This window comes from Psychrilyobacter piezotolerans (genome assembly GCF_003391055.1).
Classification (GTDB): domain Bacteria; phylum Fusobacteriota; class Fusobacteriia; order Fusobacteriales; family Fusobacteriaceae; genus Psychrilyobacter; species Psychrilyobacter piezotolerans.
In genome coordinates this window covers 115,344-164,434 of sequence record NZ_QUAJ01000004.1, presented here as the reverse complement: position 1 = coordinate 164,434, position 49,091 = coordinate 115,344, and the positions used below count along the sequence as shown (strand labels likewise).

Genomic DNA, 49,091 nt, shown 5'->3' with positions numbered 1-49,091 from the left:
AAAGATATAGTAATAACAGATACGAATAAGGTAGATGGAATTATATTAGATAAAACAGAGTTAGTACCTAGCGAAACAGCAACAGGAACAGTAACGCATGCAATAACGCAGGCGGATTTAGATGCAGGAACTATAGTTAATCCAGCAATATTTAATGCAAAAGATTCAAAAGATGTAGCATTAACACCTAAAACAGAACCAGCAACAGTAAATGGAGTAATTGCTTCAAGTATAGAGGTACATAAGACGATTCCAGGAACAGAGGAATTTCAGTATACAAAAGCAGGAGATAAGATAACATACAATTTCAGTGTAAAGAATACAGGAAATACGACTTTAAACACTCTCGCTGTATCGGATCCTAAGATAACTGCAGGTATAGTACTGGATAAAAGTATTCTTGCTCCAGGAGAAACGACAAAAGGAAGCGGAGAGTATACAGTAACGCAGGCTGATGTAGATGCAGGGCAGGTAGAAAATACAGCGACATTTACAGGAACAGATCCTAAGGGTAATCCACTAACTGAAAAGGATTCAGTAACAGCTAAAGGAAAGGTAGCAAATGAATTTACAGTAACAAATACTCCAGAGATAAAGGATGGAGAAAAAGTAGTAAATGAGTACAGTAAGGTCGGAGACATAGTAACATATACAGTGACTCTGAAAAATACTGGTACAGGAACTTTAAAAGATATAGTAATAACAGATACGAATAAGGTAGATGGAATTATATTAGATAAAACAGAGTTAGTACCTAGCGAAACAGCAACAGGAACAGTAACGCATGCAATAACGCAGGCGGATTTAGATGCAGGAACTATAGTTAATCCAGCAATATTTAATGCAAAAGATTCAAAAGATGTAGCATTAACACCTAAAACAGAACCAGCAACAGTAAATGGAATATTTATAGTAGACTTATCAATACAGAAAACTGTATCGGATGATAATGGAAATGATAAAGCCGAAACTGATGAGAGATTGAAATATATTATAACAGTTAATAATAACTCCAATATTACAATAACTGATTCTAAATTGATTGATACTTTAGCTTCAAGATTTTTCTATGGACAAAAACCTAAAAATCTGGAAGTGAAAGGAACATCATATCAGGGGAATTTAAAAACAGGTATGACATTGGATAGTATCCCGGTGGGTAAATCAGTTGAAGTAGCTTTTGAAATGACTGCCTCATATCCAGCAGATGTATTGCCGGGAGAAAAGATAGAAAATACAGCAAGGATCTCTTATGGAAAAGAGAGTAAAGATGCTACAGCTGAAATCCCTGTTATTTCAATCTCAAGTCTAGACCTAGACATAAAACTTCAGGTTGAGGATCTAGGAGGAGATGGATTTGAAAGGGGAGACGGGATAGTAGATGATGGTGAGGAGGCTGAGTATACTATCTCCATAACTAATCCGACACCGGTAAATGCTGTAAATGTATTGGTATCAGATGATTATAAGGGGTTATACCTGTATAAAAATAATTCATATAAATATGTTTCGTCTGATGCAAAAAAATTAACTGGAAATGATTTAAAGGATGGAGTAATTTTGCCTGAAATAAAGGCAGGAGAAACGATAAAGTTAAAATTTATGGTGGGATTCAGCTATGAAGAAAAAAAGGTAGACCAGGATGATACGATTCCAAATGAAGCTTATCTTTCACTTCAAAAAACTTCACTTCTTAAAAGTTTGAGGAGATCAATTGCTCCTATAAATAAAAGTTCCAATAAAGTGGTATTGAAAGTTGCTAAACCTACATATACTCTCTCGAAGGAGATCAGGAATAAGAACGATGAATTTTATCCGGGAGATATAGTAGTTTATGACATCACTCTGGAAAATACTTCTGCAGTTGTTGGAAAAAATATAAAAATAGAGGATAAGGTCAGTGAAATTAAGGCTTTTGAAAGCTGGACATGGGAATCAGGAACATCAAAAACACCTGAATCACTCCTTAAAATCAACCTGAGAAAAGATCTTTCGGAGAATGGAATAGTACTATTGGCTGGAGAAACTAAAAGATATACTGTAGTCGGAAGACTGAAAGACAGCATCTCAAAGGGAGAAGTAGTAAATACAGTAAGAGCAGGAGAAAATTTAGAAGTGCAGGCTGAGGCTACCCTTAAAGTGGAAGAGGCTCAGATAAAGGTAACCAAAACAGCTAAGAAAAAATGGGTTTCCATAGGAGACTTGATCAGCTATAAGATAACTGTTCAAAATTTATCGGGAAATAAAGGAACGGTACTTAAAAATTTAAGTTTAAAAGATATGATGCCTCCTGGATTTAAATATGCCGAAGGATCTGGAAAGGTAGATAGAAATGATGCTGATGTAGATATTAAGGGCAGAACCATTTATTTCAATGATTTAGAGCTTGTAGAAGACAAAAAAATTGAAATAACTTATATTTTGAGAATTGGAACAGGAGTAAAACCTGGATCTTACAAAAATAAAGCATGGGTAGAAAATATGTCTGGAAAAAACCTGTCTAACATCGGTGAAGCCAGTGTGGAAGTTATAAATGATCCGTTATTTAATAGTACGGTAATAATAGGAAAAGTCTTCCATGACAGGGATAATGACGGCTGGCAGGACGATGCCAATGCCTATGACATCAGAGTGGAGACCCTTTCTTCTCAAGACAACTACCTAGATGGTTCTGTAAAAAATGGAGATGAAGAGTGGAGAATTTCTTCAGAGTCTGAAGAATTAATTTTAGGAAACCTTGAAGGAAGGGGAGACGAGAGTGAAAGAGCTCAAAAGGTAATTTTAAGAAGAAGAATAAAAGATCCTAAAAAAATAGGTGATGTCCTGATTAAATCAAAAGAGGGATCAAATATTATTTTAAAATCCACAGGTGAGATTTTAAGAAACCATAGTGGGAATAGAAACCTTACAGGTGTCGATCTAAAAGTAGTCAGAAGAGTAATAAAAGACCCTAAATACAGGGAAGAACTTAAGGATGTTAAGAGTCTTAAAAAAGTAAGGATAGAGAATTTTATAGAACCTATATATTTTGATTCAGCATATGCCGATATCAGAGATAGTGAAAATGAAAAATTAAAACAATATCTGGAAAAATCGAGTAATAAAAAGAATCTTAAATTAATAATTGTAGGTTATACTGATTCTCAAAGACTTTCTAAAAGAGCAGAGTATAAAAACAATTATGAGTTGTCTATTGCAAGAGCTAATACTTTAAAAGACTACCTTTCAATGAAGTTAGATCTTTCGGAAGAGATCTTTGCTATAGAGGGAAAAGGTGCTGAAAATCCTAAAGGAAGCAATAGAACAAGCAGTGGAAGACAGCTTAACAGAAGAACGGAGATCGTTATAGAGTATGATGAGGAAGTCATGAAACAAATACCTTTAAAGATAGATGAAAGTGACTACTTTGAAGAGATAGAGATAAGAAATAACGGGATTTTAGAAGAGGGAATTCCAGGGGTAAGACTTGCCACAGTGGAAGGATTAGTAATTGAAACCGATCAGTTTGGAAGATATCATGTAGACGGCATAGATGATATCCCGGATAGGGGTAAAAACTTTATTATTAAAGTAGATAAGGTTACCCTGCCTTCAGGGACAGAGTTTACTACAGAAAATCCAAGGGTAAAAACTCTTACCAAGGTTATGGAAAAGTTTAACTTCGGAGTAAAAATTCCCAAAGTAAAAAGAAGAGTTAAGGAAAAAGAGATAAAAGTAAGAATTGGAAGTGTATTCTTTCCAACAGATAAATGGAATATAAGAGAGGATCAGATAGATAACCTAAAAAAAATATCATTGCTCCTTACTGAGTATAGGGGTGGAGTTATTGTGGTAGAAGGAAATACTGACAGCCGGGCATCAAATAAATATAATGAGATTCTGGCACTAAAAAGAGCAAAATCTATTGAGAAAGAGTTGGAAAAAATAATGGGGAAAGATATGATTTCTAATGTAAAAATTGTTACAGACCTCTCTGGAGGTGAAAGATAATGAATAAAAAAAGAATATTTATGGCTGTTATCTTTCTTATGTTATTGGGAGTATATGCTTTAGCGGAAACCGTTGTTTCTACACAGGGAGATTTTGAGGAATCTCCCGTTGAAAAACAACTTCCCTATAATGTGGAATTGATATCAAATGGTGAGGAAAAGCCAGTGATAGAAAATAATACTTTTGAAGGAATGAAGCAGAATAGAAGAACAGATGTGATATACAGAAACAGGATAAAGCTTGAAAATAACAAGGGTCTTTTATGGGCTGTTGTAGACCCGGTGACAATATCTCCTAAGCTGAATATTACTTCTGAAAGGGGAGAAATAGTTCCAGGGATGGAAAGCTGGTTTAAAATTTATACCAACTACAGTGAATTTATAAAAAAATGGGAAATAGAGATATACAAAAGAGGTGAAGATACCCCTTTTATAAATATTGAAGGAACTGATATTGATTTTTCTAAAAAAATATTATGGACTCCTCCTAAGGAATTTTTTCCCGGGGATGAGATTGAATATAGGGTTAAAGTCTGGGATGGACAGGGTAATTTTGATGAAACTTTATTGAAATCTATGGAAGTTGTTACAGAAGAAAGATGGGAAAAGAACACCCCGGCAGAGGAAAAAGGTAAAAGAAGAAAAGAGGGAGGAGAAATTTATGGAAGAAGTGCCCTCCTCATTCATAATATTCCTTTAGATGCTGCTAAGGTAAGGTTTTATGGCCGTGATTTTGAAGAAGATATGAAACTTTACTTGGGGAAAAAAGAGATCCCTGTTGATAAAAATGGGAAATTTGCCTTTGAAGAACATTTTTCTCCAGGAGCTCATATTTTGGATCTTAGAATTATCGATAAAGAGGAAGTATTTCACTATCCATTGGAGATAGAGGTTCCGGATAAATATAATTTTATTGTGGGGATCGCCGATGTAAAGAGCGGAAAATATAATGTTTCCGGAAACGATGAGATCCTTTCAAAGGACCATCATTATGATGAATCTTTTTATACCGATGGCAGAGTGGCTTTTTATTCTAAAAACAGATATAAAAAATACCTCCTTACTGCCCATATGGATACCAGGGAAGATGAACTGAAAAATATATTCAGCAATTTGGATGAAAGGGATAATAGAAGTGTCTTCAGGGATATACAGAGGGACATGTATTACACAACTTATGGGGATGAATCTACAACCTACAGTGATGTTAATACCCAGGGGAAACTTTATCTGAAGTTGGAGTGGGATAAAAATAACTTTATATGGGGGAACTATAACACCGGATTTACGGGGACTGAATTTGCCAACTATAACAGAAGTCTTTATGGGGCAAAATTAGATTTGAGAAGCAGAAAAAGTACCCCATGGGGAGAAGATAAAAATAGTTTAAAAGCCTTTATCTCTCAGCCGGGGACAATATTTGCCCATGATTCATTTTTAGGAACTGGGGGAAGTCTCTACTACCTGAAGCATACAGATATGGTAGTCGGAAGTGAAAAAGTCTGGGTGGAGATAAAGGATAAAAAAACCGGTCTGGTAGTGGAAAACCTATACCTTACAGGTGGAGAAGACTATGAAATAGAATATTTCCAGGGGAGGATAATCCTTTCAAGACCCCTTATGCAAATAGTAAAGGATGGACAGGATGGTTCTATAATAAAAGATGACCCTTTAGACGGGAAGGAAGCCTATCTGAGAACCGATTATGAATTTTATTCTACAGGAACAGTTGATGATGACCTTTCCGGCGGGATAAGAGGGGGAACCTGGGTTAATGAGGGAATTTATGCAGGGGGAACCTATGTAGAGGGAAATGACAATGATTTAGATTATACTCTCAAGGAAGCCGACATGATTCTCAGAAAAACTAGAGATACTTTTTTGAGATTGGAAGTAGCAGAGAGTGAAGGACGGGAATCCGGAAGCAAGTTCTACTCCGACGACGGAGGACTCTCATTTAGAGAAATAAATGAAAATGAAAAAAATCAAAGCGGAAAAGCTTACTCAGTGAAGGGGAAAACCAGATTATCAGATCTGAGTGAAGGGCTCAGTGATAATGTACTTGCTGAAGGCTGGTACAGAAAAAAAGAAAAAGGATTTTCAACTTCAAGTCTTGAGGATGACCGGGAAGAACTTAATTATGGAGCTAAGGCTACCTATCAGTATTCTAAAAAACTGAAATTGAAGTTTTATTATGATTATTCAGAAGCTGTTACCGATGAAAAAGAAGAGGAAAAAAACTTAGGAGCAGCAGCTTACTACAGATATGAAAAACTTCTCCTAAGTACAGAACTTAAGGGAAACCATGAAGAGGATGCAGATGAAAAGGGAGACGGATTTCTTGGAGGAATCAAGGGAGAATATTTCTTTACTCCTTCGACTTCCCTGTATACAGCTCTCCAGGGAACCCTCTATAAAGATGGGGATTATGAAACAAATGATATGATAACCCTAGGTGGAAAGACAAAGTTAGGAGATAAACTGAGGGTTGATTTAGAGTCAAGTCAGGGATCCAGAGGAGATTCTGTTCAGGCAGGATTGGACTATTCCTTTGGACAAAATCATGATATGTATGTGAACTACCTCATGTCTGAAGATGAAGGTGAAAGGGGAAAAACTCTCACCTTCGGACAAAAAGCTAAAATGGGCGAAAGATACAATGTCTATCAGGAAAATCAATTTGTTAACAGCGATGCAGATGGAAATGGATTAATTCAAAGTTATGGGCTGGACTTTGATGCTACAAAAAAGCTCAGAACAGGAATTTCCTACCAACAGGGAGACCTCGATAAAAAAGATGATGTAATAAGAAGACGTAGTGTGAGTCTTTTTTCGTCCTATGATGCCAGAGTGATCTTCTTAAGAAATAAATTGGAATATAGAAGAGATAAAGGGCAGGATGAAAAGAAACATCAGTGGCTTACAGCCAATAGATTGAAATATGTTTTCAACAATGAATGGACCTTTCAGGGTAAGGGAAATTTTTCTTACACAGAAGACGAAGTTTCCAATAAAAATGATGCAAGATTTGCAGAACTCAGTATTGGTGCAGCCTATAGACCTGTATGGAGTGACAGGTTGAATATAATCAGTAAATACACTTATTTATATGATCTTCCTAGCGAGGGACAGGATGAATCTGTTAACGATGAAAAAGCGCATATTTTTGCAATTGAAGAGATATATGATCTCAATGAAAAATGGAGTTTAGGAGGAAAAGTAGCCTATAAAAGATCTATGCTCAGAGAGGGCAGAGATGATGGGAACTGGTTTAGCAACTCTACGGAACTCTATGCTGTGAAAGGCCTTTACCACATTATTAAAAAATGGGATATTATGGGAGAGTACCACTGGCTTGTATCCAGAGATGCAGAGGATATGTCAGAGGGATGTCTTGTTTCTGTTCAATATCATGTTAATAATAATATGAAGGTTGGAGTAGGATATAACTTTACTTCTTTTGATGATGATCTGACAAAGAGGGATTATGACGCAAAGGGATGGTTTATAAACTTTATAGGAAAACTTTAAAAAAAGGAGGAGCTCGGCTCCTCCTTTTTGATATTGGATTACTTCTCCTCTATTTTCAATGAAAATCTTCCTAAATTATCTATTATCTCAAAGATTAAAATAGCTGCCAGTTTAGAGGTGATATTTCCAGAATCATATCTTGGAGATACCTCGGCTATATCAAAACTAACTGTTTTTCCAGTACCTGCAATATGCCTTATAAGTTCCCTGCCGGATTTTGGATGGATCCCAAAGGGCTGGGGTGCACTTACTCCGGGAGCATATGCAGATGAAAATACATCTGTACATACGGTTACATATATATGATCATTTTCCTCTATAAACATATTTAACTTATTTTTTACTTCCAGTTCCTTATAGTCATTGATATCCCGGGCTAAGATATACTGAGCTCCAAATTTATCAGCTGTTTTAAAGAGGGATCTTGTATTTCCGTATTTTTGAATTCCCAATACAAAGTAGGAGAAATCTAATTCCCGCTCTTTACACTGGTTAGCTATCTGTAAAAACATGGTACCAGAACTAGTCTGTTCCTCATAAGGTCTCATGTCAAAATGTGCATCGAAGTTTATTATCCCGATTTTCGGTTTCTTCTGGTATCTGGATACCACATCTAAGATTCCATTATAAGTACCAAAAGCCACCTCATGTCCCCCTCCTAAGACTATTGGAAACATCCCCAAGGCTATGATCTTGGATACTGCTGTAGAAAGGGCTTTTTGAGCACCTTCTAAATCTTCATCTATACAAAATATGTTTCCAGCATCGTAGAGGGTTACATCTTCCCTGGTTTTAGGGAAATTACACATCTCACGACGTATGGAATTGGGACCTTCTGCAGCTCCTACATTTCCCTTATTTCTTTCAATCCCTTCATCACTGGAAAATCCAATAAAACAGACTGCATTTTTAAATTTAAGATCTTCTAAGTTGTCTTCCAGGTCGATCACTTCAATAGTCTGATGCCATCTGAGAGAATCAGGATCCTGTCCGTCAATTCGTCCCGTCCATACATTTTTTTTTACCCTTCGGTAGTTTCTAAAAAATTCCTTATTTATATATTTATATTTCTTTAAAGATTCCAATTTTTCTTTCCTCCTAATGCCTGTGGCAAACTGTATGGATAATTCATGAATTACCTCTTAGTAAATTCAAACTATTTTTCTAACAAAAGTTTACTCTATTTTTCATTAAAAATCAATTTTTAACTGACATATTTATTTTCACTATTAATGTAGAAATCGTGTTATTTTAGCACTATTCGGTTGACTTTCATATTTAAATAGAGTAATAAAGGAGTAGCAAAGAAATACGAGGGGGGAAAAATGTCAAAGATATTAATTGAAAATCAAAAATTGTCCATAGAGGATATAGTAAATGTAGCCAGATTTAACTTTAAGGTGAAATTAGGTGATAGTGCAAAAGAGAGGATAAATACAGCCCGGGCTGTGGTGGATAAATTTGTTGCTGAAGGGAAGGTATCTTATGGTATCACAACTGGATTTGGTAAATTTTCCGATGTAGTTATCTCAAAGGAAGAGACAAATGACCTCCAGAGAAATCTTATCATCAGTCACGCTTGCGGAGTAGGAGAACCATTTGCTGAAGAGATCGTAAGAGCCATGATGGTCCTTCGTGTAAATTCATTGACAAAGGGGAATTCCGGTATCAGATTGTTAACTGTAGAAAAATTAATAGAACTTTTAAATAAAGAGGTACATCCGGTAATTCCTGAAAAGGGATCTCTGGGAGCTTCGGGAGACTTGGCACCCCTATCACATATGGTATTAACTATGCTTGGATTAGGAGAGGCTTTCTATAAGGGTGAAAGGATGGATAGTGTTAAAGCCCTTGAGCTGGCAGGGATAGAACCACTGCCATACTTGACTTCTAAAGAGGGATTAGCATTGATTAACGGGACTCAGGCTATGACAGCTGTGGGAGTTTTGACTATCTATGACGCATTGAACTTATCTAAGATAGCTGATATTGCAGGAGCACTGACTATGGAGGCTCTTACTGGAATAAAATGTGCATTGGATCCTAGGGTACACAAAGTTAGGGGTCACAGCGGTCAGATAGATACTGCTAAAAACCTTTTAAACTTAATAGATGGAAGTAAGATGATTACCAAACAGGGAGATTTAAGAGTTCAGGATGCATATGCCCTGAGATGTATGCCGCAAATCCATGGTGCAAGTAAGGATGCCCTTAGATTCATAAAGGAAAAAATAGAGATAGAGGTAAATGCTGTGACAGACAATCCGTTGATCTTCCCTGAAACAGAGGAATCTATCTCAGCAGGAAACTTTCATGGACAGCCTATGGCGCTGCCACTGGATTATATGGGAATAGCACTGGCAGAATTAGCCAATGTTTCTGAAAGAAGACTGGAAAGACTGGTAAATCCCGCTTTAAGCAATGGACTGCCGGCATTTTTAACTAAATTTGGAGGGGTGCATTCTGGATTTATGATCGTTCAGTACAGTGCTGCCTCGGTGGTATCGGAAAATAAAGTGTTAGCTCATCCTGCCTCGGTGGATTCTATCCCGTCTTCTGCAAACCAGGAGGATCATGTATCTATGGGAACAATTGCAGGAAGAAAGGCCAGAGAGATCATGAAAAATGCAAGACATGTGATAGCTATGGAGATCTTAGGAGCTTGTCAGGCTATCGACTTGAGAGAGGAAAATTTCCTAGGTAGGGGAACTGAAATTGCCTATAATTTTATCAGGGAAGACGTAAAATTTGTCAATGAAGATGTGGTTATGTATAAATATATAAATAAGTGCTATGAACTAATTTCTAATAAAGAGATGATAGACAGGGTAGAGGAAGTAGTGGGGGAACTATTATAATTTTTAATAAAAAACAAGGGTAAAAAAAATTTATAACTAATAAAAGGAGAGAATCATAATGTTTACAAATAACGACATAAAAGATGCAATGACTATAAAATTAACCGATATACCAAAGGAAACTCCTAAATTTGATTCTAAATACAGAAGAGCTCCTAAAAGAAGTCTTACACTGTCTCAAGATGAGGTAGAATTAGCTATAAAAAATGCGTTGAGATATATACCAGAGGAATTTCATGCTGAATTAGCACCTGAATTTTTGGAAGAATTATATGAAACTGGAAGAATTTACGGGTATAGGTTTAGACCAGAAGGTAGATTATCCGGGAAATCTATCGATGAGTATAAAGGGAAATGTATGGAAGGTAAAGCATTCCAGGTAATGATGGATAACAACTTAGATTTTGATATCTGTTTATATCCCTATGAACTGGTAACTTACGGGGAAACCGGGCAGGTATGCCAGAACTGGATGCAGTATCAGTTAATTAAAAGATATTTGGAAGAGTTAACTCAAGACCAGACTTTAGTGATTCAGTCCGGGCATCCAATGGGATTATTCAGGTCCCATCCTTCTGCTCCTAGAACTATTATTACAAATGCACTTATGGTAGGGATGTTTGACGACGATGAAAACTATATCAGGGCAGCGGCATTAGGAGTAGCAAACTATGGTCAAATGACTGCCGGTGGATGGATGTATATAGGGCCTCAAGGGATAGTTCATGGGACTTATTCCACTATCTTAAATGCAGGTAGATTATTTTTAGGAGTACCTCAGGATGGAGACCTGAAAGGTAAACTGTTTGTAACTTCCGGATTAGGAGGAATGTCAGGAGCCCAGGGTAAAGCTGTTGAGATTGCAAATGGTGTGGGAATAATAGCAGAGGTAGATTATTCAAGGATAGAAACTAGACATTCCCAGGGGTGGGTATCCAGTATAGCTAGTTCTCCTAAGGAGGCTTTTGATCAGGTAGAAGCTTATTTTAAAGCGGAAAAGCCTGCTGCAATAGCATTCCATGGAAATATCGTGGACTTATTGGAATATGCTGCAGATAATAATATAAATATTGATCTACTGTCTGACCAGACTTCTTGTCATGCAGTTTATGACGGTGGGTACTGCCCGCAGGGAATTTCTTTTGAAGAGAGAACCAGGCTGTTAGCAGAGGATAAAGATAAATTTATAGAATTGGTAAATACTACACTGGTAAGTCACTACAATGTGATAAAAAGATTGACTGAACAAGGTACGTATTTCTTTGACTATGGAAATGCTTTCTTAAAATCTGTCTATGATGCCGGGGTAAAAGAGATCTCTAAAAATGGCAGGGACGATAAAGGCGGGTTCATCTATCCTTCATATGTAGAAGATGTATTGGGACCTGAGTTATTTGATTACGGGTACGGGCCATTTAGATGGGTCTGCCTGAGCGGAAAAAAAGAAGATCTTTTAAAAACAGATGCAGCTGCTATGAGCTGTATCGATCCTAACAGAAGATACCAGGACAGAGATAACTATATCTGGGTAAGAGACGCCGATAAAAATGGATTAGTAGTAGGAACCCAGGCCAGAATCCTGTACCAGGATGCCATGGGAAGAACCAACATTGCATTGAAATTCAATGAAATGGTAAGAAATGGAGAGGTCGGTCCTATCATGCTTGGACGTGATCATCATGATGTATCAGGAACAGACTCACCCTTTAGAGAAACTTCTAATATCAAGGATGGATCAAATATAATGGCAGATATGGCTACCCATTGTTTTGCCGGAAATGCGGCTCGTGGAATGAGTTTAATAGCTCTTCACAATGGTGGAGGAGTAGGTATAGGAAAATCCATCAACGGTGGATTTGGAATGGTGTTAGACGGGTCTAAGAGAGTCGACGACATCCTGTATCAGGCTATGCCGTGGGATGTAATGGGAGGAGTGGCCAGACGTGCTTGGGCTAGAAATAAGAACTCCATCACTACATCTATGGAATACAATAAAAATAATGTAGGAACGGACCATATTACCCTGCCTTATATTCCAAATGAAGATTTGATTAAAAATTTAGTAGCTAAGAAATTTAACTAGAATTTAGAGAGGCAGATCCTAATGGGGTCTGCCTCTTTTTAGATTCTTTCACTCTTCTTTTTTATGGTTTCTCTTCCAAAAAAGAAACCAAAGCAGTAATGATTAACACTTTTAAAATCCGAAGTTTATAGTCGTTCCGCTTCGGCAGTAGTGTTTCTCAATGACGATTGTGACAGAGGTTATTGCTTCGTCTTCCCCATTTAGGGGAAAACATAACGAGGAAGTGTAAGAAACCTTCTTGATTTTCTTTCCCCCTTATCTTGTATCAAGACAAGAAAGGGGCCGTATCAAGGGCGGAATCCTTGGAACTTTCTTCTTACTCCTTCCTTATTGGCGTTTTCTCTAATAATAGAGAAAACTATAGCGATTCTCCGAAGAAAAATGAAAATTATTTTTAAATGCCAGGGAGAAAGGAATATGTTATCGTACGGGTAATTCATGAATTACCCCCTACATAAATTTAAAATACTTTCTCTTGGTTTTAACCCAAAAACAAAAATCCAGCGATCATCAGAGTTTCTTCCGTGTATGCGACAGCATCAGTGTTCGATTTCTTTTAAATCCTTTGAACACGGATCTCTTTGAGATACACTGAAAACCCTTTAATCTACACAGATAAAAATCTTTTTTCTTTGTTCACTTAAATATTCCATAAGAATGAGGAGGTTTCTTGAATGTGCCCGTCTGCTGTTTTTGTATGATAATGTTTTTTAATTGACAAAAGAAAAAATAACTAGTATATTGAAAAAGTTACAAGAAATAATAAGGGGAGGTGATTTAAATATGGAAACTGCAATAATAGGACTATAATTTAAGCAGAAAATAATATATCACTGTTTTATTATAGCCTTAATTTACCTAAAATAAATTAATATGAGGTGAGTGATATTTTGAATAAAATAAATATAACAAATTTAAGTTTTTCCTATGAAAATCCCTATAAGGAGATATTCAGTAAGTTAAATATAGAGATCGATACATCCTGGAAAACTATAATTTATGGGAAAAACGGCAGAGGAAAGAGTACACTGTTAAAGTTAATAGATGGTGAACTGATTAAAGATGGCGGGGAAATAAAGTGTGATAAAACATTTTTTAATTTTTCTTTCCAGCAGAAAGTAAATGAGAGTACCAGGGTATTGGACTTTATTAAAGATAACCTGGGGCCTTATAAACTCTATGAAGATGAGATGGAAAAATTATTATTAGATCCAACCCAGGATAACTTGATTAAATACGGGGAAGTCGAGGAAAAATACAGAGAATTAGACGGTTACCAAATTGAAAGTTTAATAGAAAAAGAGCTATTGAATATAAATTTGGACCTCGATATTTTAAATCGGTTTTACAACTCCTTGAGCGGGGGAGAAAAAACGAAGATACAGTTAATCTCATTATTTTTGAAGAAAAACAGTTTTCCCCTGATAGATGAACCTACAAATCATCTGGATATTGAATCCAGAAAATTAATAGGACAGTATCTAAAAAATCAGAAGAGAGGTTTCATCTGTATATCTCATGACAGGAAGTTTTTGAATACGGTAGGAGATCATATCCTTCATCTGCACAGCAGAAGGGAAGCTAAGATCTATAACACAACATTCTTTAAGTTTGAAGAAAATTATCTGAAGTTATTAGAGAGTGAGCAAAAGAAAAATATTTTACTTAAAAATCAGATAAACAGGGATAAGGAAAGTTTGAAACAAAAAGAAAATTGGGCAGCATCCACCGAAGATAAGAAGCGTGGTGCTTTAGACAAAGGTTTTCAAGGCAGAAAGGCTGCAAAAATGATGAAAACAGCTAAAAGTTATGAAAGAAAATATTTAGATAAGATAGATGATAAAGAAAAATTAGTCCAGTTTTTTGAGAAAGAATATGAGATTAAATTTAAAGATATTAAGCTGCTGCCTCAAAAAGTTTTAAGGGTGGATAATCTGAATATCAGCTATGCAGATAAAAAAATCATATCAAATTTATCATTTAGTATAGACCGTGGTGAAAGAGTAGCAATTATTGGCCCCAATGGGAGCGGGAAAACAAGTATTATTAAAGCTGTTTTAAACCAGATAAAATTTACAGGGAATATATTTATCGATCCGAGAATAAATATAGGTTATCTTCCCCAGGAGCTTCTGCCGAAAGACATGACCTTGGAAGAGTTCCTGATGGATTTAAATATCGACATTAAGTCATTTACTCCTTTTTTAGCTGCTTTTGATATCCGGGGTAACCTGCTCGGCAAAGATACTTCCCTCCTCAGTCAGGGGGAAACCAGAAAGCTGTATATGGCTTTAAATATCTATTTAGAGAAAGATTTTTTTTTATGGGATGAGCCGTTAAATTTTCTGGATCTCCATACCCGCACAAGAATTGAAAAAGCCATATTAAAATATAATCCGACTATTTTATTTATAGAGCACGATGATCTGTTTGTAGAAAGAATAGCAAATAAGGTTATTACTTTGAAAGGGAATTAAGAGGCTGAATCAGTATAGAATGAAAGAAAGATGGGTAAAATTTTAAACAATTAAAAGATGAAGAGAAAAGCAAAAAAATAGAGAATCATTACATAGCTTTAATAAAAAAAAAGTAGCCTAGGCTACTTTTTTTTACTATCCTATTGAGACAGCCTCTTTAAAAAAAGATCTCACTTATAGCCTGAGCTAACTCCTCCACATCTACATCTAAGTTTAGACTTTCTTTCAGATGTTTTACTTTTTCAATTTCAACCAGGTATTTTTTATCGGCTTTTTGGGCTTCTTGAGATCCGTTATTTTTTAAATTTTCAATCCCTGCCTCTGTGATTAAAACATCTAAAAAACCTTGTCCGTAGTTTTCAAATTTCTGGTTGCCTATCCCCTTAATCTTTAACATCTCCCACCTGTTGGTAGGTTTTTTGTCTGCCAGTTCCATTAAAGTTACATCGGACAAAAGGACGTATGGAGCTATTCCTTCTTTTTCTGCTATCTTACGCCGTACCTCATTTAACCTTTCAAAGACAGGATTTTCATAATAATCAAAGGATACAACTTCATTTTTCTTTCGGAGAACCTTGATATTTCCACTGAGTACATCAAATGATTTTTCATTTAATTTAAGCACAGGATATGATCCTGCCGTTTGATCTATATATCCTTCGGAGATGAGGTAGTTGATAAATTCCTCCAGCAGGTTTTTGTCGTAATCTTTAAAAATTCCAAAGGTTGAGATCTTATCCAGACCCTTTCTTGTGATTTTATCACTTGTCTCTCCCAACAGGAGGCGGATAACCATCCTGACACCTACATTTTCCCTGGATCTGCCGATACATGAGAGGACCTTTTGTGCATCCACAGTATTATTTTCCACATCCTTTAGACCGGTACAGTTACTGCAGTTCCCGCAGTAATTTTTGATCCTCCTGTCACCAAAATACTTCAATGTATATTCCCTCAGGCAGGATTTTATCTCGGTATAGGCTACCATCTTATCCAATTTTTTCAGTTTATCCCTCTTTAATACCGGAGAAAGATCTTTATTCATGTCTATAAAAAATTCTTGTGTACCGATATCTTCAGGGTAAAACATCAAGATACATTCAGCCTGCCCCCCGTCACGACCGCCACGGCCGGCCTCCTGATAGTAGCTTTCGATATCTTTGGGTATATTCCGGTGGATAACAAATCTTACATTGGATTTATCTATCCCCATCCCAAAGGCATTGGTGGCAATCATAACTCTGATATCACCGGTTATAAATTTATTTTGAAATTTTTTACGCTCATCGTCGGTAAGCCCTGCATGATATTTTCCCACGCTGAAATGCTTCAATCTCAAATAAGCATACAGGTTGTCCACTTCTTTTCGTGTAGAAGCGTAGATGATTCCGGGAGCTTTTCTATGGGTGTCCAAATAATCCACTAAAAATGATTCTGCATCTTCATTTTTTACAACTTTAAAAAATAAATTCTTCCGGTCAAACCCTCCTACAAATATTTTGGGGTTCCTCATCTCCAACAGATCTATGATATCTTCCTTTACCTTTGGGGTAGCTGTAGCCGTAAATGCCGTTATCTGTATATTCTGATCCAGTTTTTCAATAAATTTAGGGATTTCCAGATAAGATTTTCTGAAATCATGTCCCCATTGGGATATACAGTGGGCTTCATCTACAGCCACCATTCCTATCTGGAGAGAGGTCAGCAGGTTTATAAATTTAGCATTGAGGAGTCTTTCGGGAGCAATATACAGGAGTTTTAGTTTATGCTGCCGCAACTGCCTGATTATATCTACATATTCTTCCTTTGAGAGGGAACTGTTTATAAAAGCTGAAGGGATATTGGATATCTTCAGGGTATCTACCTGATCTTTCATGAGGGAGATCAGGGGGGAGATAACTATGGTAAGTTTAGGAGACAGCAGTGCCGGAATCTGATAACAGATAGATTTTCCGCTGCCAGTTGGAATTATCCCCAAAAGATTTCTTCCATCCAAAATAGAGGAGACTATCTCCTCTTGGCTGGTTCTGAATTTTTTATATCCAAAATATTGAAACAATATTTTCTCAGCTTTCTTTAACATAATCTACCTCTTTTATTACTTTATATTTTTTTAAAACTAACTTTTTTTGTCACGAATTACACAAATGATATGCTTTACTGCTATAACACAGAAGTTTTTTTGTTTTTAAGTTAAGACCTTCAATCTGAAGTTTATAGTCGTTCCGCTTCAGCAGTAGTGTTTCTACAATGACAATTGTGACTTACTTACAAAGACAATTATAAACCTTCTTGACTTTCTTTCGTCTATTTCTTGTGTCAAGACAAGAAACAGACCCGTATTAAAGATGGAATCTTTAGAATCTTTTACCATTTAGACGTACTTTCCCTTGATATTGAAAAAATCATATTTAATAAATCTAATTTTGATACTCGTAAATAGACAAAAGGTTAAAATCTAAGGGTGTCACCCTTAACGGACTCTGTTTCTTTTGGTGAGCAAAAGAAACAGAGGAAAGAAAAGCTCAAATTTTGAAAATAGCTTCTGAGTAGAGATAAAATAACTACGAGCTTTCGGGCTACAGTCCTCACTACGTTGCGGGACTTAGTTTGTATATCGCTCTTAGTAGGGTAATCATTGTGAAAGTAGCATAGCCTTCAAAATTAAAAATTTAAGCGAAGTTTATAGTCGTTCCGCTTCAGCAGTAATGTTTCTACAATGACGATTGAGACTTACTTATAAAGACAATTATAAACCTTCTTGACTTTCTTTGGTTCGTTTCTTGTGTTAAGATAAGAAATGAACCCGTATTAAAGAGGGACTCTTTAGAACCTATCTTTTCAACGCAGAGACACAGAGTCTTCTGAGGTTCACTGAGTTAATTCTTTTGTTTCTTGGTTAGAACATAAAAAACTGTGATTATCTCCATATTATCCATGTATGTATCCATACATCCGCGTTCTATTTCTTTTCTTTAAATCTTTATAAATTAGAGTTAATTTGTGTAATTCGTGACTATTTTTTATTTTTCTTTATTAGGCAAGCACAAGGCGTTATTATTATTATTTATCAATTATTTCTGTTTTATGCATGTGGACATCCATTTGCGGGAATGGTATAGTTATATTATTTTCATCAAACTTAAGTTTAGCTGACTCCATAACATCATAGTACACTTCCCAATAATCTTCAGATTTACACCATACTCTAAAGGTAAGGTTTACCGAACTATTAGCTAACTCCCTCAACCTGATGGTCTTATCGATTTGCTGTGAAATCTTAGGATGAGATTCTGAAATTTCCGTCAATATTTTTATAGCTTTTTTAAAATCATCGTCATAAGAAATTCCAAATAAAAGATCCACCCTTCTCATCTTGTTCTTTGTATAGTTTATAATTTGATGGGAAGCTGCCAGCCCATTTGGGACTAAAACCCTTTTGTTATCGATGGTATTGAGTGTTGTAGCAAAAACATTTATCCCGTGGACACTTCCTCCTTGTCCGTCTATTTCTATAAAATCACCGATCTCATAGGCTTTAAATACTATTATGATGATTCCTCCGGCAAAATTTGCCAGAGTATCTTTCAGAGCTAAACCAATTCCCAGAACTGCTCCCCCTAAAAGTCCTACAAAAGCAGTCTGCTTTACACCCATTATTAAAAGTGCAATCATAATTGCTGCAAAATTTAAGGATAATTTCAGGATCGATCTGGAAAAAGTCTGGAGCGACTTATTGGAATCTTTTCCATTCAGCTGGTCATATTTTTTCATCAGAATCTTTATAATTTTTCTACAGACCATAAATACCAAAACCGCAATAATTGCACGTACGGTAAATAAAATAAATTTTTCGATAAGCACTGCAAATCTGTCGGTATCGGTGAGAAGCTCATATATTTTATTTAAAAGTGTATCTTTTTCAGTCATTATCTTTCCTCCCTAATTGTTCTTGCTATTCTGAATCCATAATATATATCCTTGGTATTAGGAGACAGTTCATCTCTAAAAGTCAGCTGGGTATCACTCATTATACTGTTAAATGACCCTCCCCGGAGGATTTTTAACGATCCATTTTTAGGACCTACACTGTTGATCCTCTCTATTCCTGAATAAACACCACTATTGTCATTTATCCACTCCCAGACATTTCCGCTCATATCATAAATTCCCAATTCATTGGGCATTTTTGTGGCTACTTCATGGGTTTTACCCTTTGAATTTTCAGAGTACCAGCCTACTGCGCCTACATCATTAGATCCGCTGAATAGGGTAGGTTTGGATCTTACCCCTCCCTTCCCGGCGAATTCCCATTCAATCTCAGTTGGCAGTCTATATCCCATAACTTTAGTTATATCCCGGGTTTTATTCCCATGGGAATCAATAAGATTTCCGTCGGAATCATAGGCCGGCGGCAGGTTTTCTTTTTGGGATAACCAGTTTAAAAAACCTATGGTATCGAACCAGGTCAGGTTGATAACAGGTCTGGTCTTACGTCCCCATCCATTATCATCTACAAGAGGCAGTTTCATATCTCTGGTATATTGATCGTAGATATCAAATGTTACCGGTGTTTTTCCAATAAGGTAGTCATATTCAATGAAGGCATCCTGTACAGGAGAGGAAAATTTCCACAATTGCCCGGTCTGGTCTCCCAATATAAAGGATCCTCTTTCTACCTTAACTGTATCTATATCTTTTCTGGAAACGGTCTCAAATTCAAAAGTAAAATCATTTTTTAACTTGTTTTCATCTATTCCCACAATGGATTTTTTTAGTCTTACCTTATATTTTGAATTTAACTTCAGCGGATGGGCCGGAATAAAATGCAGGGATTTAGAATTTTTATCATAGGTAATCATACCTTGAATGGGTTTACCATTCAATAAAATTTCTAAACCATTCCTATAGTCTTTAACTTCTGTATTTAACTCAACCTCTATCTCGGTGTTTAAATTTATAGTTTCCTTTACTGGATAGTATGAAACTACACTGAACTTTTTAGGCTCTTCAGAATTATAGGTAATATAGTTGGAATATTCTCCCTTATAGGCAGCTCTGATCTTGTAGTTACCCGGATTTTTCGTAGTTAATGCTGCGGATTCAGATATATTTTTCCCCTGAATGTCCACTAATATAAAATCATTTATTTTACGGTTAAGTCCATTCTGGTCCTTCCCCTCCAGGGTAAAGGTTATTTTATCTACTCCATTAGCAAGAACCTTAACCTTATCTGATTTTAAATTTAAAGCATTAATTTTTTCATATGCAGTTATTTTGCCCTTCTCGCTTTCAAATTTTCCAGACCTGGCAACAACGGTATATTCCCCTGTTTTTTTTGTTTTAAATACATTGGTTGAAACTTCTTCCCCATCGATATAGAGGGTTACCCTGTCATTCCATTTATTCCCCTGATCATCTGTGGTTCCAATAATTATTTCATCGGTTCCATCAGCCAAGATCCTTGTTTTAGACAGGTATATTCTTAATTTTTTATTTTCTTTTACAAATTTTACTTTGGTTTCAGCTCTGAGACCTCCATAGATCAAAGTTATTTCAAAAGTTTTATTCTCACTGGATCGCAGGACAAATTCATTGCTTTCAACCCCGTTAATCAAAAGATTAAGCTCTTTTTTATCGATATTTCTAAGGGGTACACCATTATCATCCTCTATCCTATAGGTAATCTTTATTTCATCCTGCCCATCTGCCAGGGCTGTGGTTTTATTTATCATCAGTTTCATAGATTTTGCTTTAAAATCATCCTGTCCATATGAAAACCCAAACAATATTAATAAGGATAATATTATCCCGATTTTTCTTATATATTTCATACTTGTCTCTCCTATTTAATTTTTTTAAATCCACCATAGAGAAGCCCTCCCTGCCCGTGGCTTCCGCTGGAATATTTAGATCCGTACACATATATATCCCCATGACAAGATTTCATAAGTCTCCGGAGGATCCCCATGGTATTTATTTTTTCGATATAAAACTGGTCCTCTACAGAGAATCTGCCTCCCTTCCAAGTTTTAGAAAGTACCCATGAATTTTGGAGGATGTTTTTTGTATCGGGAATAAAATTTTTATTTCTTATATCTGTCCAAATTTGATATTTTGAATCCCTCCCGGAATTTATGTAGGCATAGGGGGTGGATATAGAAAGGTATTCTCCGTTTAGCCTTTCATCTAACTCTATTAAACTCTCCGATGCTTTAGCTCCATCTCGTAAAAATTTTATAAATTCATAGTTGAGGTCTTTGATATTTTCAAAATTATGAAGGGTTTCAATAAATTTCTTAGATGAATCGATTAATTCCCTGCATCCCTTTATATTCTTAAAAAACTCCTCTTCCCCTGCAATGAGTTCAATATATATAATTTCAAAAAAATCATATAATTCAATGTCTTTAGGGACTTTATTAAATATATCTCTTATTTTATCATATTTTTCTATATTTTGTTGAGGGATTCGTTTTCTGATCTCCTGACTGTCTATATTTATCAGTCTATACCTATCCCTGCTGCGGCTCCCTATATAATTAGCTAGAAGAGCACTTCTGATGGAATCCAGTCCCAGAGCAAGGTTGAAAAACACCTTGATTTCATCAAAATTTAAATCGATCTCTTTAAATTCATAGAATAATATACTGGATATAACCAAAATATAAGCATAGGGATTATCTAAAAGCCTCTCATTTCTTCCTATATTCATATATTTAAATCCCCTCTCCCGACCTATCTTTTCCAGGGCAAACTCCAATACCAGGTCATTTTGAGGTACAATTACCGATATGTCCAGTGGGGATACAGAATCATCCAGGAGTTCTAAAACTTTTTTAATAACCTTTCTGTTATTTTCACTTTTATACTCATTTTCTATATCCAGATGGAGGTTTGGCAGCCCATCCATGGTTTCATAGGAATAAATATTTTTCTCTAACCGGTTTAAAAAATTATGAGTTTCTATATCTCTGCTGTCTAATTTTATCCTTTTGTATTCTGAATCTATTATTGTTTTTTCCAAATATCCCTTGGAATAACTGTGAATTCCATAGGGGCCGTCTGTATTTAATGTGATAATAAAACCTTTTAGATATCCTTTTATCCTGTCTATAAAATCGACTTCAGCTATGGACCCTATCTCCCCTGAGTCGACTAAAAGATAGGAGGTATTTTTTTTAAAATTATCTAAGTAGAAGTCATCTTCTAAAAGAAAATTATTGTATAGATAGATGGAGGTTCCATAATCAAAACTCCCGTTCTCTAAAGTTTTTTCCATATATTTATCGATGATTATATTCATCTGATCATATAATTCATCCCTGTGGACTTCTCCAAATGATTTTAATCTGTCTCCAATCTTGGTATACACCAGATTGTTTAAGGAAGCATCCAGAATATTGGAGAGGAGTTTTTTTGAGATATCTTCATTGGAAATATTCAATTCTCCTAAAAACCCTTGTTTTCTATAATATTCAACTGTTTTTCCCATGAGGCACTGGGAGGCTTCAAAGGTCATAAAGGTCGGTAATATATTCAGTTTATGAATTTTTTTACTTTTTTTTAGGATCAACGGCCAGAATTTATTTAATTCATGCTGAACAAATCCAAAATAGGAATAGATCCTATTTTCCCCCGAATATTCCAAAGTTAAATTTTCTTTAAATTTTATGGCTTCCATCCTGTTGGCAATGAGTACCAAAATTTCCTGGGAGTCTATCCCGCCATTGATCATCTGAATATATTTTTTCTTCAGGAGGGTTGTTTTTCCAGATTTAGTGTCTCCCTCTATAAGTATTTTCATGGTAACCCCCTTATATAATGAAATACAGCCATAATTTTTCTTTAAAATCATCAAAATACTTTATTTTAAATAGAATATTAAAGAAAATAAGAATTACATCTTAATATTATTATGGTCTCTGTAAACGCAAAACATCAATACATAATTAAAACAAACGCTGTGGATTGGTGTTAATTGGTGGCTAAATTTTTTGATTTTTACATATTATTTTACACTATATTTACTGGGATTAATACGATATAATTTTTTTATTTTTATGTAGGATTAACATAGGATCCACGGTATAGTGTTATTGTACATAGTTTAAAACCATAAATTATTTTTAGGAGGTAAGAGAAATGAAGAGAATGAAAATTTTATTGGGGATGTTATTCTTGTTATCTAGTATGTCGTTTGCAACTGGATTTCAGTTTAACTTTGCGGGAAATCAGGTGCCGGAATCTGAAGATGTCAGCGGATTGAGATTGAATTTATTTTATGGAAAGACTGCTAATGTAAGTGGTGTTGACTTTAACCTGGTTGCATTGGGAGAGACTGATAATTTCAAGGGTTTACAATTTGGATTTATAGGGGCTAATAAGGTAAATAATTCATTTACCGGTCTTGGAATGGGTATAGTAAACTTACATAAAGGTGATTCGAAGGGTGTTCTTTGGGGATTGGTTAATATGAGTAATGACGTAAAAGGTGTACAACTTGGAGGTGTTAACTACTCTACTGGAAGAACTACTGTTGACTTTGGTTTAGTTAATATCTCACAAGGTACAACTTTCCAAATGGGATTAGTTAATATGACAGATGATCTTACAGGGGTACAATTAGGTCTAGTGAACATAGCTAAAACTGGATTTTTACCAATATTCCCATTCTTTAATATCGATGGAAGAATATTCTAGAGTTTAGATTTTTATGAAAAAGTGTCTCTAAGTTAATAGAGACACTTTTTTTATTTGTTTAGGCAGCCTATAATTTTTTTTAAATACATAGTATAATACTATAATGTTTAAAATATAAATTAGGAGGACAAAGATGAAAAAAATTAAAATTTTACTGGGAATGATATTTTTAATATCTACCATGGCATTTGCAGAAACTCCATTTCAACTGGGAGTACCTGGGACGAATATGCCGGCAGATCAAAGTGTAAAAGGTGTAAGGCTTAACTTGCTTTATGGTAAAAACACCAATATGAGCGGTTTGGACATAAATATTCTGGCATTAGGTGAAACGAATAATTTTACAGGGGTTCAGTTAAGTCCATTTTGGATTGGAGCTAACAAGGTAAATAATTCATTTACAGGGGTAGGGGTAGGAATAGCAAATATCCACCTGGGACAGTCTACAGGAGTGGTTATAGGTGGAGTTAACTATACTACCAACTTTAACGGTTTACAGTGGGGAATAGTTAACTTTAACCAGAGAAAATCCACGGTTAATTTAGGAGGAATCAATTTCAACCAGGGAGAATCTTTAGTTGATATTGGTTTTGTAAATTATGCTGAAAGAACAACTTTTCAATTGGGAGCTGTCAACTTCACCAATGATTTACAGGGTGTCCAGGTGGGATTTATTAACTTTGCAAAAAATGGTTTCTTCCCGGTTTTTCCATTTTTTAATGTAGATGGCAGGTTGTAAGGGATCTTAAATGATTAAAGTAAAAATTAAAAATAAGTTTGTCTACCTGTAGTAGATAAGCTTATTTTTTTTAGAATATAGAGAATCTTCTTGGATATAATAAAGGATAGGCAGATAAAATTGAGAATATATTCGTATGACATAAAGATCTGAAATAATATTTAATAAAATATTCTGGGAGGTAAAATATGTGTGAATACTCAACATTAGCTGAACCATACAAGATAAAGATGGTAGAAAAAATTAGTCTTATCCCTAAAGAGGAAAGGGAAAAAAGGATAGCGGAAGCAGGGTATAATCAATTTGGATTAAAGGCTGAAGATATCTTTATAGATATTCTCACTGATTCCGGTACTGGTGCCATGAGTGATCATCAATGGTCGGCATTGATGTTAGGGGATGAATCCTATGCAGGAAGCAGGAGTTTTTATCGGCTGGAAAAGTCAGTCCAGAACATCACAGGATATAAATATTTTGTTCCTACCCACCAGGGGAGGGGAGCTGAAAATGTATTGTTTCCCCTTCTGATAAAAGAAGGGCAGGATAGTATATCTAATATGCACTTTGACACAACTAAAGCACATGTGGAACTAAATGGTGGAAGAGCTGTTGACTGTGTGATACCGGAAGCCTATGATACTGGACTAAATCACCCCTTCAAGGGAAATATGGACAATGATCGTTTAGAAAAAATCATCCTGGAAAAAGGTGCAGAAAATATAGCCTTTATCATAATTACCATCACCTGCAACAGTGCCGGAGGACAGCCTGTTTCCCTAAAAAATATAAAAGAAACTAAAAAAATAGCCGATAGATACGGGATTAAAATAATCTTTGATTCTGCCCGATTTGCAGAAAATGCTTATTTCATTCAGAAAAGAGAGGAAGAATACAGACATTGTTCTATCTTGGAGATCGTTCGGGAGGTGTTTTCCTATGGAGATGCCATTACCATGAGTGCTAAAAAAGATGGAATTGTGAATATGGGCGGACTGATAGCCATCAAAGAAGATTTAGAATTATTTAACGGTGTCAGGACCAGGGTCGTTCCCATTGAAGGGTTCCCTACCTATGGAGGGCTTTCAGGGAGAGATATGGATGCTTTAGCCGTTGGATTCACTGAGGTTGTGGAGGAATCATATTTAAGCTCGAGAATAAGACAGGTTGAATATCTTGGAAAACTGCTCTCAGAAGGAGGAGTTCCCATACAAAATCCTGTGGGAGGTCATGCAGTCTTTGTGGATGCCAAGAAATTTTTACCTCATATTCCCTACTATAATTTCCCGGCTCAGGCACTTTGTGTGGAGTTGTATAGGGAAGCCGGTGTGAGAGGAGTGGAAATCGGATCATTTTTATTGGGGAATGATCCCGATACAGGGAAGCAGCTGGAGTCTGCTCTGGAACTGCTGAGATTAACTATCCCCCGAAGGGTATATACCGATAATCATATGGAGGTAGTTGCCAAAGCCCTGATCAATATCTATAAAAGAAGAGATGAAATAAAGGGGTATGAGATTGAGGAAGAACCGGAGATCCTGAGACATTTTACAGCTAAGCTGAAACCGGTAGAATAATAATAAAAAAACTGTAAATTTAAAGAATTAAATTTACAGTTTTTTTTATTTATAAATATTATTTACTGTTATTTATTTTCAGAGGGTAAAACTGTCTTATGTGAGATTTTATTTCATATTTTAAATGTGTCTTTAATAAAAAAACATTAAAACTTTAAATTGAATTGATATAGTATCTTAATAAAGATACTATATCATTACTTTATAGCAAAGTTTTAAGCATGAGTATATTATAATATAATAACAACTTTGTTTTAAATATATATTGTAATAATGATAATAGTGTGGTACGATATACACCATATATCAGAAACTGATGTAATTTTATAAAAATAATAGAGGCAAAGCAGGGTAAATCTTGTGACGCAAAACTATAGGGCCTTTAAAATGGCAGCCAGTTGCAGATCTTTTAAGGGTCTGTATTTTTTTTTTGAAAAAAATAACGGAATCAGTCAACAAATATATAGAATAGCACCCATTGGATAAAGACATAATAAAAATAAAGTAAGAGGAGAATAAATATGAAAATTGAAAATTATGGAAGACTTGTCAAACGAAGGTATAAAACAATAATGACTATTACCGTTGCGGCTATAATAACACTATTATTAAATTCTTGTTTTTCGTCTGGAGAACCTGCCGGAAAAACAGGATCTGCCGTGGAAAATTTTGTGATTGAAAGGCCTGTACCCTCTGAGGATGGGAATAAAGCTTTAGGAATTTTTTCTGAAAAAAATCTGACTGGAGAGGAGAAGTCTTCAGAGGTTTGGGAAACAGAAAGTGTTAAAGGAAAAAGTATACCTGTCGATAAAACAATAAGTATGGATGGCGGATTGTTATTGGCTCCAAATTTCATATCAGAAGATACAGGAAGAGCTGCTGTTGAAGGGAAAGCCGGCAGCGAAAGCAGTGTTATTTCTGAAAATGCTACAGGGCCAATAGGTAAAAAAGAGGGGGAATCAATAGAAAACAAGCGTAATTTATTGGTATTCGGTAACCTTGGAATCTACAGGGAAGATCATAGAACAATCACCGGCATGGGTTCATCGATTATTAGATCGTCTGTACCTCCTATTAAAATATGGGATTTAGGAAACAATATTATAGGTTCTACTTATACCTTAAGTGCACCCGAAATATCTAAAGATATTGATGGGTTAAGAACAGCGGGAGCTCAAATAATAAATGAAACTACCATTACACTTGAAAGTACTAACCCTGTGAGAAATACAGAAAGTTATTCTGGAATGAAAATAGAAGCTGGCGGAGTAGGAGTAAATAGAGGTACTATAGATGGTAACGGGATTGGAATGAAGGTTACAGATGGAGTTGCCGATAATAGAGATCGAATTGAAATAACAGGTAATTATGGAATGGTTGCTGGTAGTGGAGGTACTGCCATTAACAATACCAATGGTCGAATTACAAATGATGGAGATTATGCTATGTATGCTGAAAACGGTGGTATTGCTATTAATAAAGACTGGGCATTCATTCAAAACACTGGAGATTACGGGATGTATGCTACTAATGGTGGAATCATTATAAATGAATTTAGTATTCAAAATCCAGGAGACTACGGAATGGTTGTATACAATGGTGGTCTTGCACTCAATCATAAATCATTTAATTTTTTTGGGATAGCCAATCATGGGGATTATGGTATGCTAGCTGAAGGAAATAATAGTGTCATTATTAACGATCTCAAAGTTGATAATGGGGGTAACTATGGAATGGTCGCTAGAGGAGAAGGAAGTATTGCTATAAATACAGACACCGTATCCAATGGTGGCGACTATGGAATAGTAGCTGAAGGTCTCGGAAGTACAGCCTTTAATGAGGGTACAGTTAGAGATGTAAATGATTATGGAATGATTGCTATGTCTGGAGGTCAAGTTCTCAATGATGTAAGAGGTATAGTTAGAAACGCAAATGATTATGGACTTTCAGCTAATGGCGATGGTAGTATAGCCCTCAATAAGGGAACTGTTGATAACGGAGGGGACTATGGAATGTCGGCTTCTTCTGGAGGTCAGGCTCTTAATGAAGGAGAAGTTACCAATGATGGAGAAAAAGGTATGTACGCTGACAATGGTGGGATAATAATCAGTAAGGGAACTGTATCCAATAGAGGTAAAGATGGTATGTATGCCAGCGGAACAGGGAGTACAGCTCTTAACAGGGGAACTGTATCAAATACCGATGAATATGGGATGACATCTCTATCCGGGGGAAGAATTCTCAACGAAGGAACAGTCTCAAATGTCGGAAATTATGGGATGTATGCCGGCAGCGGAGGAAGTACAGCAAATAACAGAGGAACAATCTCCAACAAGGGATCCAACGGTATGATTGCTATTCATGGAGGTACAGTAGTCAATGAAGGGACAGTCTCAAATGAAGGGACTTTAGGAATGTACGCCGAAGGTAGTGGGAGCACAGCCACCAATAGGGGAGTTGTATCTAATATCGGTGATTATGGGATGTATTCCATCAGTGAGGGACAAGTTATCAACGAGGGAACCATCAGCAATAGCAGCAGATTTGGTATGCTGTCCATCAGTAACGGTAAAGCTACCAATAAGGGAGTTATCTCAAATACAGGAGATGACGGGATGTATGCCCGTATAGGAAGTGCAGTAATCAATGAAGCCGAAGGAACAATCCGGAATACGGGGAATGTGAGGATGCATGCTGAAAACAGTACCGGTGAAGATGGAAGTAAGGCAATAAACAGGGGAATTCTGGAAACAGGATTTACTAATTATACGATTATGTCTGCTAGAGGAGATAAATCAGAAATTATCAATGAGGGAACTATAGCTATAGATCACGATAATAGTATCGGTATGTATGTAATGGAAGGATCTGCTGCCGTAAATAATGGTGAAATATATTTAAATGCCTCTAATGGTACGGCAATTAAGGCCGCTGATGCAGCTTCTAAGATTACTAACAACGGTAAAATTATTTTATCAGGTACTTTAACAGGCACTAAAGATGATAAAAATAATAAGGCCTTCGAATTAAATGGTGCGACCCTTGTAAATACAGGAACAGTTGTAAGTGATGGTACAGTCAACCTTAAGGCAGTTGATGGTAAATTTGTGCTGGGTACAGGAGGAACCATCGAATCAGATAAGATAGTGGGAGATTTTTATGCTGGCAGTGCCTTGGTTTTAGGAGGTTATGAGGAAAAATATACTAGTTATGAAGCTTTAAAAACAAAAAATATTGAAGGGAATGTTTTCTCCGATTCGGCTATGTTTAATTCCAAAATAGTCAAAAATGGAGAAAATTACGATGTTGTCCTGGAAAGAAAAAATTTCAAAACTATTATAAATAATCCTGATTTGGGAATGGTCTTGGAAAACAGTTATGCCGACAGTAGAAACCTACTGAAGGAAAATTATTATAATGCACTCAAATCAATATCCGATGTAGAGGATTTAAATGAAGGGGTAGAGGACAGTTATGGGATGGAATATTATCCGACCATAGCAAAACAAACCTTTGATATATTAAATAACAGCAACAGAGTCATAACCAATAATGTTATCAAAGACAGGAGAACGGCCAAAACAGGTGAGATCACTGCCATAGCCGGAGGAGATTTTACAAAGCTGAAAGAGGATTCATATGAGAGTGTATCCGGATATGATTTAGAACTATACAGTGTGTATTTAGGAGCGGAGAAACAAATAAGAGAAAAAACTCGTGTGGGAGGAATTTTAACAATAGGAAAAGCTTCGGCTAATTATAATGACATCGATGCTTCCAGAGATGATTATTATTACCAGGGAAATATGTATATCGTACATGAAAATGAAAACAGATTGAAGTTTACCTCTATGATATTTGCCGGGATTACAGACACAGATCTAAAAAGAGATCTACCTGTAACCACGATCAATGAAACTCTAACAGACAATGTGGATAATTATTATGTTGGAATAGAAAATATCCTTTCAAAAAAATGGGATATGGGCAAAAATTATATAGAACCCAAGGCAGAACTGAATATTACTCATATGATACAGGGAGAAATATCAGAAAAAGGAGATTATGGGATAGGCATCGACGGTGTAAACTCTACATCAATAGAAACTGGTGTAGGAGTGGCTGTAGGAAGGGATGTATTCTTAGCTGACGGAAGTAAGATAAATATTGAAGTAAGTCTTACCGGTTATGCGGAATTAGGAAATCCATATAAATATTTAAATTCAACATTTAAGGTGTTGAGTGATGAAAAAGTAAAGATTAGTGGATATGAAGGAAATGATTATTATGGGGACGCGATAATCAGGGGAAGTTATGCCACACCTAAATTATTGACTGTATACACAGAAGCAGGGTACAGGGCAGGAGATACTTCTAACAGTTGGTTAGGAAGTGTAGGCTTAAAATTCTTATTTTAAATATAATAAAAAAACAATTTATATGAAAAAAAGAGGACTTCGGAATTTTACAGAAGTCCTCTTTTTATTACCTAAATAAAAAGAGTAGTTTAAAAGTCTATTTCTTATTGAGAATCTCCAGAAGGATAAAATTATCCTTTCTTTGCTATTATTTCTATCTCAACCCTTCTATTGTTTTCTCTTCCCTGTGAAGTAGAATTAGAGCTTAATGGATATTTAGATCCCAGACCTTCAGTTGTAACTCTGCTTCTCTGCACTCCTCTTGACTTAAGATATTTTGCTACACTGTCTGCTCTATCTTGAGATAAAGTCATATTATAAGAGTTTTTACCCGTGCTATCTGTATGTCCCGAAATAAATATATCGGTTTCATTATACTTTTTTAATACTTTAGATACAGAATCCAGTACTTCGTAGAAGTCGCTGTTTATATTTGCACTACTGCTATTAAAAGTTAGATTTCCCGGCATAACAAGTTCTAATTTATTACCAGTTCTTTTCAGTGAAACTCCTGTTCTTTGAAGTTCTGCTCTCAGCGCTGCCTCTTGTCTGTCAAAATAATAACCCAGGCCTGCTCCTGCCAATGCTCCTGCTGCGGCTCCTGTTAATGTTGACTCGGTATCCTTTCCTGCAATTTGCCCTGCTGCTGCCCCTGCGATAACGCCACCTAAGGCATATTTACTAGTCTGGTTGAACTGCTCTTCACCTGTGTATGGATCGATGCTTTGACACCCTGTTACAGCTATAACACCTAATAATAATAATGTTATTTTTTTCTTCATAATAAACCACCTTATCTTTAAAATTTTCTCATGGAGAGATCCTATTATTATATTACGGAACCCTCATAAATTCAAGGATTAGGTTTTTGTTTAAAATAAAAACCCAGTCTAACTACCAAAAGATAGCTAGACCGGACAAGGTATTAATTAAATTACTACCAAAAGATAGCTAGACTGGACAAAATATTAATTAATTTTTTTGAAAAAAGGAAGTTTAAAAATAACCGATAAAGCAAGCCCCACTCCAATAGCTATTGTCAGATCTGCTAAGATTGTCAATAGAAAAGTAGAGAATAAGATAATTATATCAAAGGCAGAACCCCTCATTATCGATCTGAAAGAACGCCATTCACTCATATTAAAAGCCACGACAATTAAAATACCGGCAAGGCAGGACATGGGAATTAATTTTGCCCATCTGCCAAATAAAAGCATAATTAATAGTAGTGTTATAGAATGAACCATTCCTGAGATAGGGGTTCGCCCGCCGATATTTACATTGGTAGCCGTCCTTGCAATAGCTCCTGTTGCCGGGATTCCACCGAAAAAAGGAGTAACTATATTGGCTACACCTTGTGCAATAAGTTCTGTATTAGACCTATGGTTTCCTTCTATCATACTGTCAGAGACCACAGCCGAAAGCAAAGATTCTATACTTCCCAATAGAGCAATGGTCATGGCAGGGCCTATATAGATAGACAGCTCACTGAAGTTAAAGGATGGCAGTGAAAAATTAAAATGACTGGGTATCTCCCCAAAAGATGATTCTATAGTAGTAACAGGAAGATTAAAGACCTGAACTGCAAAGGTTATAATAATAATGGCAATAAAAGATCCTGGAATTTTAGTGGTTATTTTTTTTGAAAATACAGCTATAACAATAGTTATTATTGAAAGAGCTAAAGCTGTCAAATTAATTCCATTTATATTTAAAAGGTATATTTTCCATTTTTCAATAAATTCTGACGGAACCTGGGAAATTGTCAATCCAAGGGCATCCTTTATCTGAGTTGAAAAAATCACCAGGGCTATACCACTTGTAAATCCTGTAATTAGAGAATGGGGGAAATATTTTAACAGATTCCCTAATTTAAATAAACCAAAAAGGATAAGGAATAATCCTGCCATTATAGTAGAAATAATTAACCCATCAATACCATAAGTTTCTATAACACCATAAACAATGATTATAAAAGCTCCGGTCGGGCCTCCTATTTGAACCCTGCTTCCTCCTAAAAACGAAATTATAAATCCTGCAATAATTGATGTTATTATTCCCCTTTCTGGAGAAACTCCTGAAGCCACTGCAAAGGCAATAGCAAGAGGTAAGGCAACAATGGCAACAACAATTCCAGCTAATATATCGGAAGTGATCTGCCTTTTATCCAGACCTCCTTTAAATAAAGTAAATAGCTTTGGATTGAATACATGTTCCATTTTTTAACCTCCTAAAAATAATTTTATTGTTATATTTAAATGATTTATATAGCTAAAATTAATATCAAATATAATTTTAGTTCAAAAATTAATTAAATTTAACTTAAATCGTTAATATTATACAGACATCACTTCACTATTGTCAAACAAATAAAATAATAGTTTTGATTTGTTATTTTAAAGGGTTGTTATTATTACTGTATCCGCCATATAGTAGAAAGGGGAAGGAAAATACTTGTTTTTCAGGATTATAAAAATAAAAGATGAGCTTTTCAGTCGCAGATTACGCAGATTAAAGTTCAGTACAAAGAAAAAAGAACACAAAACGGTTTAAAGTACTAATACTAAGCAAAAAAAAGTAGAACGCGGATGTCTGGAGACATACACGGAACAGACTTTGATGATCACAGATATTTATTTTTAGTTAAAACCCAAAAAAGGATTAACTCTGACAATCTCAGAAATCTCTGAGCCATTGCGTTGAGAGATTGTTTTAACCTATGTAAATTTGTGTAATCTGTGACAAGGAAAGTTCTAAGGGTTTCGTCCTTAATACGAGTTACTATTTTCTCTGTAGCAAGAAAAAGTAACCAAAAAGTGCCAGAAGATTTATAAGTTGTCTTAATAAGTAATACACGATCGTCATTGTAGAAACACTACTGCTGAAGTGAAACGACTATAAACTTCGCTTTTAAAATCTTGATAGAGATACACGTTCTATGGATTACGATCTGTGCAATCTGCGACAAAAATAGTAATTCTAGATAAACTATCGACAGGGAAATATTCTTATGTTATTCTTTATTGGAAGTTTTAAAGGAAATTCTATAAAATTTAAAGAAAAACAGGGGGATTAGAATGAGCTGTAACCAAGAAACATGTATATGTACGAATAAAGATTGTCCCAGACACGGGAAATGCTGTGAGTGTATAAATTTTCATCTTGAAAAGGGTACACCTGTAAGCTGTATGAAAGAGATGTTAAAATCAAAAGACAACTAAAGAGAAGGATCTCTAATTATTTTAGAGGTCTTTTTTTGTGTATATTTATACATAATAATCACTAATTATAAAAAAATAAAAATTAATTTGCAAAATATATTTTTATAGTATATAACTATATTAGTAATTACTTATACACTTATATAAAAAAGGGGGAAGTATAGTGAAGAAAAAAAGACTTTACCTGCTTACAGGTTTTTTAGGAGCAGGAAAAACAACCACATTAAAGGGAATTTTAAAAGATCTTTCTGAAAGTAAAAATGCAGTGATTATGAATGAATTCGGGAAAACCGGCATAGATGGAAGCCTCTTAAAAGAATTTGACATAGAGCTTTCAGAGATCAACAGAGGTTCTATCTTCTGCAGCTGTCTTCAGGTGAATTTTGTTACTGAGCTGGCAAGGATGGCCGAGACCGATGTGGACAGGGTATTCGTAGAGGGGTCAGGGCTGGCAGATCCATCCAATATAGGAGAAATTTTAGAGGCTCTAAAGGCCTATATGAAGGCAGAAGATTCTCCTTATATCTATGCAGGAGCAATATGCGTAGTCGATGCAAGGACTTTTTTAACCGAGGTGGAAGAAATAGACGCTATCACTAATCAGATAGAATTGGCTCATATGGTAATAATCAATAAATCGGATCTTGTGGATGACCTCACCGGAATAAGGGAGAAAGTAGCTGCCATAAATCCCAATGCAGATATCCATGAAACTACCTTTGGAAAAATGGGGATGGATTTTTTTCACAGAGAGGGAGAACTTTTAGGGGAACCGTTAAAAAAAGAAACTACCAATACTGTGGATACCAAGCCAAAAACTTTTACCATGAATATTCGGTCGGAAGTATCTCATCCTGAACTCAATAGTTTTTTAGAAGAGATCGCACCAATGGTCTACAGGGTAAAGGGGTTTACCCTGATAGAGGGGGAGATGATGAAGGTAGATATGGTAGGAAGTATGATAGATGTGGAGAAGAGTACCCAGGAATGGGATGAGTCCACCCTTGTTTTTCTGACTAAAAAAATAGAGGATATGAGTGTACCACAGATATTGAAAGGAATAGTAGGTGCGTGGAAGAGAAATACCACAGCAGAGATGAAGATGATGAATGGATAGAATAAAAAAGCCGGGATGTTGATTTCCGGCTTTCTTATTATAACTTTATTTTTTTTTAACTATAGTTTATCCAAAAAAATTTCATATTTATCAATTGACATAGGTTTTGCGAAATAATATCCCTGCATCTCGTGACAGCCTTCAGCATGTAATAATTCCACCTGTTCTATTGTTTCTACACCTTCAGCAATGACTTTTAAATTAAGGAGTTTAGCCATCATTATTATTGCTTTGGTAATTGAAGCATCATCTGAGTTAGTTGCTGCATTGGAAATGAAACTCCTGTCAATTTTAAGAGTGCTCACTGGGAGACGTTTTAAGTAACCGAAGGATGAATAACCTGTTCCGAAATCGTCAACGGATATATCTATTCCCATGGACTGGAGCTGTTCTAAAATTAATGCCGATTCTTTGATATCTTCTAAGAAGATCCCTTCTGTAATTTCGATTTCAAGAGATTTGGGAGGGATTTCGATTTCATCCAGGATATCTCCCAATGTTTTTAAAATTCGTCCTTGTTTGAAGTGCATACCTGAAACATTTACTGAAATTTTTTGATCCGGATATCCAAGATCTTTCCATTTTTTCAATTGTCTGCACACTGTTGACAAAACCCATTTATCTACCTCTAAAATCAATCCGGATGTTTCCGCTATAGGAATAAATTCAGAAGGAGGTATAGACTCATCTTTGTTGGGAAACCAACGAAGCAGAGATTCTGCCCCTGTTATTTTACCGTCATTAAAATCGATCTTTGGCTGATAAAAAAGAGTTAACTCTTCATTTTTAAGGGCATGACGCAGATTAGTTTCTATTGTGATTTTTCTTTTTGCAATTTCATTCATTTTTGAAGTGTAAAATAAATAGTTATTTTTCCCGTTATTTTTTGCTTGATACATTGCAATATCTGAATTTTTCAAGAGAGTATCGACATTTAATCCATCATCAGGATAAATAGAAATACCTATACTGGCAAAAGAAAACAGTTTGTTGTTTTCAAGGGTAAAAGGATTTTTTAAAAGACTGAGAAGTTTATCAGCAACTTTAGATCCCTCTTGTGAGTTTGAGATATTTTCTACTGTTATTGCAAATTCGTCTCCTCCTAAACGAAATACAGTATTATTTTTATGGAGATTTTTTTTAAACAGCTTCGCGACTTCTACGAGAAGCTGGTCACCTGTGGGGTGTCCAAAGGAGTCATTAATATCCTTAAAAGAATCTAAATCGATATAAAGAAGAGCAACTTTTAAATTATTCTGCTCTGCCCTGATAATTGCTTTAGGAAAGTTATCAAAAAACATTTTTCGATTAGGTAAAGATGTTAATGAGTCAAAGTAGGCCAGGCGTTCAATCGTTTTTTCTGCTTGCTTACGCTTGGTAACGTCATTAACAATAGAAAGCAGCCTGGTCTTTCCTCCTACCACTATTGATCCTGCGTGGACCTCAACGTCTTTAATGGCTCCATTAGATAATTTATGCCTAAAGGAAAAATGATTTTTCTTTTTGGATTTTGCCAACTGCATCTCAGTGTGTACTTTATCTTTACTCAGTATATTTAGATCGGTTATTTTCATCCCTGTTAATTCTTTCTGGTTCCATCCATAAAAATTAATGGCTGCAGGATTGGCTTGAATGATATCATCATTTTTAGGATCAATAACCAGCATTGCAGCATGATGATTTTCAAATATACTTTTATATATATTTTTTCTTTCATTTTTCTCAAAGAGATTAAAAGCCATTTTAATTGTAGAATCAAAAATAAAATCATTTGAATCGTCATGGAGGTACCCATAACAAGCAGAATTAATTTTTTCAATGGGACTTTTTTCAGTTGTAGATGTGATATAAATAATAGGGATATCTCTTATTGCCAGGATATTTTCTATAAAAATTATATAATTATGAATTGAATTGATATCAATTACAACTAAATTAATTTTTTTATTATTTATAATCAAATCAAGCGCTTTCTCGGGAGAAGAGGTATGAAGTGCCTCATATCCTAAATTTTCTAGTGTTTTCATTTTTTTTAGTGAAGCATCTTTTTCTTTAGTTATCAATAAAATCATTTTAAATTCCTCTTATTTTTGAAGTTTAGTCATCTTTCTGCAGAGTCTTTAGTGAAATAAAGAATCTGATATGCAGTTGACTTGATTTATATTTTGTCCTTGGTAGTACCGGGCAACTCCTAAACTAATGGGCAGCCGGTTATTTTTAGGCTTTCTATTTTTTTCATACTTTTTCTGATTTTTTCTAATTCAGTTACATCGTTCTTTATTATATCATTAAAACAACAAGTCTAAAAATTTTATTATGATTTAAAAATAAATAAAATCAAGGTAACAAAACATATTCTTTATCCTTATATCTGACCTCAACATTTAAATTTTGATAATTAATAAATTCATTAAAAATTTAACTCCTTTGAAATAACAGTTATTAAAATTAATTGAAAACAAGTTATACCTTTTTGAGAAAAAAGTGTATACTTATGAAAAGAAATTGATAGGGGTATAATTTATTATAAAAATTTTAAAAAGAGGTGGGAAGATTATGAAGGTAGTAGCATTTAATGGAAGTCCAAAGGCAAATGGGAACACTAACTCAGCAATAGAAATGGCAGCTTCAGAACTCCGAAAAGAAGGAATAGAAGTAGAAATTGTCCATGTAGGAAATAAACTTATTCAAGGATGTATCGCATGTAATGCCTGTATGAAGAACAGAGATGAAAAATGTATAATAAAAGGTGATGATGTCAATGAATGGATACAGAAGATGAAGGAAGCTGACGGTGTAATCTTGGGATCTCCTGTGCATTATGCAGCCATTGGAGGAACGATGAAGTCATTTTTAGACAGAGCCTTCTATGTCATGGGAGCTAAATCTATGTTAAGACATAAAGTAGGCGCTGCAGTAGTTGCAGTAAGGCGTTCCGGAGGAATACCGGCCTTCGAACAGCTAAATAATTACTTGAATTATTCAGAGATGGTAATGCCCACTGCAAATTATTGGAATGTTATCCATGGGACTACTCCCGGGGATGCAGAAGGGGATGCAGAAGGAAGGCAGATCATGGAAGTTTTAGGAAGAAATATGGCGTGGGTATTAAAGTTAATTGAAAATGGAAGGGGTAAGGTGGAACCTCCCAAATTGGAAAGAAAAAAATGGACTAGTTTTATCAGATAAAGAAAAAGGGAGGCTGGCCTCCCTTTTATATACAACGATTATAAAATTAAATTCAAACTTAAATTTTAAACTTATAGAAGCCCTTTTTTCTTAAGAAACTCTTCTGCAACAATTTTTGTAGGAATTCCCTCTTCGGCAACCCTATAGTTCATATTCTGCATCTCTTTCTCATTGATCTGACCCGAAAGTTTCCCTAAAATTTCTACTATATCAGGGTGAGTAGCTGCAAATTCACCATTTAAAAGTGGTGCAACATAGTATGGCGGGAAGAAGTTCTTATCGTCTTCTAATATAACAAGATTATAAGCGATAAGTTTTCCATCTGTAGAAAAAGCATCTGCAGCATCTATCACACCATCTTTTATAGCAGTATAACGAAGCCCTCCGTCAAGACCTTTTTCATTTTTAAATTCCATTCCTGGATAGACCTTCTTAAGACCTAACATTCCATCTTCTCTTTCAAGAAATTCCATAGTCGCTCCAATTACCAGTTCATTTGAAACCTTTGCTATATCTGAAAATGTTTTTAGGTTATATTTCTCAGCAGTTTCAGTTCTTACTGCCAAAGTATATGTGTTGTTATAACCTAAAGGATTTAAATAATCCAAATTATTCTCTGCTTTAAGTCTATCCTTTACAAGTTTATGGACTTCACTAGGATCTTTTAATCCACTTTCATTTAAAAGGGCTACATATGCCGTCCCAGAAAATTCAGGGTAAAGATCTATATCTCCACTTTTTAGGGCTTCAAATACAATCTTTGTTCCTCCTAATTCTTTTACATCAGTCTTATAATCAGTATGATTTTCAATCATAACTGCAAACAATTGTCCTAGTACTCTTTGTTCTGTGTAGTTTTTGTGACCGATCTTGATTGTTTCTACCTCAGCCTCTTTTTTCCCACATGCAGCAAATACCATAATTGTCATAATAAGTACTACATTTTTAAATAACTTATTCATCTTTTAATCCTCCTTAGTTTTATATATAACTATCTTTATCCCTCATAAATTTTATAGCCTTAAAATATATTAGCTATTCTTTAACCCTTGAGGAGTCAGATTTTTTTCCACAAGACCTAGAATAAAGTCAACTGATAATGCTAAAAGAGCTGTTGGTATAGCTCCAGCTAAGATCAAATTATTATTACCCATAGATATTCCCTTGAAGATAAAGTCCCCTAGTCCTCCAGCTCCTATAAGAGCCGCTATTGTTGCAGTACCGATATTGATTACCGTGGATATTCTGATCCCTCCCATAATAATAGGCAGAGCCAGAGGTATTTCAACCATTGTCAGTATCTGTGTCTTGGTCATTCCCATTCCTCTTCCAGCTTCGATTATCGAAGGATCTATACTGTTTATTCCTATACATGTATTTTTAATAATAGGCAGTAACGCATATAAAAATAAAACAAATATTGCAGGCTTGAAGCCTATTCCCATAATTGGAATTATAAGTCCAAACAGAGCCAAACTTGGTAAAGTCTGGAATATATTTGCAGTATTTAGTATCACGTTGGCTACCTTCTTGTTTTTAGTTATATATATTCCCAAAGGCACCCCTACAAGAATTGCAAGAAAAACCGCAACTCCTGTTATCTTCATGTGTTCTCCTGTCAGTTTAAAAATTTCTGGACTTCTATACTCTAAAAATTGTAAAAAATCTATTTTATTCATATCTTAAAGTTCCCCTCCTTCTATACTTGGAGATATTTCTGTAATTATGTTAAGAAGACTTATTGGAGTAATTGCTCCTACTAGTAATTTATCTTTATTTACTATTGGTATGGATCTGAAGTTTATTTTTGACATTATATTCAGAACTTCCACCATATTAGTATTTTCATCTATAATAAAATCCTCACTGGATGCCATTATTTCTTTCATCTTCATACTGTGGCCATTGTTTTTCATTATCATGTTTCTTGTGACTACTCCTACAGGTTTTTGTTTCTTCTCTCCCTCTCTGTCTACTACGATAAGGGTATTTGTCTCTCTTTCCTTCATTATCTCTATGGCCCTCGCCGGACTTCCTTTAACCCCTATTTTCCCAAATTTCTTCTTCATTATATCCTTTGCTAACAGCATTTCAGGAGTTTTCCACATTCTGTCCTTTCCAAAGAAATACTCTACAAAATGATTTGCTGGATTTTTCAGTATCTCTTCTGGGGTATCAAATTGAATAACCTCTCCATCTTTAATTACGGCTATTTTATCTGCCAGCTTTAGAGCCTCATCCATATCATGAGTAACAAAAACTATTGTTTTTCCCAGTTCATCCTGAAGATTCATCATCTCATCCTGAAGTTTTTCTCTTGTTATAGGATCCAAGGCACTGAATGGTTCATCCATGAGTATTATCTCTGGATTTACAGCCAGGGCCCTTGCTATCCCTATCCTTTGCTGCTGTCCTCCACTTAGTTCATTTGGATACCTGTAATAAAAATCTTCTGCCGGAAGATCCATAAGCTCCAGCAATTCAAAGGTCCTCGCTTTTTTCTCCTCTTTTGACCACTTCTTAAGAGTAGGAACAAGTTCTATGTTTTCACCGATTGTCATATGCGGAAACAATCCAACCTTTTGAATAACATAACCTATATTTCTTCTGAGCTCCATGAGATCCTGACTTTTTACATTTTCTCCGTCTATGAATATTTCACCCTTTGTTGGTTTTTCCAAAAGGTTAATCATTTTCATAGTTGTAGTCTTACCGCATCCACTTTCCCCTATGAGAACAACAAACTCTCCTTTTTCAATCTTTAGATTAAGATTACTAACCACTTTATTCTTACCATCGAAACTTTTGGTAACGTTTTTCAATTCAATCATAAACCCTCCTTTGGATATAAAATTATTGTTTTACGATATTTTGTTTTGGTTTTTATAGGTTTATGCTGTTTAAAATTTTTACAAAAATAATAAAAAAACACCCCAACTCAACTATCCCAAGGATAATAGAGTTAGAGTGTTTAAGTTTCGCCGTTATGACTCGCTTTATACCACCAAATAGTAGTATAATCATTGCCTAATTTATAAGACCCTGAATAAACCCCAGTTCTAAATTAATAATTTTTCAAGAGAAATTTCCTCATTACAAATAATTCGAATCTACACTACTATTTTGTTTTAAAATAATATTATAAATCTCATCACTCTAAGTACTTTTCAACTTTACTTCACCAATATTAAAAACTTACATTGATATTATACTTTAATTTCGGGTCATTGTCAATCTTTTTCAGAATTGGTATTCGGTTTTCGTACTTTTTAACATTTTTTCGTATTTAAAGGATTATCATAAGGTGAAAGTTTAGTATATAATTTTTTAGACATTTGAACTCTTTAATCTTTATTTTAAAATATACAAAAGACCTGTAAACTTTGACCCTCTTTTTTTCTGAATTCTCCTAAATAATTTCCACACCATTTTCCCTTAATTTCTCTTCAAATTGTTTTTCAGGTTTTTCATCTACCACTACAGCATCCAGGTCATCGATAGTTCCAAAGTTATAGATTCCGTAGGAATGAAATTTATCTTTTTCGCATACAAAATATACCTTTGAGGCCATTTGAATCATGGCTTTTTTTAAGGTTGCTTCATTGGAGTCAATGATACTGATATTCCCTTTTTGAACATCTATTCCTGTTCCTCCTAGAAAAAGTTTCTGTGTATTTATTTTGAGGACAGAGTCTAAGGCCAGCCCCCCTAAAAAAATTCCCAAAACACTGTGGTATGTCCCGCCGATACCTATGAGTTCAATCTTGTCCACTCCATCCAGGCATTTCATGATATCCAGCATATTGGTTACTACTGTGATTTTCTTGGGTGATTCAGCTAATTTTTCAGCAAGGAGAAGATTGGTACTGGAGGAGTCTAAAAATACAATTTCTCCATCCTCTATAATTTTATAGAGTTTATTGGTTATCTTTTTTTTTCCTCCTAAATTGACTACCTTTCTGTGGTTGAGGGAGATATCCACGGGGATTTCTTTTTTTAAGATGGCTCCTCCATGGGTTCTCTCTAACTTTCCCTCCTCTTCTAAAAGTTTCAAATCCTTTCGTATGATGACTTCACTGACATCAAAATTAAGGCTTAATTCCTTCACTCTTACCTTTGTTTTATTCATAAGGATCTTTAATATCTCTGATCGTCTCTCCTGAGCAAACATTCAAATCCCTCCTTCTTTTAATTTATTAATTCAATTATACCATATCTTTTCTGAAATAAATTTAAATTTTTCTTGACATTCGAAACTAAATGAAATAGAATGTAACCAAAAGAAAGGGTATGAAGTTAAATGAAACATTTTGAAAAGGAGGATAAGGATGAAAATTAATTTAATGTCTAAGAGTGGTGAAAAGATAACCCTTAACCTGTCATTTCCATATATCTATAACAGATATAAGGTAAAAAAGCTTATGGCAAAGGGTTACAGATTAGTAGGAGAAGAGGATGCACTTATTATGATAAGGCTGAAGTTATACTAAAAAAAGAAGGCTTCTGCCTTCTTTTTTTATGGTTATTTAAGATAGAGTTTATCTTCCTTGGAGGAAACCAGGAGATAGATGAGTATAATATATCTAGTAAAATATATCTAGTAAAATATATCTAGTAAAATATCCCTATCCTAGGATAAAGAGATCGTTTTAAACATTAAATATTAGCTTTCAGGAGGAATTATGACTAAAAAACAATTATTCACCATCCTCGAACCAAAAACTTGGTCGGCGTCTATTATCCCGGTACTTATAGGAACTCTTTATTCAACATACCGAGTTGGGAATTTTAGATTGGATCTATTTATAGCTGTATTATTTTCTGCAGTAGGAGTCCAGTGTTTTGCCAATGTAATCAATGATTATTCTGATTATATAAGCGGGTTAGATACTAGAGAGACTGTATATGACAGGGAGGGCAGTATTCTGGTTTTTGATGATATTTCCCTTATTCAAGTAAAAAAACTGATGGCCTGTCTGGTGATCTGTACATTATTTCCAGCAGTCTACCTTATCTTTCATAGAGGGCTTGTAGTGGCTGTCATTGGAATTATAGGGTTTCTGGTTGCTTATCTTTACTCTGCAGGTCCCCTGCCAATATCCAAAACATTTTTAGGTGAATTATTTTCAGGATTGACCATGGGAGGCCTTATCACGTGGTTAGCATACTATGTTCAGGCCGGTTATATAGATGAAAATATTATATTGATTTCCATACCACTGATAATTTATATAGGCTCAATCCTCCTTACCAATGGTATTTGTGATATAGAGAAAGATCAAGGAACCAGAGTAACAATCCCTATTCTTATGGGGAGAGAGAGATCTATAGATATCCTAAAATTTGCCTATATAATGATGTATGTTTTTGTATTTTTAAGTATTGTTCTAAAAAGCCTGCCTGTTTCAATGTTTTTAATCTTTTTATCGATTCCATTGGTTGTGAAAAAACTTAAATTTATTGCAGTAGAAAATATAACTCTGAAAAACAGATCCAAGATTATGGAAAATTCAGTTTTATCGGGGATTATCTTTTTCTTCTTTTATATAATCATTATTTTAGGAGAAATTTTAAGGAGGGAGTTTTTATAATGCCGGTTGAAAGAGATAAGGAAAGGCGGGTTCATAGTGTATTTCAAAAAATTTCATTCTGCTATGATTTTATGAATGATATCATTACCCTGGGGGTACACAGACTTTGGAAAAAAGATCTTATTAAAAGTATCCCAGTGGAGAGTAAGATAATTTTGGATCTATGTTGTGGTACCGGGGATATTGCCATTGGAATAGGAAATAAATTAAAAACTTCCCAGATAAAAGCTCTTGACTTCAGTGAGGGGATGCTTCAAGTAGCCCGAAAAAGAACTGTGGCAGCTCATCTTAAGAATATAGAGTTAATTCAGGGGAATGCTCTTTCCCTACCTTTTAAAGATGGCAGTTTTGATACTGTTACTATTTCTTTTGGTATTAGAAATACATCTGATTATAGAAAAGTTCTCGATGAAATATATCGTGTCTTGATACCTGGGGGAATATTTTTCTGTATGGAGGCTTCCTATCCCGATCTATTCTTAGTCAGAAGAGCACTGAAAACTTACTGTAGGTTTATAGTTCCCATTATGGGGAAACTTTTAGTGAAATCTTATGGGGAATACCGATGGCTGGATGAATCTGTGGAAGCTTTTATATCCAAAGAAGAACTCACAGCGCTTATAGAGGGAGCAGGATTTACCGGGATAAATCTTAAAACCTATTTTGGGGGAAGCTGTACCCTGCATTCTGGAATTAAAGGAGGAGCAGATGGATGCTAAAAAATATTTTGATCTCATAGGGAAAGAGTATTTGGGAGAGATCTCTCATATATCAAAAGACGATTATATAGAGCAGGCTTTTAAGCTGGCCTATCTTATCCTTTTTTTTCATAACTCCAACAGCGATATGGATGGAAGGAACCTCCTGCTGGGGGATCTCTTCATCTCCCTTTTAAATAGACATCTCTTACCCTTAGACAGAGAGCTTTTAAAAAAAATTACAGACAGAGTTACCCTTTGTTATTCTAAAAAAATTATCTGCGGGAAACATGACTACAAGGAAGAACTATTAGAACTCCTAAGGGAGGTGAGCTGAGATGAGATATACAAAAGAATTGATAAAGATAGAGGAAAATATAGAACTTCTTATGGAGGCTCTGACAGATGAGTTTACCAGGCAAGAAACGAGGAGACTTATAAACTCAGGGGGGAAACGATTGAGACCTCTTTTTCTGATCTTAGCTGCCAAGGCTGGAACTATTAATGATAAGTGCTATGAAGCTGCAGCATCTTTGGAGCTTCTTCATACTTCATCTTTAATTCATGATGATATAATTGATCATGGAAAGATGAGGAGGGGGCGGGAAACTACGGTAAGTGTCTATGGAAGGGGAAAGGCAGTTTCTGCAGGAGGGATCCTATCTATTTTTGCCATGGATAATATTATATCCCTGGAAGATGAAAAAGCTTCAGCTGCTATGATAGATACCTTGGAAACCCTTTGTTTAGGAGAACTAAAGCAGTTGGATGAAAAATACAATTTTGAAATAACCTACTGTGATTATATAACTAGGATTTCTGAAAAAACAGCTTCCCTTTTCGCCCTTTCATGCAGTATGGGAGGGATTTTATCGGGAGCTGAGGAGGGAACCGTAGATAAACTTTACCATATTGGTTTCAACCTAGGGTGCAGCTTCCAGATCCTGGATGACATCCTGGATATAAATGGTTCAGAGAAAGGAACAGGAAAGATCTGCGGTCAGGATATACGTACGGGAATAATTACCCTGCCTTATCTGCTTTTGATGAAGAAAGATCCCAGTTTTAAAAAGAGGATCCTTTCAATGACCTATAAATCCAGCAGTTCTGAATTTGATGAAGTGACAGATGAAGTTAGAAAAAGCTCTGCCTTAAAGGAGGCATATGGTGTGAGTAACTTCTTTTTAGACAAGGCTTGCAATCTTCTCTCCACCCTGGGATGCCCTGAGGTTGAAGAAGGTTTTACACATATCATAAACAAATTATACAGAAAGAGGTCTACAACAAAAGAGGCTTGACCCTTTTGGGTCAGCCTCTTTTGTTGTATTATACATCGTATCTTTTTAGTATTTCCTCTGAAAGATTTTTTGTGTCGTCTTTAGACGGGACTCCTTCCTCTTTTTTTCTTTCATGGATAGGGACCTCTCCTAAGATGATATTCGGACTTATTCCATCCTTTGTAAGGATGATTTTGGAGTTATCCTTCAGGGATTCTTCCACTACTTCTAACCTCTTGAGATCCTTGGCGTTTCCTACAAAATACTGCCTGGCTGCTTCATTGACAAGTTTTATAGCCTGGGCCTGCCCTTCAGCTACTTTTATTTTAGCCTGCTTTCTCCCTTCAGCAATCTGTATAAGAGCCAGTTTATCTTGTTCTGCAGCTTCAAATCTACCTGTAGCCAAAAGACGCATAGCCCGCCTTTCTTGTTCAGCAGTTTTTTGTTTATGCATGGCCTCCTTTATATCCGAAGGGGGATCAATGACCTTTATTTCTACCTTGGTTACTGTTATTCCCCATTCTTCTGCCAGCTTATCCAAGGATATCTGCATGTCCATGGCTATCTTTCCTCTGGCTGTTAAACTTTCATCCAGAGTCAGTTTACCAAATTCCTGTCTGAGATTTGTCTGGGCTAATTTCATTACTGCATTCATCCAATTGTCGATATTATAAAAAGTTTTCTTTATCTCCTCTTCAGGAAAGAGAGGTCTTGCCCACACTATACCATCTACATTTATCTCTACATTATCCTTGGTTATGACATTTTGAGGAGCGATATCCATGGTGTGTTCTCTCACATCTCTGACCCTGGTTATCTCAAAAATAGGAAATTGAACGTGAAATCCCGGCTCTGCAAACCGCCGGTATTTTCCAAAGAGTTCCACTATCCCTCTCTGATATTGTCTGACCCAGTATATTGGAAAATATTTTATCTTCATAACAGCCTCCCTTTATAATAAAATACATTAAATTCATCTGTAATATATATGTTATATTTTTTTAGAAATTTCCTTTTTTTTCTCCTGAATTATTATTTTCGTAATTCAATCTGGGTGTTTCTCCATCTGAGAGAATATAAAAAAGGCACTGAATTTAGTGCTTTTATAAGGTCGATTTTATTAGCTTTCTAAATAGAGATTTAATTAACCTTATTAATCCATTATTTTAAAATAGGTCTTATTTCTTCTCCCACTACTACTAAAAGCTTCTGTTGGATAGATGTCAAATTTTTTTTTTAATACCTGGGAGAATAAATAATTGGAGAAGTACCAAATAAAATATCCTTACTTTTAACCTCTCTTTCAACAGTAATCATTTCATCTACAATATTAGTCATATTTCTATAAATTTCAGGGGGACAAACTGATTCTAATTCAATTCCTTCGTGTTTTTTTAAATGGGTATAATTTTTCCACAGCCACTGCTTAACTTTTTTTACATCGGAAGGTTTTCTTAAGGTATTTAAAATCTGCCACCTTATATCCTCTAAAACATTTAAAGGTGGCTCTATTTTAAAATCAGCTATTTTTTTCCCCAATTCCCTTGCAAATTTTTCATCAATCTCCTGGGATAAAAATTTTAGGGTGTGCCAGGTATCATAAAGTTCATTTAAATTACTCATTGGACGATGTTTTAGCCAGACAAAGGCACTCAGTCTTCTTCTCCAATCCCACCATTTAACAGGACTTTGAAGATCTTGTGCCGGAATTAAAAAAAGTCCTTTTTTTAATAATAATGACCCAAAGACTCCCGGCGGATGTCCCAGTCTTTTATTTCTTAGTGTAGTTCTGTATACCCCGCAGCTGGGGCTTCCCTCCATGAAAATATAGGCATCTACACGGGCCCTTTCCAATGTTTCAAAACAAGCTTCGGCACCTTTTTTCATCATTAATGAAACATCTCTTCCTATTTTATTTTTGACTTTAACCTTTCCCTCCCAAAAGTCATGACCATTCCCCCCTGTGAGCCTGATAGGAAGCCTTGTGACTCCCATGCCGCTCATGACCTCAGGACAGACAGGAGTCCAAACATAATTTGATTTTTCCCGTTTAAGATATCCCATCATTTCATATCCCTTTGAATTATATCTGACTTTTGCACCATACATACAGGCTGAAATTCCAATTCTTATTTTTTCATCAAAGATATATGTCAATAAAATCACCTCCATATAAAATATTTAAACTAATTGAGAATATACTTATAATGAAGGAAAGATCCTGTGACAAATAAATTTTTTTTATTTCAAAAAAAATAGTAAAATTTAATATTAAGGATTAACAGGGGGAGCAAATGAAAAACAAACTATCATTAAGGATAATAAAAATATTAAAGGAGGATATTTATGTATAAACTGGCAGTATTTGACATAGATGGAACTCTGGCAGTTAAGGGAAATGAGATACCAGAAACCACTCTTATAGCAATAAAAAAAATGAAAGAAAATGGCATCGAATGTCTCATTGCCACAGGGAGAGAAAGGGAAAATATAGGAGAGATATTAAATACGATAGGGATAGAAAATTATGTAGCATGTAACGGTCACTATGTGAAGTACAAAGAGGAAATAATCTATAGGTATACCTATCCTGAAAATGTACTAGAGGAAATAAGAAAAATCTGTGAAAATAAAGAATATTGCTATGGATTTTCCAATGGAGAGGGACTTTATCTATCTGACATAGAAAAAATGAGAGAAGAACAGGCTCACCATATGCTGGACAGCATAAAGCTTCTCAAAGACCTAGAAGGGGAAGTAGAAAATATAATTCTTTTTGCTACAGACGGCGGGAGACACTTTAAGCCTTTAGAAAAAAATTATCAATTGATACCATGGGGAAATGGTATGTTTGATCTCTTAAAAATTGGCCGATCAAAGGCCGTAGGAATAGAAGAGATAGCCAAAAGGATAGGAGTAGAAAGGGAAAAAATAATATCTTTCGGTGACGGATTAAATGATTTGGAGATGACAAAGTATGCAGGCCTTGGAGTGGCCATGGGTAATGCAAAAGTAGAATTAAAGAAAATCGCAGACTATATAACCGATACAGCATCCAATGACGGAATTTATAAGGCATGCAAAAAGTTTGGACTAATTTAAATAAATTTTAGAGTAGTCAATAACCTTTAGATACCTCTTCTGTTATTTTCGAAATATTACATAATTATTAATACTGCAATATTCTATAAAGTTTATGGTTCCCACAATCTTATCTGCAAAACTGAATCCCGTGATATTTTTTTAGAATTTTCTGAAAAATCAGGCTTCTTTTTTGGTTTTTCAACTGCACCTAAAAGTCCATAAGGTTCTCTCGGTTTTCCAAAAAACCATTTAGTTAACTCGCCATTTCCGTCTGTATCCTGAAAGACAGCCACGGCATAATTCCCGTCAGGTAAACCTGTAGAAACTCCTTTTTCAGCTTCTGCAGGAGTACCCTTCCATTTAAAGATTCCTTTCTCACCTTTAAATGGAAAACCGTCCTTATGATCAAATACAACTATGTAGACACTAGCCTTTTTATCTGTAATATTTACTACCTCTATCTGAAAAGGATAGCTTTTTATATTAATGAAGAATAAAAAAAATAAAAAGTATTTCATGATTCCCCCTTGTATAATGAAATA

33 protein-coding genes and 1 riboswitch are annotated in these 49,091 nt (G+C 35.2%); of the genes, 18 read left to right on the top strand and 15 right to left on the bottom strand.

The features are described 5' to 3' along the window. Together DYH56_RS03885 and DYH56_RS03880 are read left to right on the top strand one after the other, a co-directional pair. Positions 1-3,990 (top strand): CLIPPER-2 domain-containing protein (locus tag DYH56_RS03885; protein ID WP_114641548.1); only part of this gene is annotated, 3,990 nt, incomplete at its 5' end. After that, on the top strand, positions 3,990-7,520 hold the full coding sequence (locus DYH56_RS03880) for a hypothetical protein (protein ID WP_114641547.1): 3,531 nt from the start codon (positions 3,990-3,992) through the stop codon (positions 7,518-7,520). The genes DYH56_RS03885 and DYH56_RS03880, both read left to right, overlap by 1 nt. 38 nt (positions 7,521-7,558) lie before the next feature. On the opposite strand, the gene hutG is transcribed toward DYH56_RS03880, so the two are convergent. Continuing rightward, on the bottom strand, positions 7,559-8,605 hold the full coding sequence (gene hutG, locus DYH56_RS03875) for a formimidoylglutamase (protein WP_199532966.1): 1,047 nt from the start codon (positions 8,603-8,605) through the stop codon (positions 7,559-7,561). A gap of 240 nt (positions 8,606-8,845) precedes the next feature. Here hutG and hutH point away from each other — a divergent pair, with 240 nt between their 5' ends. From hutH to abc-f, 3 genes are all read left to right on the top strand, one after another. Continuing rightward, a complete protein-coding gene (gene hutH / locus DYH56_RS03870) occupies positions 8,846-10,378 on the top strand; it encodes a histidine ammonia-lyase (RefSeq protein WP_114641546.1) in 1,533 nt (510 codons plus the stop codon). A 58-nt stretch (positions 10,379-10,436) separates the two neighbouring features. Continuing rightward, positions 10,437-12,461: a urocanate hydratase gene (hutU, locus tag DYH56_RS03865; RefSeq protein WP_114641545.1), complete on the top strand. Its 2,025-nt coding sequence runs from the start codon at positions 10,437-10,439 to the stop codon at positions 12,459-12,461. 890 nt (positions 12,462-13,351) lie between these two features. Further along, positions 13,352-14,938 (top strand): ribosomal protection-like ABC-F family protein, encoded by a 1,587-nt coding sequence (gene abc-f / locus DYH56_RS03860; protein WP_158539044.1) that lies wholly within the window; start codon positions 13,352-13,354, stop codon positions 14,936-14,938. Between the two features lie 157 nt (positions 14,939-15,095). On the opposite strand, the gene recQ is transcribed toward abc-f, so the two are convergent. The 4 genes from recQ to DYH56_RS03840 all read right to left on the bottom strand — a co-directional run bounded on the left by recQ (position 15,096) and on the right by DYH56_RS03840 (position 22,745). Beyond that, the gene (gene recQ / locus DYH56_RS03855) at positions 15,096-17,021 is read right to left on the bottom strand and encodes a DNA helicase RecQ (protein ID WP_114641543.1); all 1,926 of its coding nucleotides are present in this window, start codon (positions 17,019-17,021) and stop codon (positions 15,096-15,098) included. Between the two features lie 980 nt (positions 17,022-18,001). Continuing rightward, positions 18,002-18,868: a mechanosensitive ion channel family protein gene (locus tag DYH56_RS03850; RefSeq protein WP_114641542.1), complete on the bottom strand. Its 867-nt coding sequence runs from the start codon at positions 18,866-18,868 to the stop codon at positions 18,002-18,004. Next, complete coding sequence (locus DYH56_RS03845) at positions 18,868-20,772, bottom strand: SUMF1/EgtB/PvdO family nonheme iron enzyme (protein WP_114641541.1); 1,905 nt, start codon at positions 20,770-20,772, stop codon at positions 18,868-18,870. Before DYH56_RS03845 ends, DYH56_RS03850 begins: the two co-directional genes overlap by 1 nt. Before the next feature lie 11 nt (positions 20,773-20,783). Further along, positions 20,784-22,745, bottom strand: a complete 1,962-nt coding sequence (locus DYH56_RS03840) for a UvrD-helicase domain-containing protein (RefSeq protein WP_114641540.1) — start codon at positions 22,743-22,745, stop codon at positions 20,784-20,786. A 338-nt stretch (positions 22,746-23,083) separates the two neighbouring features. Between DYH56_RS03840 and DYH56_RS03835 the strand changes: the two genes are divergently transcribed. The 4 genes from DYH56_RS03835 to DYH56_RS03820 all read left to right on the top strand — a co-directional run bounded on the left by DYH56_RS03835 (position 23,084) and on the right by DYH56_RS03820 (position 30,372). Then, the gene (locus DYH56_RS03835; RefSeq protein ID WP_114641539.1) at positions 23,084-23,641 is read left to right on the top strand and encodes a VC2662 family protein; all 558 of its coding nucleotides are present in this window, start codon (positions 23,084-23,086) and stop codon (positions 23,639-23,641) included. Positions 23,642-23,774: 133 nt separating this feature from the next. Next, positions 23,775-24,380 carry an LA_2272 family surface repeat-containing protein gene (locus tag DYH56_RS03830; protein WP_114641538.1) on the top strand — a complete coding sequence of 202 codons (606 nt, stop codon included), beginning with the start codon at positions 23,775-23,777 and terminating at the stop codon, positions 24,378-24,380. A 188-nt stretch (positions 24,381-24,568) separates the two neighbouring features. Beyond that, positions 24,569-25,954 carry a tryptophanase gene (locus DYH56_RS03825; RefSeq protein ID WP_114641537.1) on the top strand — a complete coding sequence of 462 codons (1,386 nt, stop codon included), beginning with the start codon at positions 24,569-24,571 and terminating at the stop codon, positions 25,952-25,954. Between the two features lie 330 nt (positions 25,955-26,284). Continuing rightward, a riboswitch (cyclic di-GMP riboswitch) is annotated at positions 26,285-26,360 on the top strand. Positions 26,361-26,475: 115 nt separating this feature from the next. Beyond that, complete coding sequence (locus DYH56_RS03820; RefSeq protein WP_114641536.1) at positions 26,476-30,372, top strand: pectate lyase-fold domain-containing protein; 3,897 nt, start codon at positions 26,476-26,478, stop codon at positions 30,370-30,372. 131 nt (positions 30,373-30,503) lie between these two features. On the opposite strand, the gene DYH56_RS03815 is transcribed toward DYH56_RS03820, so the two are convergent. Both DYH56_RS03815 and DYH56_RS03810 read right to left on the bottom strand, forming a co-directional pair. Further along, complete coding sequence (locus DYH56_RS03815) at positions 30,504-31,154, bottom strand: YiaD family glycine zipper/OmpA-like lipoprotein (RefSeq protein ID WP_114641535.1); 651 nt, start codon at positions 31,152-31,154, stop codon at positions 30,504-30,506. 186 nt (positions 31,155-31,340) lie between these two features. Continuing rightward, positions 31,341-32,591, bottom strand: a complete 1,251-nt coding sequence (locus DYH56_RS03810) for a SulP family inorganic anion transporter (protein ID WP_114641534.1) — start codon at positions 32,589-32,591, stop codon at positions 31,341-31,343. Positions 32,592-33,449: 858 nt separating this feature from the next. On the opposite strand from DYH56_RS03810, the gene DYH56_RS16110 reads away from it, so the two are divergent. Next, on the top strand, positions 33,450-33,593 hold the full coding sequence (locus DYH56_RS16110; RefSeq protein ID WP_199532965.1) for a hypothetical protein: 144 nt from the start codon (positions 33,450-33,452) through the stop codon (positions 33,591-33,593). A gap of 163 nt (positions 33,594-33,756) precedes the next feature. Further along, a complete protein-coding gene (locus DYH56_RS03805) occupies positions 33,757-34,710 on the top strand; it encodes a CobW family GTP-binding protein (RefSeq protein WP_114641533.1) in 954 nt (317 codons plus the stop codon). Between the two features lie 59 nt (positions 34,711-34,769). On the opposite strand, the gene DYH56_RS03800 is transcribed toward DYH56_RS03805, so the two are convergent. Continuing rightward, positions 34,770-36,782, bottom strand: coding sequence for an EAL domain-containing protein (locus tag DYH56_RS03800; protein ID WP_114641532.1), 2,013 nt, complete (start codon positions 36,780-36,782; stop codon positions 34,770-34,772). Positions 36,783-37,266: 484 nt separating this feature from the next. On the opposite strand from DYH56_RS03800, the gene DYH56_RS03795 reads away from it, so the two are divergent. Then, the gene (locus tag DYH56_RS03795) at positions 37,267-37,899 is read left to right on the top strand and encodes a flavodoxin family protein (protein WP_114641531.1); all 633 of its coding nucleotides are present in this window, start codon (positions 37,267-37,269) and stop codon (positions 37,897-37,899) included. A gap of 71 nt (positions 37,900-37,970) precedes the next feature. Here DYH56_RS03795 and DYH56_RS03790 read toward each other — a convergent pair whose 3' ends face one another. The 4 genes from DYH56_RS03790 to DYH56_RS03775 form a co-directional block, all read right to left on the bottom strand. After that, positions 37,971-38,861 carry a glycine betaine ABC transporter substrate-binding protein gene (locus DYH56_RS03790; RefSeq protein ID WP_114641530.1) on the bottom strand — a complete coding sequence of 297 codons (891 nt, stop codon included), beginning with the start codon at positions 38,859-38,861 and terminating at the stop codon, positions 37,971-37,973. A 69-nt stretch (positions 38,862-38,930) separates the two neighbouring features. Next, a complete protein-coding gene (locus DYH56_RS03785) occupies positions 38,931-39,578 on the bottom strand; it encodes an ABC transporter permease (RefSeq protein ID WP_114641529.1) in 648 nt (215 codons plus the stop codon). Positions 39,579-39,581: 3 nt separating this feature from the next. Further along, complete coding sequence (locus DYH56_RS03780) at positions 39,582-40,730, bottom strand: ABC transporter ATP-binding protein (RefSeq protein ID WP_114641528.1); 1,149 nt, start codon at positions 40,728-40,730, stop codon at positions 39,582-39,584. Between the two features lie 578 nt (positions 40,731-41,308). Beyond that, positions 41,309-42,070: a DeoR/GlpR family DNA-binding transcription regulator gene (locus tag DYH56_RS03775; RefSeq protein WP_114641527.1), complete on the bottom strand. Its 762-nt coding sequence runs from the start codon at positions 42,068-42,070 to the stop codon at positions 41,309-41,311. Positions 42,071-42,227: 157 nt separating this feature from the next. Here DYH56_RS03775 and DYH56_RS15865 point away from each other — a divergent pair, with 157 nt between their 5' ends. The 5 genes from DYH56_RS15865 (at position 42,228) to DYH56_RS03755 (ending at position 45,486) form a co-directional block, all read left to right on the top strand. After that, positions 42,228-42,389, top strand: coding sequence for a hypothetical protein (locus DYH56_RS15865; protein ID WP_158539043.1), 162 nt, complete (start codon positions 42,228-42,230; stop codon positions 42,387-42,389). A 192-nt stretch (positions 42,390-42,581) separates the two neighbouring features. Further along, positions 42,582-43,490, top strand: coding sequence for a prenyltransferase (locus DYH56_RS03770; RefSeq protein WP_114641526.1), 909 nt, complete (start codon positions 42,582-42,584; stop codon positions 43,488-43,490). Next, complete coding sequence (locus DYH56_RS03765) at positions 43,490-44,209, top strand: demethylmenaquinone methyltransferase (protein WP_114641525.1); 720 nt, start codon at positions 43,490-43,492, stop codon at positions 44,207-44,209. The genes DYH56_RS03770 and DYH56_RS03765 overlap by 1 nt, the downstream gene beginning before the upstream one ends. Next, on the top strand, positions 44,199-44,525 hold the full coding sequence (locus DYH56_RS03760) for a hypothetical protein (protein ID WP_114641524.1): 327 nt from the start codon (positions 44,199-44,201) through the stop codon (positions 44,523-44,525). The genes DYH56_RS03765 and DYH56_RS03760 overlap by 11 nt, the downstream gene beginning before the upstream one ends. Position 44,526: 1 nt before the next feature. Continuing rightward, positions 44,527-45,486, top strand: a complete 960-nt coding sequence (locus DYH56_RS03755) for a polyprenyl synthetase family protein (RefSeq protein ID WP_114641523.1) — start codon at positions 44,527-44,529, stop codon at positions 45,484-45,486. A gap of 28 nt (positions 45,487-45,514) precedes the next feature. Here the strand turns inward: DYH56_RS03755 and DYH56_RS03750 are convergent, their stop codons facing one another. Both DYH56_RS03750 and DYH56_RS03745 read right to left on the bottom strand, forming a co-directional pair. Continuing rightward, positions 45,515-46,405 carry an SPFH domain-containing protein gene (locus tag DYH56_RS03750; RefSeq protein WP_114641522.1) on the bottom strand — a complete coding sequence of 297 codons (891 nt, stop codon included), beginning with the start codon at positions 46,403-46,405 and terminating at the stop codon, positions 45,515-45,517. Positions 46,406-46,701: 296 nt separating this feature from the next. Continuing rightward, positions 46,702-47,622: a 2-thiouracil desulfurase family protein gene (locus DYH56_RS03745; protein WP_114641521.1), complete on the bottom strand. Its 921-nt coding sequence runs from the start codon at positions 47,620-47,622 to the stop codon at positions 46,702-46,704. A 189-nt stretch (positions 47,623-47,811) separates the two neighbouring features. On the opposite strand from DYH56_RS03745, the gene DYH56_RS03740 reads away from it, so the two are divergent. Next, positions 47,812-48,567, top strand: a complete 756-nt coding sequence (locus DYH56_RS03740) for a Cof-type HAD-IIB family hydrolase (RefSeq protein ID WP_114641520.1) — start codon at positions 47,812-47,814, stop codon at positions 48,565-48,567. A 92-nt stretch (positions 48,568-48,659) separates the two neighbouring features. Here DYH56_RS03740 and DYH56_RS03735 read toward each other — a convergent pair whose 3' ends face one another. Further along, complete coding sequence (locus DYH56_RS03735; RefSeq protein ID WP_114641519.1) at positions 48,660-49,067, bottom strand: DUF2141 domain-containing protein; 408 nt, start codon at positions 49,065-49,067, stop codon at positions 48,660-48,662. Between the last annotated feature and the right edge of the window lie 24 nt (positions 49,068-49,091).

Excerpts from the sequence above, each read along its gene's own strand:
- DYH56_RS03880 (WP_114641547.1), top strand. The coding sequence starts at position 3,990 with ATGAATAAAAAAAGAATATTTATGGCTGTTATCTTTCTTATGTTATTG.
- hutH (WP_114641546.1), top strand. The coding sequence starts at position 8,846 with ATGTCAAAGATATTAATTGAAAATCAAAAATTGTCCATAGAGGATATA.
- hutU (WP_114641545.1), top strand. The coding sequence starts at position 10,437 with ATGTTTACAAATAACGACATAAAAGATGCAATGACTATAAAATTAACC.
- recQ (WP_114641543.1), bottom strand. The coding sequence starts at position 17,021 with ATGTTAAAGAAAGCTGAGAAAATATTGTTTCAATATTTTGGATATAAA.
- DYH56_RS03850 (WP_114641542.1), bottom strand. The coding sequence starts at position 18,868 with ATGACTGAAAAAGATACACTTTTAAATAAAATATATGAGCTTCTCACC.
- DYH56_RS03845 (WP_114641541.1), bottom strand. The coding sequence starts at position 20,772 with ATGAAATATATAAGAAAAATCGGGATAATATTATCCTTATTAATATTG.
- DYH56_RS03840 (WP_114641540.1), bottom strand. The coding sequence starts at position 22,745 with ATGAAAATACTTATAGAGGGAGACACTAAATCTGGAAAAACAACCCTC.
- DYH56_RS03835 (WP_114641539.1), top strand. The coding sequence starts at position 23,084 with ATGAAGAGAATGAAAATTTTATTGGGGATGTTATTCTTGTTATCTAGT.
- DYH56_RS03830 (WP_114641538.1), top strand. The coding sequence starts at position 23,775 with ATGAAAAAAATTAAAATTTTACTGGGAATGATATTTTTAATATCTACC.
- DYH56_RS03825 (WP_114641537.1), top strand. The coding sequence starts at position 24,569 with ATGTGTGAATACTCAACATTAGCTGAACCATACAAGATAAAGATGGTA.
- DYH56_RS03820 (WP_114641536.1), top strand. The coding sequence starts at position 26,476 with ATGAAAATTGAAAATTATGGAAGACTTGTCAAACGAAGGTATAAAACA.
- DYH56_RS03815 (WP_114641535.1), bottom strand. The coding sequence starts at position 31,154 with ATGAAGAAAAAAATAACATTATTATTATTAGGTGTTATAGCTGTAACA.
- DYH56_RS03810 (WP_114641534.1), bottom strand. The coding sequence starts at position 32,591 with ATGGAACATGTATTCAATCCAAAGCTATTTACTTTATTTAAAGGAGGT.
- DYH56_RS16110 (WP_199532965.1), top strand. The coding sequence starts at position 33,450 with ATGAGCTGTAACCAAGAAACATGTATATGTACGAATAAAGATTGTCCC.
- DYH56_RS03800 (WP_114641532.1), bottom strand. The coding sequence starts at position 36,782 with ATGATTTTATTGATAACTAAAGAAAAAGATGCTTCACTAAAAAAAATG.
- DYH56_RS03795 (WP_114641531.1), top strand. The coding sequence starts at position 37,267 with ATGAAGGTAGTAGCATTTAATGGAAGTCCAAAGGCAAATGGGAACACT.
- DYH56_RS03790 (WP_114641530.1), bottom strand. The coding sequence starts at position 38,861 with ATGAATAAGTTATTTAAAAATGTAGTACTTATTATGACAATTATGGTA.
- DYH56_RS03785 (WP_114641529.1), bottom strand. The coding sequence starts at position 39,578 with ATGAATAAAATAGATTTTTTACAATTTTTAGAGTATAGAAGTCCAGAA.
- DYH56_RS03780 (WP_114641528.1), bottom strand. The coding sequence starts at position 40,730 with ATGATTGAATTGAAAAACGTTACCAAAAGTTTCGATGGTAAGAATAAA.
- DYH56_RS03775 (WP_114641527.1), bottom strand. The coding sequence starts at position 42,070 with ATGTTTGCTCAGGAGAGACGATCAGAGATATTAAAGATCCTTATGAAT.
- DYH56_RS15865 (WP_158539043.1), top strand. The coding sequence starts at position 42,228 with ATGAAAATTAATTTAATGTCTAAGAGTGGTGAAAAGATAACCCTTAAC.
- DYH56_RS03770 (WP_114641526.1), top strand. The coding sequence starts at position 42,582 with ATGACTAAAAAACAATTATTCACCATCCTCGAACCAAAAACTTGGTCG.
- DYH56_RS03765 (WP_114641525.1), top strand. The coding sequence starts at position 43,490 with ATGCCGGTTGAAAGAGATAAGGAAAGGCGGGTTCATAGTGTATTTCAA.
- DYH56_RS03760 (WP_114641524.1), top strand. The coding sequence starts at position 44,199 with ATGGATGCTAAAAAATATTTTGATCTCATAGGGAAAGAGTATTTGGGA.
- DYH56_RS03755 (WP_114641523.1), top strand. The coding sequence starts at position 44,527 with ATGAGATATACAAAAGAATTGATAAAGATAGAGGAAAATATAGAACTT.
- DYH56_RS03750 (WP_114641522.1), bottom strand. The coding sequence starts at position 46,405 with ATGAAGATAAAATATTTTCCAATATACTGGGTCAGACAATATCAGAGA.
- DYH56_RS03740 (WP_114641520.1), top strand. The coding sequence starts at position 47,812 with ATGTATAAACTGGCAGTATTTGACATAGATGGAACTCTGGCAGTTAAG.
- DYH56_RS03735 (WP_114641519.1), bottom strand. The coding sequence starts at position 49,067 with ATGAAATACTTTTTATTTTTTTTATTCTTCATTAATATAAAAAGCTAT.